This window comes from Buttiauxella sp. AC142 (assembly GCF_979253435.1).
In genome coordinates, this window is the sequence record NZ_CEEDCH010000004.1 from 57,672 (window position 1) to 115,114 (window position 57,443).

At 52.0% G+C, this 57,443-nt stretch carries 51 protein-coding genes and 11 pseudogenes (2 of these 62 cut by a window edge); 16 read left to right on the forward strand and 46 right to left on the reverse strand.

Annotated features, from left to right (window positions below):
- The 30 genes and pseudogenes from AC0IWZ_RS23840 to AC0IWZ_RS23985 all read right to left on the reverse strand — a co-directional run.
- Positions 1-2,425 carry the 5' portion of an ATP-binding protein gene (locus AC0IWZ_RS23840; RefSeq protein ID WP_471679218.1) on the reverse strand. 653 nt of this gene lie to the left of the window's left edge, so only the first 2,425 of its 3,078 coding nucleotides appear in the window; the start codon lies at positions 2,423-2,425; its stop codon lies off the left edge, out of view.
- 13 nt (positions 2,426-2,438) lie between these two features.
- Positions 2,439-3,386 carry a hypothetical protein gene (locus AC0IWZ_RS23845; RefSeq protein ID WP_471679220.1) on the reverse strand — a complete coding sequence of 316 codons (948 nt, stop codon included), beginning with the start codon at positions 3,384-3,386 and terminating at the stop codon, positions 2,439-2,441.
- Positions 3,386-3,586, reverse strand: coding sequence for a hypothetical protein (locus AC0IWZ_RS23850; RefSeq protein ID WP_410374262.1), 201 nt, complete (start codon positions 3,584-3,586; stop codon positions 3,386-3,388). The genes AC0IWZ_RS23845 and AC0IWZ_RS23850 overlap by 1 nt, the downstream gene beginning before the upstream one ends.
- Before the next feature lie 60 nt (positions 3,587-3,646).
- Positions 3,647-4,039: a DUF6750 family protein gene (locus AC0IWZ_RS23855; RefSeq protein ID WP_471679222.1), complete on the reverse strand. Its 393-nt coding sequence runs from the start codon at positions 4,037-4,039 to the stop codon at positions 3,647-3,649.
- Positions 4,040-4,064: 25 nt separating this feature from the next.
- Positions 4,065-4,592, reverse strand: a complete 528-nt coding sequence (gene traQ / locus AC0IWZ_RS23860; protein WP_471679223.1) for a conjugal transfer protein TraQ — start codon at positions 4,590-4,592, stop codon at positions 4,065-4,067.
- Entirely contained in the window at positions 4,592-5,188 is a 597-nt protein-coding gene (locus AC0IWZ_RS23865) for a hypothetical protein (RefSeq protein WP_471679224.1), read from the reverse strand. Before AC0IWZ_RS23865 ends, traQ begins: the two co-directional genes overlap by 1 nt.
- Positions 5,189-5,350: 162 nt before the next feature.
- Entirely contained in the window at positions 5,351-6,556 is a 1,206-nt protein-coding gene (gene traO / locus AC0IWZ_RS23870; protein ID WP_471679225.1) for a conjugal transfer protein TraO, read from the reverse strand.
- 2 nt (positions 6,557-6,558) lie between these two features.
- On the reverse strand, positions 6,559-7,572 hold the full coding sequence (locus tag AC0IWZ_RS23875; protein WP_471679226.1) for a DotH/IcmK family type IV secretion protein: 1,014 nt from the start codon (positions 7,570-7,572) through the stop codon (positions 6,559-6,561).
- A gap of 23 nt (positions 7,573-7,595) precedes the next feature.
- Complete coding sequence (locus AC0IWZ_RS23880) at positions 7,596-8,288, reverse strand: DotI/IcmL/TraM family protein (RefSeq protein WP_471679227.1); 693 nt, start codon at positions 8,286-8,288, stop codon at positions 7,596-7,598.
- 10 nt (positions 8,289-8,298) lie between these two features.
- Entirely contained in the window at positions 8,299-8,742 is a 444-nt protein-coding gene (locus AC0IWZ_RS23885; protein ID WP_471679228.1) for a hypothetical protein, read from the reverse strand.
- Between the two features lie 7 nt (positions 8,743-8,749).
- Positions 8,750-11,725, reverse strand: coding sequence for an LPD7 domain-containing protein (locus AC0IWZ_RS23890; protein WP_471679586.1), 2,976 nt, complete (start codon positions 11,723-11,725; stop codon positions 8,750-8,752).
- 11 nt (positions 11,726-11,736) lie between these two features.
- Complete coding sequence (icmT, locus tag AC0IWZ_RS23895; RefSeq protein WP_064556380.1) at positions 11,737-11,997, reverse strand: IcmT/TraK family protein; 261 nt, start codon at positions 11,995-11,997, stop codon at positions 11,737-11,739.
- Positions 11,994-13,154 (reverse strand): plasmid transfer ATPase TraJ, encoded by a 1,161-nt coding sequence (gene traJ, locus AC0IWZ_RS23900; protein ID WP_471679130.1) that lies wholly within the window; start codon positions 13,152-13,154, stop codon positions 11,994-11,996. The genes icmT and traJ overlap by 4 nt, the downstream gene beginning before the upstream one ends.
- Positions 13,151-13,933, reverse strand: a complete 783-nt coding sequence (locus tag AC0IWZ_RS23905; RefSeq protein WP_064556382.1) for a type IV secretory system conjugative DNA transfer family protein — start codon at positions 13,931-13,933, stop codon at positions 13,151-13,153. The genes traJ and AC0IWZ_RS23905 overlap by 4 nt, the downstream gene beginning before the upstream one ends.
- Positions 13,930-14,382, reverse strand: a complete 453-nt coding sequence (locus AC0IWZ_RS23910) for a DotD/TraH family lipoprotein (RefSeq protein ID WP_064556383.1) — start codon at positions 14,380-14,382, stop codon at positions 13,930-13,932. The genes AC0IWZ_RS23905 and AC0IWZ_RS23910 overlap by 4 nt, the downstream gene beginning before the upstream one ends.
- Before the next feature lie 95 nt (positions 14,383-14,477).
- Entirely contained in the window at positions 14,478-15,872 is a 1,395-nt protein-coding gene (gene pilV / locus AC0IWZ_RS23915) for a shufflon system plasmid conjugative transfer pilus tip adhesin PilV (RefSeq protein ID WP_471679131.1), read from the reverse strand.
- The gene (locus AC0IWZ_RS23920) at positions 15,869-16,507 is read right to left on the reverse strand and encodes a prepilin peptidase (RefSeq protein WP_471679132.1); all 639 of its coding nucleotides are present in this window, start codon (positions 16,505-16,507) and stop codon (positions 15,869-15,871) included. The genes pilV and AC0IWZ_RS23920 overlap by 4 nt, the downstream gene beginning before the upstream one ends.
- Positions 16,508-16,509: 2 nt before the next feature.
- Positions 16,510-16,986, reverse strand: a complete 477-nt coding sequence (locus tag AC0IWZ_RS23925; RefSeq protein ID WP_471679133.1) for a lytic transglycosylase domain-containing protein — start codon at positions 16,984-16,986, stop codon at positions 16,510-16,512.
- 48 nt (positions 16,987-17,034) lie between these two features.
- Positions 17,035-17,616: a type 4 pilus major pilin gene (locus AC0IWZ_RS23930; RefSeq protein ID WP_471679134.1), complete on the reverse strand. Its 582-nt coding sequence runs from the start codon at positions 17,614-17,616 to the stop codon at positions 17,035-17,037.
- Between the two features lie 92 nt (positions 17,617-17,708).
- Positions 17,709-18,824, reverse strand: coding sequence for a type II secretion system F family protein (locus AC0IWZ_RS23935; protein ID WP_471679135.1), 1,116 nt, complete (start codon positions 18,822-18,824; stop codon positions 17,709-17,711).
- The gene (locus AC0IWZ_RS23940; RefSeq protein ID WP_471679136.1) at positions 18,817-20,328 is read right to left on the reverse strand and encodes a GspE/PulE family protein; all 1,512 of its coding nucleotides are present in this window, start codon (positions 20,326-20,328) and stop codon (positions 18,817-18,819) included. The genes AC0IWZ_RS23935 and AC0IWZ_RS23940 overlap by 8 nt, the downstream gene beginning before the upstream one ends.
- 5 nt (positions 20,329-20,333) lie before the next feature.
- Positions 20,334-20,846, reverse strand: a complete 513-nt coding sequence (pilP, locus tag AC0IWZ_RS23945) for a type IV pilus biogenesis protein PilP (protein WP_064556390.1) — start codon at positions 20,844-20,846, stop codon at positions 20,334-20,336.
- A complete protein-coding gene (gene pilO2, locus AC0IWZ_RS23950; protein ID WP_471679137.1) occupies positions 20,836-21,006 on the reverse strand; it encodes a type 4b pilus protein PilO2 in 171 nt (56 codons plus the stop codon). The genes pilP and pilO2 (AC0IWZ_RS23950) overlap by 11 nt, the downstream gene beginning before the upstream one ends.
- 66 nt (positions 21,007-21,072) lie before the next feature.
- On the reverse strand, positions 21,073-22,110 hold the full coding sequence (pilO2, locus tag AC0IWZ_RS23955) for a type 4b pilus protein PilO2 (RefSeq protein WP_471679138.1): 1,038 nt from the start codon (positions 22,108-22,110) through the stop codon (positions 21,073-21,075).
- Between the two features lie 3 nt (positions 22,111-22,113).
- Positions 22,114-23,730 carry a PilN family type IVB pilus formation outer membrane protein gene (gene pilN / locus AC0IWZ_RS23960; RefSeq protein WP_471679139.1) on the reverse strand — a complete coding sequence of 539 codons (1,617 nt, stop codon included), beginning with the start codon at positions 23,728-23,730 and terminating at the stop codon, positions 22,114-22,116.
- Between the two features lie 29 nt (positions 23,731-23,759).
- Positions 23,760-24,191 (reverse strand): type IV pilus biogenesis protein PilM, encoded by a 432-nt coding sequence (pilM, locus tag AC0IWZ_RS23965; protein WP_064556393.1) that lies wholly within the window; start codon positions 24,189-24,191, stop codon positions 23,760-23,762.
- 8 nt (positions 24,192-24,199) lie between these two features.
- Positions 24,200-25,225, reverse strand: a complete 1,026-nt coding sequence (locus AC0IWZ_RS23970) for a toxin co-regulated pilus biosynthesis Q family protein (protein ID WP_471679140.1) — start codon at positions 25,223-25,225, stop codon at positions 24,200-24,202.
- The gene (locus AC0IWZ_RS23975) at positions 25,222-25,446 is read right to left on the reverse strand and encodes a hypothetical protein (protein ID WP_064556395.1); all 225 of its coding nucleotides are present in this window, start codon (positions 25,444-25,446) and stop codon (positions 25,222-25,224) included. The genes AC0IWZ_RS23970 and AC0IWZ_RS23975 overlap by 4 nt, the downstream gene beginning before the upstream one ends.
- 162 nt (positions 25,447-25,608) lie before the next feature.
- The gene (locus tag AC0IWZ_RS23980) at positions 25,609-26,166 is read right to left on the reverse strand and encodes a transcription termination/antitermination NusG family protein (RefSeq protein WP_471679141.1); all 558 of its coding nucleotides are present in this window, start codon (positions 26,164-26,166) and stop codon (positions 25,609-25,611) included.
- Between the two features lie 892 nt (positions 26,167-27,058).
- A pseudogene (locus AC0IWZ_RS23985) lies at positions 27,059-27,185 on the reverse strand (replication protein RepA).
- A gap of 64 nt (positions 27,186-27,249) precedes the next feature.
- Between AC0IWZ_RS23985 and tap the strand changes: the two are divergent.
- Together tap and repA are read left to right on the forward strand one after the other, a co-directional pair.
- Entirely contained in the window at positions 27,250-27,321 is a 72-nt protein-coding gene (gene tap, locus AC0IWZ_RS23990) for a RepA leader peptide Tap (RefSeq protein WP_074388703.1), read from the forward strand.
- Positions 27,314-28,333 carry a plasmid replication initiator RepA gene (gene repA / locus AC0IWZ_RS23995; protein WP_471679142.1) on the forward strand — a complete coding sequence of 340 codons (1,020 nt, stop codon included), beginning with the start codon at positions 27,314-27,316 and terminating at the stop codon, positions 28,331-28,333. The genes tap and repA overlap by 8 nt, the downstream gene beginning before the upstream one ends.
- Positions 28,334-28,580: 247 nt before the next feature.
- Here repA and AC0IWZ_RS24000 read toward each other — a convergent pair whose 3' ends face one another.
- Positions 28,581-31,589, reverse strand: a complete 3,009-nt coding sequence (locus tag AC0IWZ_RS24000) for a Tn3 family transposase (RefSeq protein WP_471679143.1) — start codon at positions 31,587-31,589, stop codon at positions 28,581-28,583.
- A 159-nt stretch (positions 31,590-31,748) separates the two neighbouring features.
- Here AC0IWZ_RS24000 and AC0IWZ_RS24005 point away from each other — a divergent pair, with 159 nt between their 5' ends.
- Positions 31,749-32,318 (forward strand): recombinase family protein, encoded by a 570-nt coding sequence (locus AC0IWZ_RS24005; protein ID WP_259152779.1) that lies wholly within the window; start codon positions 31,749-31,751, stop codon positions 32,316-32,318.
- Between the two features lie 68 nt (positions 32,319-32,386).
- Here the strand turns inward: AC0IWZ_RS24005 and AC0IWZ_RS24010 are convergent, their stop codons facing one another.
- The 3 genes from AC0IWZ_RS24010 to AC0IWZ_RS24020 all read right to left on the reverse strand — a co-directional run bounded on the left by AC0IWZ_RS24010 (position 32,387) and on the right by AC0IWZ_RS24020 (position 35,129).
- A complete protein-coding gene (locus tag AC0IWZ_RS24010; RefSeq protein ID WP_259152780.1) occupies positions 32,387-32,818 on the reverse strand; it encodes a copper-binding protein in 432 nt (143 codons plus the stop codon).
- Between the two features lie 171 nt (positions 32,819-32,989).
- Positions 32,990-34,456 (reverse strand): Cu(+)/Ag(+) sensor histidine kinase, encoded by a 1,467-nt coding sequence (locus AC0IWZ_RS24015; protein ID WP_259152788.1) that lies wholly within the window; start codon positions 34,454-34,456, stop codon positions 32,990-32,992.
- On the reverse strand, positions 34,443-35,129 hold the full coding sequence (locus tag AC0IWZ_RS24020) for a copper/silver response regulator transcription factor (RefSeq protein ID WP_259152789.1): 687 nt from the start codon (positions 35,127-35,129) through the stop codon (positions 34,443-34,445). The genes AC0IWZ_RS24015 and AC0IWZ_RS24020 overlap by 14 nt, the downstream gene beginning before the upstream one ends.
- 175 nt (positions 35,130-35,304) lie before the next feature.
- On the opposite strand from AC0IWZ_RS24020, the gene AC0IWZ_RS24025 reads away from it, so the two are divergent.
- The 4 genes from AC0IWZ_RS24025 (at position 35,305) to AC0IWZ_RS24040 (ending at position 41,637) form a co-directional block, all read left to right on the forward strand.
- Complete coding sequence (locus tag AC0IWZ_RS24025; RefSeq protein ID WP_259152790.1) at positions 35,305-36,690, forward strand: Cu(I)/Ag(I) efflux RND transporter outer membrane protein; 1,386 nt, start codon at positions 35,305-35,307, stop codon at positions 36,688-36,690.
- Between the two features lie 33 nt (positions 36,691-36,723).
- Positions 36,724-37,089, forward strand: a complete 366-nt coding sequence (gene cusF, locus AC0IWZ_RS24030) for a cation efflux system protein CusF (protein WP_259152791.1) — start codon at positions 36,724-36,726, stop codon at positions 37,087-37,089.
- A gap of 122 nt (positions 37,090-37,211) precedes the next feature.
- Positions 37,212-38,495, forward strand: coding sequence for an efflux RND transporter periplasmic adaptor subunit (locus AC0IWZ_RS24035; RefSeq protein WP_259152792.1), 1,284 nt, complete (start codon positions 37,212-37,214; stop codon positions 38,493-38,495).
- Positions 38,496-38,505: 10 nt separating this feature from the next.
- Entirely contained in the window at positions 38,506-41,637 is a 3,132-nt protein-coding gene (locus AC0IWZ_RS24040; RefSeq protein ID WP_259152793.1) for a CusA/CzcA family heavy metal efflux RND transporter, read from the forward strand.
- Between the two features lie 67 nt (positions 41,638-41,704).
- Here the strand turns inward: AC0IWZ_RS24040 and AC0IWZ_RS24045 are convergent, their stop codons facing one another.
- Positions 41,705-42,439 carry a peptidoglycan DD-metalloendopeptidase family protein gene (locus AC0IWZ_RS24045; protein WP_259152794.1) on the reverse strand — a complete coding sequence of 245 codons (735 nt, stop codon included), beginning with the start codon at positions 42,437-42,439 and terminating at the stop codon, positions 41,705-41,707.
- A 1,339-nt stretch (positions 42,440-43,778) separates the two neighbouring features.
- On the opposite strand from AC0IWZ_RS24045, the pseudogene AC0IWZ_RS24050 reads away from it, so the two are divergent.
- The 3 genes and pseudogenes from AC0IWZ_RS24050 to AC0IWZ_RS24060 form a co-directional block, all read left to right on the forward strand.
- Positions 43,779-44,096, forward strand: a pseudogene (locus AC0IWZ_RS24050) (plasmid mobilization relaxase MbeA); the annotation flags it as partial.
- Positions 44,097-44,268: 172 nt separating this feature from the next.
- Positions 44,269-44,433 (forward strand): transposase, encoded by a 165-nt coding sequence (locus AC0IWZ_RS24055; protein ID WP_471679144.1) that lies wholly within the window; start codon positions 44,269-44,271, stop codon positions 44,431-44,433.
- Positions 44,400-44,686, forward strand: a pseudogene (locus AC0IWZ_RS24060) (IS3 family transposase); the annotation flags it as partial. The gene AC0IWZ_RS24055 and the pseudogene AC0IWZ_RS24060, both read left to right, overlap by 34 nt.
- 220 nt (positions 44,687-44,906) lie before the next feature.
- Here the strand turns inward: AC0IWZ_RS24060 and AC0IWZ_RS24065 are convergent.
- Positions 44,907-45,467 (reverse strand): annotated as a pseudogene (locus tag AC0IWZ_RS24065) (IS630 family transposase); the annotation flags it as partial.
- A gap of 519 nt (positions 45,468-45,986) precedes the next feature.
- Between AC0IWZ_RS24065 and AC0IWZ_RS24070 the strand changes: the two are divergent.
- Positions 45,987-46,955, forward strand: coding sequence for a fimbrial protein (locus AC0IWZ_RS24070; RefSeq protein ID WP_471679145.1), 969 nt, complete (start codon positions 45,987-45,989; stop codon positions 46,953-46,955).
- Here AC0IWZ_RS24070 and AC0IWZ_RS24075 read toward each other — a convergent pair.
- A pseudogene (locus AC0IWZ_RS24075) lies at positions 46,948-47,478 on the reverse strand (Tn3 family transposase); the annotation flags it as partial. The gene AC0IWZ_RS24070 and the pseudogene AC0IWZ_RS24075 overlap by 8 nt on opposite strands.
- A 126-nt stretch (positions 47,479-47,604) precedes the next feature.
- Here AC0IWZ_RS24075 and AC0IWZ_RS24080 point away from each other — a divergent pair.
- Complete coding sequence (locus AC0IWZ_RS24080; RefSeq protein WP_471679146.1) at positions 47,605-47,853, forward strand: hypothetical protein; 249 nt, start codon at positions 47,605-47,607, stop codon at positions 47,851-47,853.
- A gap of 233 nt (positions 47,854-48,086) precedes the next feature.
- Here the strand turns inward: AC0IWZ_RS24080 and AC0IWZ_RS24085 are convergent, their stop codons facing one another.
- The 4 genes and pseudogenes from AC0IWZ_RS24085 to AC0IWZ_RS24100 all read right to left on the reverse strand — a co-directional run.
- Positions 48,087-48,374 carry a type II toxin-antitoxin system RelE family toxin gene (locus AC0IWZ_RS24085; RefSeq protein ID WP_471679147.1) on the reverse strand — a complete coding sequence of 96 codons (288 nt, stop codon included), beginning with the start codon at positions 48,372-48,374 and terminating at the stop codon, positions 48,087-48,089.
- On the reverse strand, positions 48,371-48,622 hold the full coding sequence (locus tag AC0IWZ_RS24090) for a type II toxin-antitoxin system Phd/YefM family antitoxin (protein WP_471679148.1): 252 nt from the start codon (positions 48,620-48,622) through the stop codon (positions 48,371-48,373). Before AC0IWZ_RS24090 ends, AC0IWZ_RS24085 begins: the two co-directional genes overlap by 4 nt.
- A gap of 337 nt (positions 48,623-48,959) precedes the next feature.
- Positions 48,960-49,061: pseudogene (locus AC0IWZ_RS24095) on the reverse strand (IS3 family transposase); the annotation flags it as partial.
- Positions 49,051-49,467, reverse strand: a pseudogene (locus AC0IWZ_RS24100) (transposase); the annotation flags it as partial. The pseudogenes AC0IWZ_RS24095 and AC0IWZ_RS24100, both read right to left, overlap by 11 nt.
- 120 nt (positions 49,468-49,587) lie before the next feature.
- Here AC0IWZ_RS24100 and AC0IWZ_RS24105 point away from each other — a divergent pair.
- Positions 49,588-50,633, forward strand: a pseudogene (locus AC0IWZ_RS24105) (ISNCY family transposase); the annotation flags it as partial.
- Here the strand turns inward: AC0IWZ_RS24105 and AC0IWZ_RS24110 are convergent.
- The 5 genes and pseudogenes from AC0IWZ_RS24110 to ptsJ form a co-directional block, all read right to left on the reverse strand.
- A pseudogene (locus AC0IWZ_RS24110) lies at positions 50,628-51,093 on the reverse strand (IS110 family RNA-guided transposase); the annotation flags it as partial. The pseudogenes AC0IWZ_RS24105 and AC0IWZ_RS24110 sit on opposite strands and share 6 nt — an antisense overlap.
- A gap of 81 nt (positions 51,094-51,174) precedes the next feature.
- Positions 51,175-51,396, reverse strand: a complete 222-nt coding sequence (locus AC0IWZ_RS24115) for a cytoplasmic protein (RefSeq protein ID WP_471679149.1) — start codon at positions 51,394-51,396, stop codon at positions 51,175-51,177.
- Between the two features lie 15 nt (positions 51,397-51,411).
- Entirely contained in the window at positions 51,412-52,296 is an 885-nt protein-coding gene (locus tag AC0IWZ_RS24120) for a PfkB family carbohydrate kinase (protein WP_471679150.1), read from the reverse strand.
- A gap of 789 nt (positions 52,297-53,085) precedes the next feature.
- Positions 53,086-53,818, reverse strand: a pseudogene (locus AC0IWZ_RS24125) (glutamine amidotransferase-related protein).
- Positions 53,819-53,893: 75 nt separating this feature from the next.
- Complete coding sequence (gene ptsJ, locus AC0IWZ_RS24130; RefSeq protein ID WP_471679151.1) at positions 53,894-55,189, reverse strand: MocR-like B6 salvage transcription factor PtsJ; 1,296 nt, start codon at positions 55,187-55,189, stop codon at positions 53,894-53,896.
- Positions 55,190-55,877: 688 nt separating this feature from the next.
- Between ptsJ and AC0IWZ_RS24135 the strand changes: the two genes are divergently transcribed.
- The 3 genes and pseudogenes from AC0IWZ_RS24135 to AC0IWZ_RS24145 form a co-directional block, all read left to right on the forward strand.
- The gene (locus AC0IWZ_RS24135; RefSeq protein WP_471679152.1) at positions 55,878-56,342 is read left to right on the forward strand and encodes a transposase; all 465 of its coding nucleotides are present in this window, start codon (positions 55,878-55,880) and stop codon (positions 56,340-56,342) included.
- Positions 56,343-56,777: 435 nt separating this feature from the next.
- Positions 56,778-57,185, forward strand: a pseudogene (locus AC0IWZ_RS24140) (Spy/CpxP family protein refolding chaperone).
- 145 nt (positions 57,186-57,330) lie between these two features.
- Positions 57,331-57,443: the 5' portion of a hypothetical protein gene (locus tag AC0IWZ_RS24145; RefSeq protein ID WP_471680549.1), read on the forward strand. The gene runs 10 nt beyond the window's last position; the window shows 113 of its 123 coding nt (coding positions 1-113); its start codon is at positions 57,331-57,333; its stop codon lies off the right edge, out of view.

A 57,443-nucleotide genomic window follows, 5' to 3' on the forward strand; every position in this document is an offset into this window, starting at 1 on the left:
GATCCATGAGTTCGTTACGGTACTGCGGCAGCTCGAAGTGTCCGGCGGCAATCTGACCGGCAAACAGGTACATCAGCCCGGTGCGCAACTGTCCGGCGCGGGTTTTGCCTCCCACCACGTTATTCAGGTCAATGGCAATCACGCGGGTGTTCGGATTGAGCTCAAAAGCGGTGCGACCGGCGAGCATTTTGTAGGAGCGCAACGCATCGGACAGGCAGCGACCAATATAGGAGATGAGCGACTCATCGCTGCCCTTGCGGGTGATACTGCCGTACTCGGTGCGGATATCCTGGCTGTTTAGCTGTGCCTGCAGGTCACTGAGCTCCGGCATCGCCTGGTAGTGTGCGCGGGTGGCCGCCTGAATTTCGCCGCGAGTAAACAGCAGGTCACGAACTTCATACCAGGACGCCATCGCCCACCATGACGCATCAAACTCGCTGTTGAGACCGCTCTTCTCCAGTGCCTCATCCACCCCCGGCTCCACCGACGGGGCATAGCGTATCGGGGTTACCTCGGCATTATTTTTAAAGGCGATATCGATAACCTTGCTCAGAATTTGCCGGCAGTCCTGAGCATTGGGCGGCATCCCCGTTTCCGGATCGATACACAGTGTTTCGCAGATATTGAGCTGGTATTCCTTCTCGGGTGTCAGCGGATAACGGGCACCGAGCTGGACATCAAACGGGTTCTTACAGAACTCACGGCTGTTCTCCAGGAGCACACCCACCACTTCGTCCTGGCGTTCAGGGGACAGGGCGTCACGGATAAGCCGGATAAGCCCCTGCGCAGAAAACCCCTTGTCCACATAGGACAGGTAGGGCAGCTGATTCTGGCCAGAAAACAAAATAGCCTCACTCAGTGCGCCCAGCATCACCGATTTCCCGGTGCCGGGTTCGCCGGCCACCACTTCGGTGAATTTGGTCTGCAGACTGCTGGCCAGTCGGACCGGAATGGGTTTGCCATCGGTGCTGCTGAACACAATGCTCGCATCATCGTCCCACGGCGTGGCCGGACGTTGCAGCGGCAACAGGGCCAGAGCGGCGGACAGCGGCGGAAAGAGCAGGGACGGAATGCTGAGCGCATTCGAGCAGGCCAGTGTGGCCACCCAGGCACGCAGCGGATCCCCGAACGTGCTGGTCACCTCACAGACTCCCCAGGACTCCAGCCCTTTTTTGAGCAGGGTGCGGTTACGCTTCACCTCTTCCGTGGTTCGCCCCCATGTACTGGCGCTGATGGCCATGGCACAGACCGGATCGCTCTGGTGTGTGCCTTCCAGCCACTGTACTGATTCATACACCCTGCGCAGCGGCGGGGCGAGAGCTGCCAGGCTCAGGACCATGCGCTTGCCGCCGAGGACATCCAGCCCGCCCGGCATGATGTCCATACGGACCCGCCAGGGCAGTTTCGGGCTGATTTTCGCAAACAGCTGGCTGAAGGTTTCCGGTTTCTGTGGTCCGAGGGATAACGCCAGGGTGGCGTGCCAGTATCCGTCGAGGTGCATCAGGTTGCCGGCAGGCTCCGGTTCACTGTTAAACAGCTGGTAGTTCAGGTGCGGGGCCAGCAGACAGGAGTGATCCTCGCCTTTGGGCTGGCCGTGTGGCCAGCGGACATCCCCGGGCAGGAACGGACGCCAGTCGGGTGAGGTACTTTCACGTTCAACCTGCTGGCGCAGATGGCCACCAAACTCATGCGCTGTCATCAGGCGGATGCGGGTGCTGAAATCCCCGCGCGCCAGCTGGTTTTCCAGCGTGGTGATAAAGGCATCATGACGAATTTTGAGTCCTTCGAGTGCCTGGAACTCCGGGTTCTGGCCAAAACGTGCGCCCGGAGCCTTTTTGAGCAGGGCCTCGCGGCGTTTCTCTTCATCACGAATTTCAGTGGTGCTCAGGGCATTTTTGGCAGTGTAAACAACCAGAAACGCACGCTCACGGGCGACAAAAGGTGCCAGCTTCTCGATGCGCTCATCCAGAATATCGGCCAGATCGAGGCCCATACGCTTCAGGCCCCGGTACTGGTGTGCCAGCAGACGGCGCAGCTCTTCGCGTCCCTTTTCCGGATCGCGCTCAAAGATGAAGCTGGTTTTGTGGCCCACCTCCTGAAACTCGCTGCTCAGGACGGTGTGCAGGCGTGCAATGTAGGCGGAAAATAGGGCCGGATCACGGCGTTCTTCCTCGGTCACGGCTTCCTGCTCGTTAAACTGGCAGTAAGTCCCCTCTATTTCAAACACGCTGGCGTAATGGCCATCGTGAGTGACGAAAATATACGGGGAGGCTATGTCCGGTCGGCGTTTGCGGTCATCGTCTGTCAGGCCGATGGTGGTGCGTAAATCGCAGTAGCGGGCGAAGTCCTGGCCCAGTGCGTAACGTGACGCCCAGGCAATGGCACTCTCCACCCCTTCCAGGGCGGTGATTAATGGGTTTTTCATGGCGTAGTTCTCGTCAGTTCTGGCTGTGGTACTTCTTCAGACGGTCAGACCAGGTTTCCGGGGAAGGTCCCGTGAGTGCCGGATGGTTCAGCAGCGTGGGATTCACGATCAGCACCATGTGGCGCAGACGTTGCTGGAGATCTTCACGAATAAGCAGACTGGCCTGCATCAGTGCCTGACCAAATTCCCCGGGGTGACTGGTTCCCCAGAAGGCTTCCGTTTCTTTGCGATGGCCGGTAAGCCAGTTCAGGATTTGCGTGGCACCTTCTTTCTGGCGTGCATTTCCCTGTGTACGGGCAAGGATGACCGCCCGCAGCAGCAGGCTGACATCAGCGGCCGCAAGCTCGGGCAGGTATACCATCACGCCATCATTCGCCCCCAGCGTGTTCAACCGGTGGCTGAAATGACAGACCGGGCAACTCACCCCCAGATTTTCATCGGCATGGTTTTCCGGATTGTCATCGCGAAAAATTAACGCGTTCGCATCATGCACACACCCGCAGGCATCACAGCGGCCCGCAGTCAGTTCGCGGGCTCGCTTGCACAACGCCGGTGGATGGGCCTCGCTTTCATGCCCCCAGACCTGCTGTTCGGTGCTGAAGGTCTGGTATCGGTGCGGGACGGTCAGTCGAACCATTTCCGTGCTGTTTTGTCGCCAGCGGCGCAGAGATTTTTGCAGTGTTACCCGGACCGCTTCCCTGACATCCGACGGCGGCAACGTCAGGCGTTCGAGATGGTCACACAGGCTGTCGACGGGGATGAGATACACGTCGCAGTTATAGCCATTTTCGTGGGCCACCTTCCCGCAGTGATAAAACAATGATTCCAGTGGCGCCAGCAGTGCGGCACAGGCGGCATTCTGAGGTTCGTCCCAGCTCAGTATCGGGTCATCGAAGTCTTCCGTGCAGGGGGCCAATGTGAGGGGCCAGCGCAGCAGAATGTGACGTAAGAATACGCTCATTACTTATCCTGCCCCGGTGTAAAGACACCGATTTCCGCTACGACGCGCCCCTGCTCCTCGAGCGGAACCTTAAAGCCCATTCCGATATGGTCAGCGACCGCGCGCAGTACCTGGTTTGTGACATCCGTTTCCTGACGCGAGCCCTTTTCGGCCGCGAAGATCAGGTCATGTTTTTCTGAATGGTAAATGACAATTGCCATGGGCACTCCCGGGATAATGAGTAATAACCGGCGGCAAAGCCGCCGGGACTGCAGGGGATATCAGAGGTCAACCGGGTTGAGTTGCAGGGTGGACTGACCTTTTTTAATGAACTGGTCGATGGCGATCAGGATGCAGCCGGCACCCAGTGGCGTGAGGATCCAGCCCCAGGTGATTTGTGGGTTTTTCTTTTTGGCCACCCACAATACGATGCCGATAATCACCAGGCCGACCCCGCCAAATTTGGCAAATTTCAGCAGGCTGTTGGTCGAGCTTTCGGCACCGTCCGCGACGTTATCGAGCATCCCGAAAATACCGTCATCAGCATGAGCCGGTAAGGTAACCGAGCCGAGCATCGCGGTGAGCGCCAGCGTGATGCGGGTATGCAGGGTGCTCATGGCCAGCCAGGCACGAACCCACAGACGAACAGAAACGGACAGAATGAAATTACGCATTTTTACTACTCCATTGTTTTAAAGGTTAATTCCAGGTCAGACCCAGAGTTTTTTGCAGTGCATCAAGCAATTGGGGATTGCAGAGCAGCAGGATGCCGGTGATACCCATCACCATGCCCGTGCCGATATCCTGCCGGGCGGTCAGGCCGGTGTGGCCATCCACCAGGGCGCGACGGGCTCTGACAACGCCCATGTAAAAGAACAGCGCGCCGACCGCGCGCAGCAGGGTGAGAACGGCATCGACTGACAGCTTCGCGTAGCCAAGCGAGTCCGGGGCGTAGGCGATAGCATCAAACGACACATCTCCGAACCCCAGCGTCTGGGCGGCCTTGTTCATCATTTGCTGAAGAGCAATCAGGGCCGACCCGGTAACGACGGCGACAACCACTTTCATGCCGCTGACTGGTTTACCGGACCGGCTGCGGATAACCGTGGAGACGAGGGCGATGATGCAGCCTCCCAGACCGACAAACACACCTAGTGCGAGGATCAGGTTGATCCCGCTGGTTTTCAGTCCGCCGGCCACATTGACGAGTATCTGTACGACGTCCATCAGCCCCCCTGACGTATCACGCCACGACTGGTCCTGACTTCACGACGGGTGGCATCAATGGCATCAATCCTCATCCCATTCAGGGTGTCGCCCGGATAGACGGCCCAGGTGCTTTTACCGTCAGACAGCCAGGCCATACCCGGATACACCGAGTTGATCCGCCAGCCGGTGACACCAGAACGGTGTGCTGTTGTGGTGCGGGCCGGGGTGCTTCTGGCCACCGGTTTGTGGGACGTGGCTTTACGTACGGGGGCGCCCGGGCTGACTGACGGACGCGGCATCTGCTCCAGCGCTTTTATGCGGGCTTCCAGTGCCTCAATGCGCTTATCGCTGTTGTCCTGGCGACCCGACAGAATGGTCACTGACGCTTCCAGCGCCTTGTTGCTCTCCGCTTCCGGCTCCGGCGATACCGGGATCGGTTCGGCGGCAGGAGGGGCGACATCAGGTATCACGGACGGGGGCGGTGTCAGAGGTTCTGCCGGCGCGATGCTTTCCTCATGTTGTACCGGCTCGTCCACGAACTGGCTCTGAGGTGTCGGTTCTGGCCATAAGGCATAAACCAGCAGGGCAACGGTAGCCGCTGCTCCGCCCAGCACGGCGGGCAGGTCGTAGCCGAGGATCTGACGTTTCGGCTTTTCCGTTCGTGCGGGTGAGACGCGTTCCTCCGCACTGACGGCGGGCTCCGGAATATCTTCAGACAAAGGGGTGACCGCCGGCTCAGGGCCGGTATCAAAAAATTCCTTACTCATGGGAAGTCCTTAGCGTTGAATGGGTGCCGTGGCGGCAGCCCGGGTCACGTTGTCACTGGTTTTCACTGCGGTCATAAAGAGCAGGGCCACCGTCTGGCCCCGGTAGACCAGCACCTGTTTCACCGGCAGGCGCTGTGCATCGCTGGCGATCACCTGACCGGCCTGTTGTGCGGCACCGCCCACGATGGTCCCGGCCACGGCTTTGGCATCCGGCATCCCCGTGCGGGCTTCGATGTTGTCATATCCATTACTCAGGATTTGCGTGTTGGCGCTGGCATACAGCTGACCCGCCAGTCCGAGCCCTGACGCGATGGCCGGCAGGATAATGCGGGTGGCATAACGGTTGTTAACGTCGCTGGCGACCGAGGACTGCAGGGTGTCGGGCATGGCGGCCCACACATCCACATTCCAGGTGTCACCCTGCCATTCCATGCGGTTGAAGTTGATGGCCACACCATCACCGGCCAGTTGCACGCCGTTGGCCAGTAACGTGGCCCCGGCATATTGTCCGGACGGAATACGTGCCAGCACCTGTGAGCGGGTGTTGTCCGAGTCGACGGCGGTTTCTATCACTCCCCCGGGGCGACTACCGGCAGGGATAAGGACCTGCACCGCGACGGTGGCCGGCGCACCGGGGGTGCCTGCTGCTGTCTGCGGTGACAGGCTGTCAGTCCACGCGGACCACACGTTGCCTTTCGTTTCCGTTCCGCCCGCCTGTCCGGGTTGTCCGGTCACATTTCCCCCTGCAACACTGGCCAGCTGACCGGTGGCCGGCTTGCGCTGCTCCATCAGTTCCGTCAGCAGATTCTCCAGCGCCTTCTTCTTATCCGGATCCATGCCAGGTTGTTGCACATAGTTCACCTGCTGGACGGTCTGTACCGGCTCAGGCGGAGGTGGAGGAGGTGGCGCCATGACGGGCTCCTCGCGCGCGCCGCCGGTGCCGACTGAGGCAATAAAACTGGCGTTTTCTTCATGTGCCTGTTTTGCGCCATCCTCATTGTTCGCCCGCAGCACCTTGCTGTACTGCGGACTTTCCGGGGTGACGGTGCCGGTGCCGTTGGCCGCTTTATCGACCGATATTTTCGATGCCTGCTCAGGCGGAGCACTCAGCCAGGTCGCCAGCAGGAATCCGCCGGCGATCACTGCAAAGGCCACACCACCGATGACCAGTCCGGTTTTTTTCACGTCCCGGCCGACGTCTTTTTCAGCGTCCATAGTTACTCCAGAGAAATGCCCAGCCAGACAGTTTTGCCGGCCACAGAAAAGGCCAGCTCCGGTGCCAGAGGCAGTTTGTATAAAATCGTGCCGTCGCCGGACGCCTGAGTGAGTTCAAACTGATCGCGTAGCTCACTGCGGGTGCGGACATATAAATCGTCGCCCATCTGCCAGACCTGCGTGGAAGGCACATCGCCCTGCGTCTTCAGACGCTTTGCACTGGCAGGCGGTACGCCATCGAGAAGGGCCTGCAGTGTCGGGTTGTTCAGGTCAATTTTCGCCTGACCGGATGGCATGACGCGGGCTGCCGGACCCCGTTGTGGAATGCGCAGATCCAGGCGACTGTCGATGATGCGTGAGGCGGTGGCATTATCAGGCTCACCGCTCATAGCATTGATGATCACCGGCACCGCCAGCCCTTTCAGATACACCGTGATGTTGCCTTTGTCGTACTGGCGCAGGGCCTGCACGGTCATCAGGCTGCTGTCAGGGATAAAGGTGACACTGAAGCCTTTCTCATTACTGTTATAAGGCGGGACGGATATCGGCCACGGGGCGCCGGTATTGTCAGTAAACATCACCGTGCTGCCCTGATTGATGGCTGTTCTAACCACCGGAAGCGAGCCGCCCGGAGACAGATTCACCGTCTGGGTGGAGATGCGCGGGACCACGTCGGCCGCCTCCCAGGCTCGCCCGCGAGCGCCTTCATCAATGGCCTCGTGTACGCTCTCCAGTTCGTTACGACTGAGGGGGGCAACCTGACCTTTTGCCCAGGCTTCGGCTTCAGACGGTGAAGGCGGTGGCGGGGACTGACGCAGCGGGGCGGTGATATCGTTGCTCGCCTGTGGTGCCGGTGCCGTAGGTTGTGTTGCGGGTTGTGCCGGGGCGGGCGCTGCCGGCAGGGCCGCCGTTGGGTTCTGGCCTGAGCTGGCGGTTCGGGCCGGCTCCCATTCTGCTGAGCAAACAGTAAAGGCAGGCAGCAGCAGGGCCACCGCCATCAGGGAGTGTCTGAACATAATGTTTATCCTGTGAAAACGAACTAACGGGCGTCGCGGGTGACGATAGAGGAGACTTCAATGCCTTCCGGCTTCTGGCTGACGTCGGCACGCTGGATACGGACCGTAAAGATAAAGTTCTGCGCCGGCAGACTGCGGTTCTGTCCATCCAGACTTAACGTGACCGGATACTGGATTTCCCATATATAGGGCCCGTCCCCCAGTCGCCCGCGCCGTTGTATGACCCCTTTACGAGTGACGTTGGCCGACATCAGCATTTTCTGGTCTTTCACGGCCGTAAACAGGTTAGAACGGGTCAGGGCGGTGTAGTAACTGGCAAAGCCGGCTTCTGAAAACTTCTGCTGAAGACCGCTTATCTGCGTGCGGTAATTGCGGAAGTCGAGCTGGAAGGCATCCCGTATCAACTTGTCGCCAAAGGCAACGACGTCATCATCCCGGTAGGCCGGCTCTGAGGTCGGCACCTGGCGCAGGATGCTGCCGTTATACGTGGCAAAGTATTTCACCGGAGGGTGCGCGACCTGCCAGGCGAGCCAGCCCGTCAGTGGCATCTGCAGCAGGCAGAGTGCGCTCGCGACCAGTGCTACGGACAGTGAGCGCCGGGCAAATCCGGCATTTAACTGATTCTTTTGTTGCAGCTCCAGTGCTGCCAGAAAGGGGTTCGGTGTGGTTTCGTTCGTGGAAGAAGCCTCCACAGGGGAGGCTTTGTTTTTGTCCATGTCAGTCTCTTCAGTTCAGGGAAATAAACGAGCTGCCGTTGCCGCCGGAAGCCTGACTGACCGGCGCGGTGCGTGCCGGCGCAGCGGGTGATGTCTGCACGCGGTATGACGAGAGTTTGGCCGTGGGCAGGTTGCCCCAGGGGTCAATCGTTGACGGGACATAGTCGTTAATTTTATCGCGCGCGGTCTTACAGATTTTCTGACCAATCTGGTTGAGCACGTTCGTTAAATTCGGGAACGTCGGGGCGGTAATGGTCGTCGAGATGTTCCCGAGACAATCACTCAGTGACGTCGAGACGGTCTGCTGGCGCTTTGCCCAGGCATCGGCTGCCGCTTTTGCCCGGTTGTATCCGGCTTCACTCCCCACCTGTGCGGCGGTCGCTGCACGACAGGAGGCGGCATCCGCAGCCGGACTTAACGCCAGAACGAGAGCGGTCATCAATAATTTGTTCATGGAGTCCTCACATTGGCTGATGTTGCATGGCCGGCTTAGCCTGCTGACGCGGTTGTGGGGCAGCATCTTCCGCTTTAGGTGGCGTGTATGCCTGCGTGAACCCCAGTTTGCTGTGCAGTGCCGGCGGGATCTTTTCCGGGCTGACCAGTGGCACGGCAAATTTCGGTGCGTCCTTTCCGGTGAGCTGGAACGCAAAGGTGTCGTAATTCACCTCCGCACCTTTGAGCTTATTAACAGGTGATGCGTGTCCTATTGCGTGCAGTGAGCCGTCGTCGCGCACGGTATTGAGCGCCAGAAAACGGTTCCCGTCTGATGTCGTACATAAACGGCCCAGGACATGACGAAGTTCATTTTCATGACGGACAACACCCTGCAGATAGTCACCGTGGCCTTTCACCAGGTGGGCCAGCACCTGTCCGTCTGCATCGAACGCCTGCATAACCAGTGAGCCGGCGGCTTTAGATTGCACGGGAACCGGCGTATTGGCTGGCGCCTGCTCCGGAGCGGGCTGTCCTTTACCGTCAGGGCCGGTATAGAGCAGGCTGTGTCCCTGAGTGGTCGGTGTGGCCAGTGTCAGGTTGGCCTGCTGCATGACCTGCGCCTGAATCTGCCAGAAAGCGTTACCGTCATAAGCGGCCAGCTGGGCCGGGGGAACCTTGTCCGGGTTGTCGGTCAGTAACTGGTCATTGACAGCCGGGGTGATGTTCCACTGATTCCGGTGGGTTTCGTGTGGCATAAATCCGGTCACCACGCCGTCCTCATTTTTGACCGGTACGTTAACTGTCACGGCTGTTTTTCCTTTGAACTGCAGCCTGACCAGATCGCCGGGCTGCTTCCCGCTGTCAATCAATGCCTGCTCCAGCTCCACGCCCCAGTAGGTTTTTGCTCCCTGCTTAGTCCGCATTGTCACGTAATAACTCGGCGTGTTTTTCTCATTGAACTGGTAAGGCGCCGGACCGGCATCCATCAGTGTTCCGGTCAGGCCAGCCCGGAGAGTCTCACGCTCGATGACGCTCATCGGCTGGGCAGGTTTCTGCGTTTCCGCTGCATCAGGTACGGCTGCGGGGGGCGCGGCTGACGGGGCGGCAGTCGGTTGTGCAGGTGCGTTCTGTGTTGCCGGCGACGGAGATGGGGTCACGCCACTGACCGGTGCCTGCTCAGGCTGCATCATGGTCATGCCATTTTCTGGTGCTTTTTGTTCATTCCGGCTGGCCATCAGGGCTTCAAACAGGGCTCGTTGCTCCGGATTCTTGAGGTGGACCTCAATGTTATGGTCGGCTATCAGCGTCAGTGTTTTGGTGATGAACTCCGGAGAGCCGGTGACTTCGACTGCGCCCCGGTTGTTTGCCCGGGCAGATAACAGGGCAGCAAGTATCATGCGGTCATTCTCGCTGGCTTCCGGGGAGGCCATGACAATGCGGTCCCCGTAATCCCTGAACGCGTCCTTACCCTCAAGCGCATACACCCAGGTGTTACCATCCTGCCGGCTGGTCAGTCCCTGCAGCAATTCATCCAGATCGATGCGGGCGACGGTGGGGGCTTCGGTGTCCGGTGAGACATCACCCGGCAGGCGACCAAACGTGAAGGAAAATCCATTTTCGGGGGCGGTCAGCTCATCTGCAGGTTGTGCGGTGGTGGTTTCTGGTACCGGCTGTTCAATCTCAGACTGAGCAAGGGTGACTTCCGGGACAGGTGATGCTTTCAGTGCATCGTTTTGTGTCTCGGCCAGATACTCACGGTAAATATCTTCTTCCACAGTTGTGGTTTTATCTGAATCAGGCATGGATAAGGTTTCCTGTACAAATGAGTCACGCCAGCCAGGGATGAGTGGGTCCAGAACAGGTGCCAGTTGGTCCCTGACGGCGTCCAGTCTCCGGGAAGCGTGAATATCGTTAAAGTCACTGAAGGAAGCGGTTCCGGCAAAAGCCTGGGCGCGTTCACTGTCGGTAAAAGCCGGTATGACGTACACACCCCCGATATTGCGCGCGGCTTCTTCTGCCTTCAGCAGGCCTTTGTTGTCCTTACGGGTAAAGTCGTCTTCTCCCAGAATGATGTGCGGGACACCGGGATGTGTCTCTTTGAGTTCCTGTGACACTGTCACCATGTTTCCGGCATCCACCGTCATCACCACGGGCAGGCCGGTGGCCATATTCAGGCTGGCGGCCGTGGCATAACCTTCTGCGTAAAGCACCGGCATCCCCGGAACCAGCGCGCCACCCACCACAAAGAAGTTGCCGCTCTTCTCGGCGTCTTTCTTTAGATTCTTTTTGCCGTCCGGATCGATGTACTGCAGAGAGCGAATATTGCCGTGGGTGTTACTCAGGGGGATAACCAGATTGCCGTACTTATCCTGTCTGACGCCGTCGGTAGCCGGGACGCCTTTTCTGAGCAGATAGCGATGGTCATCGCCCGGGGCAGGCATTTTTTCCCACTGACGGGTCAGGTTTTTGCCCATCCTGTCGAAGTCTGCCAGCTCCTTTCGTTCCCGGTCCCAGCGCTTTTGTGCCTGCAGCGCTTTCTGACGGACGGCGTCGTTCGGGTCCCAGGTGAAACTGCCGGTCGAGGTCCAGTTCACCTTACCTTCGCTGGCGCGGTGGTTCTGATACCAGCCAGCTGGCCGGCCATCGAGATAGCCCCGATACACCCCTGACTGCTTACCGTCACTGTCCTCTTTAGTCGGAACCCGATGAAGTTTGCCATCCATGAAGGGAAGGTCATTGAGGACGAAATCGGCGTCTTCCAGGACTTTAGCGAACTCCTCCTGGGGAGACAGGTCTGTTCCCACGGTGACGGTATTGCCGGAGACGGTGTTTTCCGGCAGCCACTCCTTAATGCGTTCCAGGTCAGCGCCTTCTTTCGCAAACCAGAGTTTTTGTGAGCGATCATATTCAAGAGCGTTCTCACCGTTTGCCAGCTTCCCGGCAGCCCGGAGGGCCACCGTTCGGTTATCCGGCAGAATGGTGAGATACGTGCGTTTTTGCATGACGACCTCCGTTATTCAAAGAACTTGCGGTACCACCACGGGCGACCGGACAGACGCTGGCCACGCAGGCGGTAGATAAGACGCTGCCACAGCACCGTCAGGGTGAAACCAAAAATGGAGATGACTTTAAAGAAGGCGATAAGGGCAGTGACTATCCACAGCGTCATCGTTTCGGGCCACTGAAACCAGGCCAGATAGAGCGAAAACATCATCACCGGAATGCCGAAGACTTCCAGGCGCCTGCCTGCATCCCGCCAGGGGCAGATATTCATGTTGTGGCTTCCCTCCGTGCTATTTCCCGCGCGCTTATCACCGTCAGTAACTCCCGACGGTCAATCTGTGCCTCACGATACAAACGCCAGGCGATGTCACTCATGCGGCGTCCGAGTCCTGCCAGATGGTTATCAATCCAGTTTCGCCACTGGGTATAAGGCAGTTTCCCCAGTTCGTGACGGACGTGGTCGTCAAACACCAGATACTCACGTACCGCCTGACGTTTGCCGTTGGTGGTGCGTAGCAGCCGCTGGGCAATGACGTACTGCAGGTTGCTCAGCAGGTTGCCGGCCATGGCTTCACGTTGCCCTTCCGGAACCAGCATCAGGGCGCGGGGAATGGTTTCCCCGGGTGAGTTGGTGTGCATGGTGGATAAGCACAGGTGACCGGACTGACCATTCATCACGGCACCACTGAGTGTTTCCGGGTCCCTGATTTCGCCCACGCCGATAACGCCAGGCGCACGACGCAGGGTCAGGCGCAGGTGTTCGGCAAATGTCGGGATATCGCGGCCAATTTCTGACTGCTCCGGCATCAGTACCGCGCCGGGGAAATTGAGCAGGAACTCAATCGGATCTTCTGCGGTCACGATTTTGCGGTCCGGATCATTCAGGGCGCAGTACTGATAAATCGCCGCCAGCAGCGTCGATTTGCCGGAGCCGGTTTCACCGACCACCAGGCCGATACCTTTATGTGGCAGCAGGTAGGGAAACAAATCGGCTTCAAGGCCCAGCGATTCCAGTGCCGGTATCACGGTTGGAATGGTTCGCAGGGTCAGGGCCGGCACCGTGTCGTAATCCCCGATAGTGGCCTGCACGAAGTTGCAGCGAAAACGCAGACGTTCCCCGCGCGCCAGTCCGTGTCGCTGCGCCATATCGCCGGTCAGTTGCAGGGTGCGGTCGATACCCCGACCGGCCTTCAGCTCTCCTTTGATCTGCTCAGAAAACACTTCATCCATCAGGCGTTGTAACTGAGGAGGTTCGACACGGAAGACACTGGCTCTGACTTTGCGGCCATACACATCCACAACCAGCGGTCCGCCGCCCTGAATAAAGATGTCTGACACATTGTGTCGGGCGCAATGGACCAGGAACTGACAGAATGTTTCGCTGTTCAGCCCGCCATGTGCATGAAAATCGAAGGATTCAAATGTCACTGGCTCTCCTTACGTACCGAAGGTTTCCAGGCTTTTTTATCCAGCACGAAACCACTGTGTTTCTGGATCTGTTTCACCTTGTCTCCGAGCATCAGTTCTTCTGGCGTGCCGGTCACGGTCTGCTGAGTTTCCTTCACATCTGGTGCGGTGATCATGCCCTGCTGGCGTAGCGTCGAATAACGCAGCATCCCGGTGTAATCACGTGTCAGGCGGTTAAAGTTGGACTCCAGTGTGCGGTCAGCACTTTGCCGTCCTTCATCCCAGCCGGTGCGGATAGCAGCTTGCCAGACGTCACGCTCTTTGCTGTTTTTCGGGATCACGCCTGGGTCCGGTCGTTCAGGTTGCACGGCAAGGCCGGTCAGCAACCAGGTGCGCCAGCCCGGCGGGTTACTGACAAAACGGGCCGGAGACAGAATGTTATAGGTGCGGTATGCCGTGCGTATCTGGTCAGGCGTGATGTGGGCGGTGTCTTTCGCGGTCACAATCACCGGGGGCAGATAACCCTGGCGGCTGATGAGTGGGCGAAAATCATAGGTCCGGCTCAGCACATCGTCGCGGTTCGTCAGCGCCTGACGAAGCTCGAATGCCCGCTGTGCTTTTCCTCCCTGGAAGCCGACGGTGTGTCCGGCATCATTAATCATCTGCCATTCTGTTTCGCTCAATCCGTTGAAATCATTCTTCTCAGGATTGAGATAGGCAGAGATATCCGGGGGCGCCTCTGCTGCCAGACCCGGCAGGGCAACGCCGAGCAGAAAGGCGACTAACAGATAACGCGTCATACGGTACGATCCCCTTTATCCGGCAGAGAAAAATGCAGGCGCAGCTCGATACCGCTCTGGCTGAGTGTGGCGCGCCAGCCCGTCTGTACCCGTATCAAATCCAGCACCTGGTTAAAGGTCATGTCCGTCACGTAAATATTGACGGGTAAGGGCAGGCGAGTGCCTGAATACACCAGGCGATATCCCCGCTGTCTGGCCAGCGTGTTAAGCAATTCCACGGCATCGCCATCCCACGACAATGTGATCCGTTGGCTGTTTGCCGTGATTTGGCCCGGTAAGGTGGGGGATATCTGATTAATCGCCCCAGCCTGATGCAACCGGTACATGTCAGACTGGCGTTCCTGGGTGGCTTGCTGAAGCGCGTCGGGAGTGGAGGGCAGGCTGCTGACGGGAGCCGACTGACAGCCAGCCAGCAGCGGCAACAGCGCCGCGAGTACGTGTCGTTTCATGGTGAAGTCCGTGAACTAGTGATAGATGCCGGCACGCAGGCCGGCGCTGTAATGGCAGAGGTGAAGTGAGGGTGGAGTGATAACTGACAGCCAGTTTATGAGCAGCTAATGATGAAACTGCACTTTCCACTCAGTTCTCCCCGGTTAGAGCCGGGGTAAAAATTGTATTCATCATAATGACCACACTTAACAACCCGATTTGAATCAGCAGCCGCAACTTGTCCTGCAAAATAATTAGGTTTCCAGCCGTGTGGGTTTTCACTGTTACTGACACTCCAGGAGCACTGGTTCTGGCTAAAACCACCCGGTAACGGGATCTGCTGCCCATTAGCGACAAGACCCGTGAGTACAGTGCTCCCCCCTGATTTTTTCCACACACCGGATTGGCAGGAAAGTACGCCTCCGGATGGATCACGGCCAAGCAGCCCGTTTGACGGACATGCCGTACCGGCCGTTCCCTGACCATTGATCTGAACATATTCACCCGCCGTAACCCTGCCGCTGGACTGAAGAGTGCCATTGGACTGGATTGAACCTGCCTGCATCTGGCCGCCGGTATAAATGCCTTTGTTGTTATAACTTCGGATCCACTGACTGTCAGACATATACAGGCCACCACCGTGTTTTTCACTGTACCAGCCCGTATCTCCCGTGGTTCTGTACCAGCCACCGGTATAGGTTTCCCCGGAGGTACGGGTTGTTTGTGCATTCAGATTATTGGTTGTGATGGTCGTGGCCGACAGGCTTCCTGAAAACGAACCATTCTGAGCGTTCACGTTTCCGGAGAAATTTCCCGTCTGCGCATTCAGGGTGCCGGTGTTGTTCAGGTTATTTCCGTTCATATCGATGGCCGCGTGCATCCGGTTCAGTTCCGGTCGGCTCGTAATGGCATAGCGATACAAGCGGTCACTTTCCTGATCATCTGTACCGAGGACATCCGAGGATAAGTAGCTGGTCAGTCGACCCGCTTCGCCAGTCAGGCCGTAACTGCCCAGGTTGAATTTCCAGGAGCCATTTGCGCCTACAGCCTGATTGGCGGTCGGGATATACCCGCCGGAGCCTTCCATGATCTGGGAGATAAAGCGCATACCTTTATAAGGGATCGCCGTGCCGCCCCGGGTCAAGACGAAGGCCGTCAGTTTTTGCGAGGCTTTCGGGTTACGGGTGACCGCCAGTTCAAAGGACTGGGAGGCAGAGTTTCTCAGCGAAAAGCCATCAGGCAGATAGCCCGTCTGTTGCAGCTGCGTTCCGGTGAGCTTCACGGTACCGCCACCCGAAACCTGACTGACCAGCGTATCCCGGTTATCGCGAATGTAGATTTTGGCCGCTGTGGTGATGGCATTCATGTGTCTGGCCTGCAACGTCCACTCCAGTTCATCGACATACTGGCTGTAACGGTTGAGACCAAAGATACTGACAAACATCACCACAACCAGCGCAATGGCCACTTCAATACTCAGAATGCCACGGTGGATTTTTTTCGTTTTCATAAGACTTCCTGTAGCGAGATGAACGCCGGCAGTGCGGCGAACAGGCAGAGGAACGGACCAAACGGCAGATAGTGTTGTTTCCAGGCGGCCGGCGGGGCAATCAGTAACGCCAGGAGCGTGACCAGGAGGACATCCTGCAGCGGATACCACATCACCAGTGCCGTTATCAGCCAGATATCCCCGAGTCCAAACATTTCATGCCCGGCGAACCGACCGGCAATCTGGCGTATCAACAGCAGCGGGAAAAACAGACACAAGCCTTCTGCCACTAACTGACTGGTTCCCCGGTCAGGTATGAATACCAGGGAAAACATGGCGCCGGTAACGGCCATCGGTGCGGTGAACGCAAACGGCAGCCAGAAGCGGGCCAGATCTAAAGACGCAAGCGCCAGACACCAGGCGCCGACCAACAGCGCCCTGACTTGTTGTGAGGGAGCCAGTAATCCCGCCAGTCCTGCCCCGAGTACCGCCACACACAAGGTCAGCCACATTCCCAGCAGGAGCGCTCGTTGTGGTAATTCAGATAAGGCCCCGTTTTCTGCCCGCGCAATGTAGCGGGCAGTGAGCGACAGGACGCAGCGGCCTGCGCCATACAGCAACAGCAGACAGGCCATGAAAAACAGCAGGTCAATCATGGCTATCCCTGACCCAGTTCCCGGCGATACCGGTCATAGATTTTTCGGGCGTAGTTCATGCGGCGTGTTTCCTGTGTCTGCGTGGTGGCAAACCCGGCGTTATACGAGCCCAGACATGACCAGCTGATGCCACACACCTGAAGGTGATTGGCCAGCACCCAGGTGCCAATCTGCACATTCAGACAGGGGTTAGTCAGCAGTTCTTCTTTTGACTTCAGTACTCCCATCCGGATGAGTTTGGGGACGTGGGTGTCATTGACCTGCATGATGCCGTAATCCCGACTGACTACCTTCCCGGTCTTGTCACGGTTAATGTTGACGGCCTTTGGATTCAGGCTGCTTTCCTGTCGGGCAATCGCCTGCAGGAGCCGGGGATCTATCTGGTAACGGGCGCCGGCCTCGTTAAAACAAAATGCCTGGGCGGGTAACGACATGACAGCGGTCAGGAGCAGCGTCAGCGCCCCGAAAATGATGTTCATGGCAGAGCCTCCGGCGGACAGAACGGCGTCTGTCCGCGTGGTGAGTTATCAGGTCATGCTGGTAAAGCGGAGGGTGTTGGTGCCTGCAGAGCCGTTATCTTTTGTACACTGGGCCCCTGAGGTGGCCGAGTTAACAATACCGACGGTCTTGCTGCCGTTAATGGCCGTTTCCCCGAAGGACTGGGACAACTTAGACGCCAGCGTAGTACAGGCCGTCATCGGCACCAGATTGTAGGTGACTGTGAAGCCTGTTTTGCCCCCGGCGGCTGTCGCAGGTTCAACGGTCACGGCGCCGCTCCAGATGTTCTGCAGGGTGGCCGTGCCACTGTCTCTTTCACCAATCACCGCCATTGAACCCGGCGCGCCACCGAATTTGATCAGTGTTCCGGTCATATCGGTGGCGTTGTTAAACGTATACAGACCGTTATCTTTCAGAAGGCGGCGGGTATTGACCGCAATCTCCTGGGTATTCGACATTTCGGCATTAATGTCGTTTTTCCCGAACAGTCCTCCTGCATTCAGGAAAATAGTGATAGCAGCAATGGCGATGACGGCCAGCACAATCACCATCTCAAGGGAGAGCACACCTCGGTGTACTCTTACGGCGGGTTGAGTAGAAAAGTCACTCATGATGTTTTCCTTGTATTTACGATGCGGCATTGGCCGCGAAGAAGCCCGGAGCGGTCTTTGCAGACCACCCTGCGGCGGGATGAAGAAGAGGGTTACTTACCGATCTGGTCGGCCAGAGTATTGAGGTCCTGAATAACAAGAAGAAGCAGGACCATGTAAATCCCACACAGTGCAAAACACAGCATCGAGAGCCGCATGATGCGGCGCTTCATCGCTTTCACGGTATTTTTGAGCATGTACTGCGCATAACGGTCGATGACCAGCTGGCTGTTATCACTGTTCTGACCGGCTGTCAGCAGAACCAGCTTGTTAATGGATTCACGGGACGGAAAGTTATAACCCGCGTTATACAACGCCTGACCGAGGTGGTCGCCGGCATTGACCTGACGACGGATGGCATTGAGCCGTTCCAGTAGCCAGGGCGAGGCATGGGAGGCGAGCTTATTCAGCGCTTCCAGCGTTTTCACGTTCGCCCCAAGCAGGGCGGCCACATTGAGCAGGAAAACCACCCCCTGAAAATCCCGGTACAGTGACCAGGGCATCATGTGGTCCAGGACGCGCCGCACCTTCCCGGTGATATTGGGCAGCGACCAGATGGCCCACGCCAGCACCAGAAAGGTGACAATCGCAAGATACAGCCCCTGTTCCGCGACCAGGCTGGCACTGGCACCCAGCCACCACATCCCCCCGGTCCAGAGTTCACGGGCAAACATGCGTTCAAGTGGGGGAAGAAAATGATCGTTGATCATGACGAGAAGGCCGGCGACGACACTCAACAAGGTGAACGGATAAGCCAGCTGGCTGAAGACGCTGGATTTCATCTCATCGATGCCGCGCACGACCATCGAGGCACGCTCCAGCGCCTCCACCATTTTTCCGTCATGCACACCGGAACTGATGATGGCGCATTCCCCACGGGGAACCCAGCCTGCCAGTGCCCGATCGAGCGACTGGCCGTTTTTAATCCCGTCCAGAATATCTTCAAGCCAGACTGCTGCCCGTGCCGCAGCTGCACCGCCGTTACGCGCCGTCGTCAGCATGTTTTCCAGTGCGATATTCAGACGTAATTTATTACCCAGTAAAAAGCCGAGCTCTTCATAGAGTTTCAGCCGGTCACCTGTAGAAAATGTTTTTCGGTAGATCCAGCGATTGGCCAGCCTGAGTGAGGTGCGAGCCTCGACGAGCAGGCCCGCGTACTTATTATTCATTGACGACCTCCGCGATATTCATCCGGCAGTCTTCATCCAGCGGGCAGATGGACTGTGCAGCCCGTGGGTCGACGTGTCCTGCGTTGATGAGTTTCAGCACATGGGCGTTACGGGAAATGCTTCCGGGTTGCTGCAGCCAGTAACGTCGGGCGGAAAGTTTTCCCTCATGGCGATAACGCTGCATAAACCGCGCATCCGGACGGATAATTTCCGCGACCACCTGCCGGCCAGCCACACCGCCTTCGCAGTGTTCACAGCCCTCTGCGTGACGAAAGCGGACGCTGTCGGTATCACAGTGCGCTCTTATCATGGCGTTCTCATTCTGAGGCAGTGTGCTCTGTACCGTTTCCCAGTCCAGACGGCAGTGCGGGCACAGCACCTGCACCAGTCGCTGGCTGATAAGCCCGATAAACAGTTGCGGGTCGGAAAGCAGTTCCGGGCGCACATCCAGCGTCAGCAAGCGTTCCAGGATATTAATCGGGTCATTGGCGTGCAGAGTGGATAACACCAGGTGGCCGGTCATGGCATTCGTTACGCAGGAGTTAGCCGAGAAGGCATCACGCATTTCCCCGACCATGATGGCATCCGGGTCAATACGCAGAGTGTTGGACAGAAGCTGACGCCAGACACGCAGTACTTCATCGGGATTGTTTTTGTCCGCCACAATCGGGCACTGAACGGCACCGATGATCCGACCTTCCGGAGGATCTTCATAGGTCACCAGGTTTTTGCGGTAGTCATGCTGGGTCATGTATATGGATGCCAGCGTGCGCAGGGTGGCACTTTTACCCGAGCCGGTAGGGCCGCTCAGGATCACTATCCCTTCAGGCACGTTGAGAATGTCCTGCAGAGTCTCCTGTTGCTCCGCCAGAAAACCCAGTTCAGCCAGACCCGGTGGATTTTCACTGTCATCCTTAATGAGGCGCATCACCGCATGGATACCGTAAACCGTGGGGGTGTGGGAGTAACGGGCACCGAAAAGTTTCATGCCCTGCAGGTAAGAGGCCTTGATACGACCATCCTGTGGCCGGCTGCTGTTAAACTGCGCCTCAGTGACGTCACACATGGAAAGTATGATTGTCGAGGCCATGTTTTCAGCTTCCTCCTTCGACATGGAATCCACCTTAAAGAGCTCACCGTGGATACGAAACTTCACAATGGCCAGCCCGTCTTCCCCGATAGCAAGATGAATATCTGATGCTTTTCGCTCAACCGCCTGCCGGAACAAGGCCACCACCTTACGTTGTGGTGATGTCAGTTCCATCCTGACGTCGGTCGGGAGTCCCTTATTCATGGCGTGAATTTCATCGAGCGGGACAGTAGAGAGCGGGATGTCCGGCAGCCGGCGGGTAATTTCCCGGACCAGCGCCTGAATATGCGCCGTGTTGCGGTAATTATCGGCAATGTACAATGCAGGTTCAGTCCGGCGAAGATGAACCTGTGTGGAGACAGACGCTGGAATGGTAATGTCCGCCAGCACATCCGGTGTTGTGTGTAGGGTCATGGTTGTTACTCGCTGAAGCTCGGGGAATGGAGAGTGCCGTCATCTGATTTAAGGCGAACGCCGCTGGCGGTGATCTGCTGGACGGTATACGTCGTGCCGGGCAGGCGTTGTCCGGGCGCGACTTCCACAACGGTGCCATCGGCCATCTGCATTCGGCTTTTCAGCCGGTTACCGCTGCCGGCGATTTCCAGGATCCGGGGCAGCGTGTCTTTACGCGTAACCTGTACCACCTGCGTGTCATTCTTCTTACCGTCGGTTGCCTCACGGATAACCGGCACCGGTGCATCCAGACCGTTACCGTTTTGCTGCCAGCTGATGATGGCTTTTGCCCGGGCGGCCCGGGCTTCATACAACACCGTTTCAGCCTGAATACGTTCCAGTTCGTGAATGGTCCAGGTGCGGGTGGCGGTGGATGACGGCGTCACCACGGTGCCGGTCTTCTCCGGCTCCTGTGCCCGGGCGACGTCACTGATAAAGAACAGCCCCGCCAGCACAGCCAGAATGGGTTTAATGTGCATACAGTTTTCCTTCCAGGCTGTAGTGCAGCCGGGCGTTGATTAACGTCATTTTGATCCCGCTCAGACGAATGCCGGCGCTGTTAAAATCCGGACCAAAGAGGTGACTGGGTGGGATGTCGGTCTGAAGCTCAAAGCTGAACGTACGCCAGGGTAAATCCACCAGGTTACCGTCAACTATCACACTTTTGGTGTTGTCTTCCTTTAACGTCAGCCCGGCGGCCAGCTGCTAGGCGTAGTTGGTCAGGCGCTGTGTAATTTCGTCGGCGTCTCCCGGGCCATCCTGCCGCTCCTGCAGGTTGACGACCGTCAGGGGGATACGTACACCACCGGAGTCGGCCGTGCCGGGAATATTGAAGAAGGGTTTCAGGCCTGGATAAGTGTCTTCCAGACGGGTCCTGAAGGGGTTCAGTGTGCCGCCTTCCGGACGGCGCCATGCCAGCCGAAGGTGCAATCCGTCATCATCCAGACTGCACATGGCCGTCTGGAACAGCCAGCCTGCGAGGCTTATCGGTGCATCCCACTTATCACTGCAGGCCCGAATAAAGACATCGGGTAAGGGCTGCTGCTTCCAGGGGGTAGGCGGATCCTTTTTCACCAGTTTCCTGGCTTCAGCCAGTGCCCGGGCGCGGGCCGTGTTCTCCTGCGCCAGGCGATAGTCCTGCCAGAGATTGATGCCATACCAGCTGGAGAAGGCGGCCAGCAATACGACCGTCCACAGCACAACCGGTCGACGGGAAGACACCGGTGAAAGACGTGATGACTTACGTACCGTGCAGGCGGTCAGGATGTCATTCAGATTGCCTTCCGGTGACTCGATGCCCGGCAGGAACCCTGAAGGACTGTACACCGCCCGGACACTGTCGTGACCGTAGTACGCCTGATAACGCTCCACGGCCTGCAGGATTTCGTCACGCGTGCCGGTCATATCCGACAGCAGTGACAGCTCTCCGGCTGATGTGGCCACAAAATAGAACACGTCGGCGCCCAAAGAGAAAACAGCCCAGCCATCCGGCCCCAGTAGCTCAATCAGCTGTGGAGCCAGTGCCATCGCCCGGCGTTTTTCCCGGGGGGTAAGCGTGGTCAGGTTAAGACTGGCGGCCCCCACCAGTTTCTCTACCTGACCCTTGTGGACCAGATAGTGGTCAGCGCCGACCGCGCGGGCCTGATGGCGGTGATCCCGCCGGCTCAGACCTTCTGCGGCCAGCCAGTGCAGGCCTGCCACCCAGATCTGCTCGCCCACATTGAGGATAAATTGTTGTTTCATGACTCACCCCAGGAGGGTTGGTGTGATGAGAATGACCAGAATGGCATCGTTATTTTCCCCGTTAACGCCCCCGCCTAACCCAAAGAAGCCCGGCGAGCCGACCCCCTGACGGTTGACACTGTTGCTCTCCTGGTTATGTCCGCTGAGCAGAAGCGTCTGCCCGGAACGCAGGATGGTGCTTTGCGCAAAGTTGTGCATTTTGGTTTTGGGCAGCTTCAGGGTCACTTCCCCGACTTTTTCCGGCTGCATATCCGGTTCATCGCTTATGGAAATGGAATACTGCAGCTCCATCTGGTCGCTTGCCGGCTGGATATAAGGCAGCAGGGTCATATTGAAGCCGGTGGAGATGGTGGCTTTCTCGACCGAGGTACTGGAGCCGACGTTTGCCGTGTTTTCCGTGCTGACCTGGCTGATGTAGTCCTGCTGGGTGACGACCTGCACTCGAACCGGGCTCATATTGGTGGTAGTGCTGGCGTTCTGCGTCACTATGGAGACATTGGCCTGCTGTGCCAGTGCGTGGATAAAGGCGCTGGAGTTGGCGAACTTCCCGTCCAGAATATTAATCCCGCCGGTCATCGCACTGCTGGCCGTTCCGGCCATGGTATTGCCCAGCGATAAGCCCACACTTCCGGACTTAAAGATGGCATCCAGGTCGATACCCATCTGGTCCTGACGCTTTTTGGTCACGGAATACACTTTGACGTTCAGGACAACCTGACGGGTCAGTTCGGTATTGCGGCCCTCGATAAAGGTCTGCACAGCATTCAGCACACGGGATGTATCGGTCACCGTCAGTAACCCGGTGGAAATGGACATGCGGCCCGTGCCCGGTGTCAGCATCGACTTCACGGTGTCTTCAATCTCTTTGTAGCGATTGGTGTTCATATCCGTGATGGTGGTCTGGGAGCTGTTTCCTTCCGTGGAGGCACCGTCGCTGCTGCTGCCACCGGAAGAGGAGCCGTAAACTGATCGGGAGGTAAACTGGGTTTTTGAATCCTGGAACCGGATGGGGAAGCTGCGTGTATCCAGATAGAAAATCGCCACACGGCCCTGTTCATAACGCCATGACAGACCCAGGCGGGTGGTTACGTGGTCAAGCAAGCCTGACAGAGAGCCCTGCCAGTTAATTCCCCGTAGCGTATTGGCGCTGACCACCATTTTGGGCGGTGCGACCGACCCGCCCATCTGGTTAAGCGGGACCATCCCGGAGCTGTCTGGTACCGGAACCGGCAAGGGCCCGCTGATTTTTTCAGTGGCCCCTGCCGTCATGCCTGAGCCCTGAGCATCCGGGGTGATTACCACGGGGACACGACAGGTCTGGGTAATAAAAGCACTGACATCGGCCAGACTGATTTCACCCGGGCGGGTGAGGGTCACAGCACAACCGGGTAGCGCTTCTTTTGTCATGGCAGCCTGATTGAGGGGGATGGGATTTATCCACTGCGTGGTGATTTCCTGCACCGGTTTTCCCAGGCTTACGTTCTTCATTTTATTTCGGGCGGTCGTCTGGTCTGTATCGACGGTGTCCATTGACTGATTAATCCGGTCAAACGTGCCACAGCCGGCCAGCCCCAGGATGGCAACAAGCGTTGCGACCCGGGTGGTAAGGTGATGTGTCATGGGCGAGTCTCGAGGGGGCGGGCCCCGTCTCAGTTGAGGTAAACGAGATAACCCTCCGGAATAAGGTCCGGCAAGGTTATCTGCATATCGGTGCCGCTCAGATCGATGAGCCGGCGGGACTTAACACTGCCCAGCAGGGCTGAGTGTCGGGAAACAGTGACCAGCGCGTCTTTCAGCCCGGGTTGGGAAGGCTGATAGACGAATACGCGGCCCTGACGAATGACATGCCGCACACCAGAAGGTGGGGCAGCCTCCAGGAGGCTGTCACTGAATGTGCCGTCGGCCATCGGGTGAGCGTAGAGATAACTGTTGATGGCATTCATATAACGCAACGTCGCGGCAGCCTGTTGTTGCTGCGTATCGGTCTGGTATTGACCGGCATCAGTGGCGTTATCGTGTTGCAGGACACCGGAGGAAAACAGGAGGAAGACCGAGAAGAACGACAGGATCAGGTAACTCATTCGCCACCTCAGTTCATGGGTCTATCATCGACTTTGAGGACACACTGCGCAGAGTTCGTGCCGGCATAAAGCGGTACTGCCGCATGCTGATACAGCGCAAAGACCTGATTGAGGGCATCACGCCATGGACCACTGAACCGCAGCGGAGCATCGATGCGGTAGTTCGTTTCAGTCACCCAGGCAATGCTCCACTTTTTCCCGGGCAGTACTTCGCAGTCGGTCGTGGCAGCCCAGGTAAACAGGGTGTCCTTGAGCGTGCTGCCTGTGTCTGCCCGCCAGACCCGGGGAGCAGGCCTGACCGGTTCAGGCGCTTTCACCGGCGTGAAGACTTTTGCTGCCCCCGCCTGTGTTGCAGGCGGTGTGGCGGTCGGGGCGACAGGGCCCGTTAACAGCTTACTTTGTGGGGCGGCCATCGTGGTTGCCGGCGATGTCGCTGTTGCAGGCACCCCGGTCACACCTGCCTTATCGGCCCGGTCCACAGTAACTTGTCGGGATGCCCAGTAAATATTGATCTGCAGCTGCTGCTCACGCGCCAGTTTCTCCAGCACATATGGCCACTGTTCACCGCTGTTCCAGGATACCCGGGACAAGGCGCCGGCTTTCAGGCGGGATGACAATACGGTATTCCAGCCAGCGGGTACGATGGCCACCAGAGCCTGATCCAGCCGTCTCTGCGCACCGGAACTTACGACAAGCGCAGGCAGAGCATCCGGTGTGCCGGTATAGCGCACGTGCTGAAGGCCCGGCATCAGGCGGGGCCCCGGGGGCAGGGAGAGCGACGTACCGGCGACCGGTTCAGGTGCTTTTACCGCTGTTCCCCGCATCGTAACGGGTGGAGTGGATGATGGGGCCGGGCGCCTGACTGGAGAGAAGTTCAGCCCACTGGCCAGTGCCAGGCTTTCCTGCTCAACTTTAACCACCAGGAGCTGGGCGGCCATCAGGTTGTCCACATAACTCTGCGCTTCCGGCAGTGGACTGACATGGCCCTGCTGGCAGCCGGTAAGCAAAAGTGGCAGCAGGACTGCGCGTTTCATGGCTCTCTCCGGTTTTTGGTTGCATTCATCTGGATCCTGTCAGCCAGAACGCGGATTTCGAACTGCCTGTCCAGCAGGCAGTCGGCTAGCGCATTCACCAGAGCGTGAACGGTAACCGGGCGAGATTGCTGATAACCGATATCCACGGCTAATTTTTCCAGGCCCTCCGTGCGTGCAGGGTTAAAGCGCACAGTGTGATGGCGTACATTTTTATTTGTCATGGGGACTCACGTATAAAAAGAGCTGCCCGTAGGCAGCTCAGGGTAAGAATATGTCAACACAACCCGGAGAGTGACCTGGGGGGTAGGTGAGGTTGTTGGCAGTGAATGTCGGGGGCTGAAAACACGTTGTGGGGATGTCTGCCCCACAGCGGCAAACCCGGACTACCGGTTGCCGGGATGATCTGTATGGTCATGGAAAGATTTCGTCAATGCCAGGAACATGGCGGTGCGCTGCATTTCATTATCAGTACTGACTATCCTGCTGATTTTATCGTACAGCACACTCTGAAGCGGTGAAGGGTTACTCATCCGCTGTTTACGTTTACGCGGGGGCCGGTAAGGGCGCTGAGCGGCTTTCTCCTGCTTTGCGGCTTTAGGGACGACATCACGCTCATCAGCGCAGGCCGGGAGCGCCATCAGTGTTTCCATAACAGACGCGGGTAACGGCTTAATTTCCTGACCATATATAACAAACTTACTCACCCCGCTGCATTCTTCTTCGATGCGTGACGGGTGGATCACTTCCGGATCAAGATAGGCAAACAGATATCCCCTGAAAAGGGGCTCAATGAAAGGTCTGACGCCGTTGCAGTCTGTCCGGGGGCGCCAGGTTCTAAGCATAGGGCAGAAAACGGTGATGTTTTTCAGGCTCAGGCTGAGCTGGGCCCTGTACAGTTTTTCTTTCCCGGGTTCATAACAAACGAGATACCACGCTTCCATGGCGATTGTCCTGCGATAAATAAAGTGAGAGGTAAATTGCGGGCGAGCCCAAGAATTTTTTGACCGTGGAGTGACTGGTCAAAAATCAAATGTTCATACTGAACTCGCCTCACTGAAGTTTGTACCCGGCGTTTGGTATGGACGAGGTGTACTCACTCGGTCCCCCCGGGCACAAAAATCAGTGAAGCCAGAATGGCCGGCGAGCCATTCCTTTTTTTGGCGATGGAGAAAGAGTTTCTCCGTTTTATCAATGCTGATTTTGTGATGCTGTTCATGGTTAACAATTAACCTGTATCTGTTCGTGCTGTTCAGACTGGCGAAGCCTGGTTAGTAGAATAGACCGGATAAATCATTCAGTGCAGCATACAAAACTATATTGGTACTTAATGGTCGTGTTTATATCCCGAAATGTATTTGAATGTAAATAGTCGTTTAGCATTCCTTAAGTATCCATCCTGTGGATAACTTTGTTTTAAACCAGCATAAAAGATCGTGATGAGATCCATGATCGATCAATTATGCTGACTCTGGATGATGGTACAGAATATCGATCTGTTTCATTGGTTGTTTTATAACCAGCAAAAAAGACGGAAAAATGTGATTATTGTTCAGTTTTTGCTGGAACAAACATGATTTTTGAAATTCATGATTATTCATATATTGGACTGTTTTCTATGAATATTTAGGTTAAGGAAAGAATAATTTCATCAATAAAGACGCAATTTAGTTTAGGGGTAAGGAAGACAGGTATTATGGATATTCACACAGGAGAAAAATCGGGTATCATATGAAAAATGTTAACAACGATGACCAGCGCAACAACGGCGAACTGTTGTCGGTCAGATCCTTTTACGGAGTAGTTTTACTTACCGTATCGGGAGTCATTAACAGATTACTGATCGTTTAACAGAATGTATGGTTGAGCCACGCCAGAAAGTGGCAGGGAACTGGTTCTGAGGATTTACTGGAGCCAGAAAAGCAAAAACCCCGATAATCTTCTTCAACTTTGGCGGGCTGATTAGATTAACGGGGTCCTACTAAAACTGCACAGAAGCTGTTGCTCTGTGCGGGGAGTATAAATTCATGCCCAGAGAAATTCAAGACCTCTTGTGCGTACTCCTTCCGTGCAACATAAGCGCGGAAAGGTGTGTCTGAACAACCTTTACATAATCATAAATTCCATCCTGATATCGAAGACCGGGACCGTTTCTGGCAAGGGTTAAGCGAACGCTGTGAAGAAGCCTTTCTGGTTGAACCCGTCAGGAAAAAATCTCTGCGCCGGCGTGGCGAACACTCCACTAAAGCTAAATGTGACAGACCGGCCTGGTTCCGACCAGCTCATTATAAAGCCCTCGGCGGTCAGCTTGGCCATGCCTATCACCGCCTGGTGATGAAAGATCCGCAGACTGGTCAGCCCCGTTTGCGGATGCACATGTCCCGCCATCCACTTTATGTCCGTGAACGCGAACGGGCCGGCCGTAAATATGCCTTCCGCCCTGAGAAACAGTATCTGCTGGATGCACTCTGGCCAGCACTGGTGAGCTTCTGCGATGCCGGCAAACATTCTGTTGGGATGTGTGTGTCACGTCTGGCGTTTGAAATCAGTCCGAAGGACGAAAAAGGTCAGCTGATTGCAGGACAGGAGGTGACAGTGTCGCGCCTGTCCCGGCTTATTGATGAGCAGATCCGTTTTGGCGTACTGGCTATCTCCGAAGAAAAGACCTGGGACCGCGAGTCCCGCACCTGGTTTCCTAAATACGTCTGGATCACCGCTCTGGGATTCTCGATGCTGGGTGTGGACCTGGTAAAGCTCGAAGTACAGCAACAAAAGAAGTTGCGTGAGAGTGAAGAACGTCGCCGGCTGATTGCTGAAGGGGTGATGAGTGAGCATGACGAACTTTCACCTCATGCTGCGCGTCAGCGCTGGGCGGCACAGAAACGCGCAGAGGCGCTGAAGTTCCGCCGTCAGCGTGGGGCCGACCGTAAACGGGCTAACCGGCTGGCCAGACTGCCCCGTGACAGCCAGGTATATGAAATGTCGTGTTTCCTGCTGAAGACGATGGCGCCGGATGAGGCTTACTGGTGTACGCCACAACGCCTCGAGCAGCTGGCCATCCAGCGTCTTTATCAGCTCGAACTGGCACTGGCGTCACCGCCGCCACACTGACCCTCAGATTTACCTGCCTGAATGTAGCCAGCCCCGACGGGGCATTTTGTGCTGCCTGTCATCTGCCCGTTTCTCTATTTTGTCCCTTTCCTGAGCTGTTTACGGCCATAGCAATACAAACTACCTCCTGCTACGTGCATTCTGATGATGTGCAACGTCTCTTATCCACAAAAATCCGCAAACGAATAACGGGAGAAACCGGCAAACAGATAAAGGGGTTCGAGGTCCAATGATGTAAAAAACCACGCTAAGAGTTTAATTCATTGTTTGTATTGAAATTTAATGGTCTTAGCTCGCCCTTCAAAATATCTTCCGGTAACGAAAACGTATAATGCCCCAGCATATTTATGTGACCATATATCAGCGGCGATAATCTTGCCAGATGCTCCTCCTCAGGCGTTTCCCCCGATTTGCGAAGATGTGACAACGCCTCCTGCATGTAAAGTGTGTTCCACAGCACAACCGCATTGGTCACCAGGCCCAGAGCACCTAGTTGATCTTCCTGCCCTTCACGGTAGCGTTTTCTAATCTCACCACGTTGTCCGTAGCAAATGGCTCGAGCCACGGCATGACGTCCTTCTCCCCGGTTGAGCTGAGTGAGTATCCGACGCCGGTAATCCTCATCATCGATATAGTTGAGAAGATACAAAGACTTGTTGACCCGGCCCACTTCCATAATCGCCTGAGCCAGGCCAGATGGGCGGCTACTTCTCAACAGTGAGCGAATAAGCTCTGATGCATGGATGGTTCCAAGTTTCAGTGAACCCGCCATTCGCATCATTTCATCCCATTGGGATTCTATTTTCGACATCTCAACACATCCCCGGGCCAGCTCATTCAGAGCACCATAATGCGCCGTTTTATCTGCCCGCCAGAATATCGACCCACCTGCATCGGCCAGACGAGGTGAGAACTGGTAGCCCAACAACCAGAACAGGCCAAAAATGATATCGCTGGAGCCTGCTGTGTCCGTCATAATTTCTACCGGATTCAGTCCGGTCTGCTGCTCCAGAAGCCCTTCCAGTACAAATATGGAATCACGAAGCGTACCGGGAACGACAATGCCATGGAAACCTGAGTATTGATCGGAGACGAAGTTGTACCAGGTGATACCGCGTCCTGAACCAAAGTATTTACGGTTTGGTCCGGAATTAACCGTTTTAACCGGTGTGACAAAACGCATACCATCTGCGGAGGCAACCTCCCCACCTCCCCAGTACCCCGCGAGCGGCAGCGTGGACTGAAAATCAACCAACCGTGCATTAGCACTGACCAGCGTTTCTGCCCTGAGATAATTTTGCTTAACCCAGCTCAGACGATGACGAGTAAGCGCGGGAATATTATGTTTTATCAGAGGTTCATGCCCTATATTGCAGGCTTCCGCAAGCAGTGTTGCGCACAGACTGACCTGGAGATCCTGCGCCCGTGCACCTGATTCACTGACGTGGCTGAATTCGCGGGTAAAACCGGTTCGGGCATCTATTTCAAGCAACAGCTCAGTCAGATCTACGGGTGGGATCAGTTCTCTTACCCGACGGTTTAATTGTATCAGTGCCGGTGGCTCGTCCAGTTTATCCATACTGCTGATCGTCAGTGAGGGATGCTTATCTTCATTGCTTATGCTGACTGCCGCGTTGCAGGCAAAACGTGAAGCCACTGATTTCCAGGTGTCATCAAGCCGCGTAGCCAGTTGTTCTGCTGCTTTAGTTCCGTCTGATGGATGACCCAGCGCCCGACATACCGGGATCCGTTGTGCGTGCCATTCAGTTCCCTGAAGCAATTTTTGACGCGGGTCACCCCATCGGTCACTGTTCTCCAGCCAGAGATCACGACGGCGCAAAGAGTCCTGAAGACGCTCGAGAAGGCACAACGAGTAACCAGCGCGTAGAATCCTGCCATCTTTGTCGTATACCAGCCGTTTCCAGGGACCGGAAATGATGTGCTCTGGTGCATCGTCGAGAATTCGCTTTTTTGAGCTACTCAGTTCAGCCAGATAATGGATTGCTGACAACGTGTGTTCCCCGCCCGGGGCAGCCTGAAAGTGTAAGTCACGCAACATCGCGGACAGGAAGCGCTTCACCCGCCCATATTGTTCCACCATTTCATCCTGAAAATGAGTATCTTGCGGCCGTGCCAGCTCATTTACCTTGCCGACAGATTCAGCCAGTTTGTCCTTTGGTATGCGGCGGAAAATTACCTGCCGCAGTGCGGCCTCATCGGTGTTCTCATCAAGTAATAGCGCACATGCGCGTGCCAGTAATAACGCAGCACGATCAAGATCCTTCAGAGTTCTGAGTCGCTTTTTCTGCCCGCTATTTTTCGCAGAACGCGTGATATCCAGTATCAGCATATCCAGCACATCCACGGCCTCGTCAAGCGCCGAAATTTCCTGCGCTTTCACAAACGCAGTAAGCACGGCCAGTCGCCGTTCCTCAGGCATTCTTGATATGTATTTCACCGAAGCCATTCCGGCGTAACGGGCCAAATTTCGCAGCTGGATGGCAGGCAGGCCGGAGAAATTTAGCCGGGAAAACTCCATGCTACGCAGTCGGGTATATCGCTCCAGAGCGTCAGTAAATGCCGGTCCACTGATAGTGACTGGACCTTTTCGCATTTCCTCCAGCACCGATATACGCTGTCCTTCAGGTATTTCAAGTAAACCGTTCAGTTGTGCTTTCTGCCAGCTGTCAGGCAACAAAGCCAGCATTCGCCACAACCGTCGACTTGCCCGTTCCCGTACTTCGCCAATCAGCCTTGTCAGAGTCGAGGCTGCGGGTAGCAGGATCTTATTTTGCAGCAACCATGCGGTAGCAAAATCAAACAGCAGGCCTGGGCGCTCATTGCTGAGCCAGGCGCGAGTATAAAGCAAACGCTTCAGTCTGAACGTCCAGGGGAAATCACCAAAATCATGATAATCAAAATAGAGTTTGATAAGTCCCTGATGCTCCCAGCGGGTATTTTCTCTTTCAGCATATCGGGAAAGGATCTCTGGTCGGCTGATATTCAACTGTGCCGCAATGTAAAAACGGATGCATGAGGGGGTTTGAAGGGGATCAGGAAGAAATGTTCCCAGGAAGCGTGCCGTAGTCAGCTGTAGTGCAATCCCCAGCCGGTTATGTTTTCCCCGTCGCTGATTAATAAAAGCAAGGTCACGCTCATCCAGATGAAAATACCGGGCCAGCTGAACTTCATTTGGCTCTGCCACATAGCGACCGTAGTTTTGTGTCTGTTCGCTGGTCAGAAAGTCATCATTCATTGCGCATCCTTTCGTAAACGGGTGTTCTGTTCTCTTTTTAACCGTCTCAAATGTTATAAGTTTTGAGACCACTGAAAACGGTAATAAACATAAGTATCAGAAATCGTGATTTATGCCTTATGATACTACGCAGTATCAATATCGATTTGTGAGACTAATATGGCATTACTGGGATATGCAAGGGTATCAACCAGCCATCAGAAACTGACGGCGCAAGTTACGGAACTAAAATCTGTGGGGGTCAGAGATGATCGGATTTTTACTGACATGATGTCGGGAGCGACAGACGAACGCGACGGTTTACAAAGGCTGCTTGCCCGTGCGGAAAAAGACGACATCATCATGTGTACCAAAATGGACCGACTTGGACGTAACACCGCTGATATGATCAACATTGTTGATGCCTGTTATAAAAAAGGGATCGCTATACGGTTTCTTGAAAATGGACTGAGTACAGAAGGTACGATGGGGAAAATGGTGATTCAGATACTGGCTGCTGTGGCCGAGGCTGAGCGTGAACGCATTCTGGAACGCACCAATGAAGGACGGCTCGCAGCTCTGGAAGCTGGGGTTAAATTCGGGCGTAAACCACATCAAAAATCAGTCATCGCCCGAGAACTCATTGTTCAAAAACTGCCAGCCAAAATTGTGATGGAGAAAACCGGCATTTCCCGGGCAACCTATTTCCGCTTGAAAAAACACGAAACACATCAGCCTGCCCAGGATTAAGTCCCGATTGTTTATACTCTTTGTTGGTTCAGTCAGGAAGAAACCAGACTGTTTCATCGGAGTCTCAATCAGTTAGATGATTCCATGCTACGATGTTTTTCAGCCTGTTGTTGGTGTGCACCTGACTGGCCATTACCCATTGTTTCATGCGCAACCGCTGCCTTTTCATGCTCATTCATTTGTGAAAATGGTTTCGCTGTAGAACCACCCGCTTTATTCATATTACCCATCATTTTTTTATGCTCATCCGCCATTTGTTGATGGGCGTTTGAATTGCTGTTATTCATGGATTCATGTGCAACCACTGCCTTCTCATGCTGGTTCATGTCCATCATTGGGGATTCAGAACCGTTCACCGTTGAATTTTGTTCGGTTGACATCATCTGATGTGCCGGTGCCTGGGCATTATTAACCTGGTCGTGCACATTAATGTTTTCTGCGGCCCAGGAAGAGGAAGCAAAAGTCATAGCAAAAGTGGCGGCAATTAGAATTTTTTTCATGGTCTTTCCCTCATGTGTAAGCGATAAATGTTCAGAGCGTCTGAATCATCGGTTGATGAGAGATTATAAGGAAGGGGTTCTGTTGAATGCGTGACAGGATAATGACAAATATGTCATATGCTGAATATATTGAAATAAAAGACAAACAGCGAATGGCTGTTTGTCTTTCAGTTAGCATTTATCGGGTGCGGTTACGGGAAGCGAAATAATAAAGCAGGTTGAAACAGTATCCGAAGTGACACTAGTTTTTCCTTTGTGTGCATTCACGATGGATTTCACGATGGCAAGGCCAATGCCACTCCCTTCACTTTTTCGTTGCCTTGATGGGTCAACACGATAAAAACGATCAAACAACCGTGACAGATGTTCTTCAGGGATCGGTGTGCCAGGGTTTTCAACAATTAAATCAACCCATTGATGATGTTCTTTGATATGGACGGTTACCGTCATCTTTTTCGGTGTATAACGAATAGCATTCGATAAAAGATTATTGATGGCACGCCGTAGCATCAGCGGATCGCCCTCAACGCGAGATGCGCTACCTTCAACATTGAGACTGACTTCGCGTTCTTCCGCCCAGGCCTCAAAAAAATCGAACACTTTAATGACTTCACTCTGGAGGTTTATCATCGCCCTTTCAGGTATGAGCTGGTTATTATCAGCCTGTGCCAGAAACAGCATATCACTGGTCATTTTAGCCATGCGGTTATATTCTTCAAGATTAGAATACAGGACGTCTTTCAGTTCCTCATCTGTACGCGTCTGGCTTAACACAATTTCAGTCTGCGTAACCAGATTGGTAATAGGGGTTCGTATTTCATGCGCGATATCTGCTGAGAAATTAGCCTGCCGGGTAAAAACATCCTCAATTCGCTCAATCATATGGTTGAACGAAATAACGAGTTGCTCCAGTTCAATGGGGACACTGTCTGAATCAAGCCGGACATCCAAATTTTCAGAGGAAATATTTTTTATTTTCCGACTGACATCGCGTAAAGGTTGGTGCGCTGTGTGAACTGCAAGTAATATGATTAAAATAATCATGAGGCTGATGACTGAGGCAATGCCAATAAGATTACGCTTTAGCTGGTCGATATAGTGCTGGTGATAATCAATTGAAAGTGCTGTCAGTAATGTATAGGCTGAAGAAGCTGTATTATCTGTTATTTTCACCGATGTTGTCATCACACGGTAGGTCATATTCCTCATCTGACTATCCGAATGCATACCCGCGCTTTCCCCAGGATTAGGTAAGATAAAAATACCCTCTGAATCAGTTGGCTGTTGGGCATTTTCAGGGGAGAGTACAGGTGTAAGATCAGGACCATCAATAGAGCGATAAAGCACCTGTTTATTACCATCAAGAAGTAATATCGAAATATTATGGTAGGTTTCCATAATATTGCTGATAGTTTTTGCTTTCTGCTGTTCGGAGCCATCAGGAACTTTAAGTATCTTTTCCAGCGAGAGGCTGATTTGTTTCAGGTCACTGATATCCTTTTCAGCGAAGTGTTTTTCTACCGAGTGCAGCATAACCCACGTGAATGCCACGAATGCGATGATGGTCGAAAGACTAATAAAGAAGGTCAGCCGGGTGGCGAGAGAGAAGGGTCGGCGGTTGAGGTTATTTTTCCTCATCTGGCACCTCAAGAACATAACCCACTCCACGCACCGTCTGAATTAACTTAGGTTCAAAATCATTGTCAATTTTGGCGCGCAGGCGCTTAACCGCCACATCAATGGCATTGGTATCGCTGTCAAAATTCATATCCCAGACTTGCGAAGCGATAAGTGAGCGAGGAAGTACCTCGCTCTGGTGGCGGATGAAAAATTCCAGCAGAGTGAACTCCTTACTGGTCAATGAGATGCGGATCCCTTTTCGGCTCACTTTTCTGGACACCAGATCAAGTGTTAAATCTGCTATCTGAAACTGGCTTTCTGCAATGACAGCAGAACCTCGTCGTAACAGCGTCCTGACTCGCGCCAGCAGTTCAGCAAAAGCAAAAGGTTTCACCAGATAATCATCAGCGCCCAGCTCAAGGCCTTTAACCCGGTGCTCTATCGTTCCCAGGGCACTCAGTAGCAAGATAGGCATACTTTTATTCGCCGCCCGCAACATCCTCACAATTTCCCAGCCGTTCACGTCAGGCAGCATGATGTCCAGCACCATCAGATCGTAATCAGTAGTCATGGCAAGATGGTAGCCGGTCAATCCGTTGTCCGCATGATCAACGATGAAACCTGATTCCGTCAGCCCTTTGCTAAGGTACTCTCCTGTTTTCACCTCATCTTCTACAATCAAAATTTTCATGTTTCCTCCTGCATGCACATTGATGTGATGTCGTCATTCTAGTGAGCAACAGACTGATATCAAAGAATTATCCGTTAAATGACAGCTTTGTCATTATCCTGTCACTCACCCAACAGAGTTGCTCCGGTAAAGTGTTCATCGACATCTTCACACACTCTGCCGGACACACAGCGACATGTTCAAATTCAAACAATTAACACTCACAACATTGTTCATTCTGGCAGGATGTACTTCGCTTGAGCCTGACTACCAGCGTCCTGAATCCCCGGTTCCACAGCAATTCTCGCTCTCCAGAAACTCACTGGTTCCGGTAACAGCAGGTTACCAGGATACAGGCTGGAGAACATTTTTTGCCGATCCTCAGGCAAAATTATTGATTGAAGATGCATTACAAAACAACCGGGACCTCAGAATGGCAGCCCTGAAAGTCCAGGAAGCCAGAGCGCAGTATAACGTCACCGATGCGGACCGATATCCGCAGTTGAATACCTCTTTAGCGGCCAGCTACAGCGGGGCGTTAAACGGTGAGAATGCCACGACCCGGGAATATAACGCCGGGCTCGATCTCAGCTTTGAGCTGGATTTCTTTGGTAAGATGAAGAACCTTAGCGAGGCTGACCGCCAGAAATTCTTTGCCAGTGAAGAGGCGCAACGTGCGGTGCATATTCTGCTCGTTTCCAATGTTTCACAGAGCTATTTCAACCAGCGGCTGGCTTACGAACAGCTGAATATTGCCCGAGAAACGCTGAAAAACTATCAACAATCTTATGCCTTTGTTGAACAGCAACTCATCACCGGCAGTACTAACGTACTGGCGCTGGAACAAGCGCGAGGGCTGATTGAAAGCACACGTGCCGACATTGCTAAAAGAGAAGGTGAGCTTGCGCAGGCGAACAATGCGCTTCAGTTGGTGGTCGGTAAATATAACGAACTGCCTGATGATAAACATGTCGCGCAAATGGACATTAATCCGGTAAAGCTCCCGGCAAATTTGTCTTCTGACATCCTGCTGCAAAGACCGGACATTATGGAAGCCGAACATGCGCTGAAAGCAGCGGATGCCAATATTGGCGCTGCCCGCGCCGCGTTCTTCCCCTCCGTTTCATTAACCGGAGGGATTTCAGGCAGCAGTTCGGATCTGTCGAGTCTGTTTAGCGCAGGCACCGGCGTGTGGAATTTTATGCCTAAAATTGAAATACCCATCTTTAATGCAGGCCGCAATAAAGCCAACCTGACACTGGCGGAAGTTCGCCAGCAGCAATCAGTCGTCAGTTATGAGCAAAAAATTCAGACTGCTTTTAAGGAGGTTGCTGATGCGCTTGCATTACGTGAAACCATCAGCAAGCAAATAACTGCACAGCTTCGTTATCTTGACTCGCTTCAGATAACACTACAGCGAGCCCGAGGCTTATATTCCAGCGGTGCAGTGAGCTATATCGAAGTTATCGATGCTGAGAGAGCATTATTTTCGACTCAACAATCCATTCTGGATTTGAAATATTCACAGCAAGTCAATGAAATTAATCTGTTCACCGCACTGGGTGGTGGATGGGCAGCGTAAGTTTTTAATATACAAAACTCAGGAGTAATTAAAATGAATCATTCAGCAAAAATCGCTTTATTTGCACTCTTCTCTGTTGTTATGGCTTCAGGCGCTCAGGCGAGTGAAATGAAGCATGCCGATATGGGAGAGATGAAAATGGCTTCTGAGGCACCTGTACAACAGCAAGTTATTAACAGCAAAGGGGTAGTAAAAGAGATTGATCTGACAAATAAAAAAATCACCATTGCCCATGAGGCCATCCCCGCTGTTGGCTGGCCCGCCATGAGCATGCGCTTCACCTTTGTGACACTGAACTCCAGCATCACTTCTCTGAAAGTCGGCAGTCAGGTGGACTTCAGTTTTGTGCAGCAAGGAAACATCTCCATGCTTCAGGACATTAAAACCAACCAGTCCTGATTAACGCCTGACGAGTCTTTATTTTTCAGCCAGGCATGATTTATGGGCGACTGGTTTATCGTTTTTAAAAGGCTCCTCCGGATATATAAACTGTTTTTTATAATGCCTCATCAGGAATAGATATGGGTGCTTTAAAATTGAAATATACTGCAATGATTATCAGCAGTCTTATCATTGGAGGAGTGATATCCGTCGGTGTTTATCATTATTTGGTTTCTGAGAAGAAAGCAGAAACGCAATCAACAGAACGTAAAGTGCTGTTCTGGTATGACCCGATGAAACCCGATACTAAATTCGACAAGCCCGGTAAGTCACCGTTCATGGATATGGATCTGGTGCCGAAATATGCCGATGAGGGTGGGAGCGACAATAGCCAGGGTATCCGTATTGATCCGACCCAGGTCCAGAATCTGGGGCTTAAGACAGAAAAAGCCCGCACCGGACGCCTGACCTATTCGCAAACTATTCCGGCCAATGTCAGTTTTAACGACTATCAGTTTGTCATTGTTCAGGCCCGTTCAGAGGGGTTTATCGAAAAAGTCTACCCGCTGACCATTGGTGATAACGTGAAAAAGGGCGCTCCCCTGGTTGATATCACTATTCCTGAATGGGTAGAGGCACAGAGCGAGTACCTTTTGCTGTCTGGCACAGGTGGCTCAGCGGTGCAAATAAAAGGCGTGCTTGAACGTCTTCGCCTTGCTGGTATGTCTGACGAGGACATTCAGCGCTTGCGCAACACACGGAACATTCAGACTCGCTTCACTATTAAAGCGCCGATTGATGGTGTCATCACTGCATTTGATCTCAGAACCGGTATGAATATTTCAAAAGACAAAGTTGTGGCCCAGATTCAGGGGATGGACCCGGTGTGGATCAGTGCTGCGGTACCCGAATCTATCGCTTATCTGCTGAAGGATTCCTCTCAGTTTGACGTTTCTGTACCTGCCTACCCGGGCAAAACATTCACCATCGAGAAATGGATTACGCTTCCCAGCCTCGATCAAACCACCCGAACCCTCCAGGTTCGACTACAGGTCGATAATAAAGAAGAGTTACTCAAACCCGGCATGAATGCCTACCTGAAGCTCAACACACAAAGCCAGGAAATGTTGCTCATCCCTTCTCAGGCCGTTATTGATACCGGTAATGAACAGCGTGTCATTACCGTTGATGGTGAGGGTCGGTTCGTGCCTAAAAAAATCCACGTACTGCATGAGTCAAAAGACCAGACAGGGATCGGTTCGGGTCTGGCTGAAGGTGAGTCCGTGGTCGTCAATGGCCTTTTCCTGATTGACTCGGAAGCGAACATTACCGGTGCGTTAGATCGTATGCGTCATACAGATAAACCGGCGTCGATGGTACCCGAGATGACGAACCCGCCAGCAAACGAGCATGCAGGCCACTGAGGAGAAAACGATGATTGAATGGATTATCCGGCGCTCCGTCGCTAACCGTTTTCTGGTGATGATGGCCGCCCTGTTCCTGAGCGTCTGGGGCACCTGGACTATCATCAATACGCCAGTTGATGCTTTACCTGACCTCTCTGATGTGCAGGTCATTATTAAAACCAGCTATCCGGGGCAGGCACCACAGCTCGTTGAAAACCAGGTCACTTACCCACTGACAACCACCATGCTTTCCGTACCTGGTGCTAAAACGGTGCGTGGATTTTCTCAGTTTGGTGATTCCTATGTGTACGTTATTTTCGAAGATGGTACCGATCTGTACTGGGCCCGTTCACGCGTCATGGAATACCTGAATCAGGTTAAGTTGCCTGAAGGCGTCAGTAGCGAAATAGGCCCGGATGCGACAGGTGTGGGCTGGATCTTCGAATATGCGTTAGTCGACCACAGCGGCAAGCATGACCTTGCGGAATTACGCTCGCTCCAGGACTGGTTCCTGAAATACGAGCTGAAAACCATTCCCAATGTCGCGGAAGTGGCTTCTGTTGGTGGGGTAGTAAAACAGTACCAGATCCAGATTAACCCGATGAAGCTGGCCCAGTACGGCGTCAGTCTGTCTGACGTAAAGCAAGCGCTGGGATCTTCAAACCAGGAAGCAGGCGGCTCTTCTGTCGAAATGGCTGAAGCTGAATATATGGTGCGAGCCAGCGGCTATCTGCAATCACTTGATGACTTCAACAATATCGTTCTCAAAGCGGGAGCGAACGGTGTACCTGTCTACCTGAAAGATGTCGCCCGCGTTCAAATTGGGCCCGAAATGCGCCGTGGGATTGCAGAGCTCAATGGTGAAGGCGAAGTGGCGGGTGGGGTGGTTATTCTGCGTTCAGGTAAGAATGCGCGAGAAGTGATTTCTGCGGTCAAGGATAAACTTGAAAGCCTGAAAAGCAGCCTGCCGGAAGGTGTGTCAGTGGTGACAACCTATGATCGCAGCCAGCTTATTGACCGGTCAATCGAAAACCTTAGCCACAAACTTCTTGAAGAATTTATTGTGGTCGCGGTGGTCTGCGCTCTGTTCCTCTGGCACCTGCGTTCTGCACTGGTTGCCATCATTTCACTTCCGCTTGGGTTGTGTATTGCATTCATCGTCATGCACTTCCAGGGGATGAATGCCAATATTATGTCGCTGGGAGGCATTGCTATCGCCGTGGGGGCGATGGTGGACGCCGCCATTGTTATGATAGAAAACGCGCACAAGCGGCTTGAAGAATGGGAACATCGTCACCCTGGTGAACAGATAAATAACGAAACGCGCTGGACAGTGATCACTGACGCCTCGGTGGAAGTTGGCCCGGCTCTGTTTATCAGCCTGCTTATCATCACGCTGTCCTTCATTCCTATCTTTACCCTTGAGGGGCAGGAAGGTCGCCTGTTTGGACCACTGGCGTTTACTAAAACCTATGCCATGGCGGGATCTGCGGCGCTGGCGATAATGGTTATTCCTATTCTGATGGGTTTTTGGATCAGAGGAAAAATCCCGGCCGAAACGAGCAACCCACTGAACCGCTTCCTGATAAAAATGTACCACCCGTTGCTGCTTAAAGTTCTTAAATGGCCAAAATTAACGCTGGTTGTGGCTGCCCTGTCCATCTTTACCGTGATATGGCCGTTGAGTAAGGTCGGGGGCGAGTTTCTACCGAATATTAACGAAGGCGATTTGCTGTATATGCCCTCAACGCTTCCCGGTATTTCACCTGCCGAAGCCGCAGCTATGCTGCAAAAGACGGATAAACTGATCAAAACAGTCCCTGAAGTGGCGTCTGTATTCGGGAAAACGGGTAAAGCAGAAACCGCAACAGACTCGGCACCGTTGGAAATGGTGGAAACCACCATTCAGTTGAAACCCCAGGATCAGTGGCGTCCGGGAATGACGCTGGACAAAATCATTGATGAGCTCGATACGACAGTTCGCTTACCAGGGCTCGCCAACCTCTGGGTTCCACCTATCCGCAACCGCATTGATATGTTGTCCACCGGCATTAAAAGTCCCATTGGCATCAAAGTATCAGGCACTGTGCTGGCTGATATCGATGCTACTGCACAGAGTATTGAAGAAGTCGCCAAAACGGTTCCAGGCGTGTTCTCGGCACTGGCGGAGCGTCTGGAGGGCGGACGGTATATCGATGTGAATATCAACAGGGAGAAAGCAGCCCGTTATGGTATGACGGTCGGTGACGTTCAGTTGTTCGTTTCCTCCGCCATTGGTGGGGCAACGATAGGTGAAACCGTGGAAGGCGTTGCCCGGTATCCGATAAATATCCGCTACCCTCAAGGCTACCGCGACGGCCCGGATGCACTCAGACAGCTACCCATACTGACTCCGATGAAGCAGCAAATTACCCTGGGCGATGTGGCAAACGTGAAGATTATCTCTGGCCCAACCATGCTGAAAACAGAGAACGCTCGACCTGCAAGCTGGATTTATATCGACGCGCGCGGGCGCGACATGGTTTCCGTGGTGAATGACCTCAAAAAGGCCATCAGTGAAAAAGTCAAACTGAAGCCCGGTACCAGCGTCTCGTTCTCAGGTCAGTTCGAATTACTGGAGCATGCAAACAAGAAACTGAAGTTGATGGTTCCGATGACCATCATGATTATCTTCGTTTTATTGTACCTGGCGTTCAGACGATTCGATGAGGCGTTGCTGATACTGATGAGTCTGCCATTTGCACTGATTGGCGGGATCTGGTTCCTTTACTGGCAGGGCTTCCATATGTCCGTTGCAACAGGAACAGGGTTTATCGCTCTGGCAGGGGTGGCGGCCGAGTTTGGCGTTGTGATGCTGATGTATTTACGTCATGCCATTGAGGAAGATCCTAAGCTGACTCACCCGGATACATTCACGGCAACTGGGCTCGATGAGGCGCTTTATCACGGGGCGGTACTACGTGTCCGACCTAAAGCGATGACAGTCGCGGTCATTATTGCTGGGTTGCTACCCATACTGTGGGGCACTGGTGCGGGTTCTGAAGTCATGAGTCGCATTGCGGCACCCATGATTGGTGGGATGATCACAGCCCCGCTGTTGTCGATGTTTATTATCCCGGCAGCCTATAAATTAATCTGGTTACGTCGACACAAAGCGTAGTGGGGGCATATACAGGGAACGAAGGTTTCAGCCTCGTTCCCTGTATTATTCGCTATTCACGCGTCAATTAATCCAGATATTGCTCATATTGTTGAACATGGGCATAGACATGTTGCTCTAGTTTTCCCAGCCTCAGTTGAGGTTGGTAGGCTAAAGAATCAATCGGTTTATCATTCATCAGCAGTTCATAATGCAAGTGGGGGCCGGAAGAACGGCCACTGTTTCCGGATAATGCGATGCTGGAACCCTGACCCACAGCTTGATCTTTTTTGACAAGAATTTTATTGAGATGGAGGTAGCGTGTTTTTACCCCGGTATTCCCGGTAACCTCAACGTAATACCCCATCGTCTTGTTGTATTCAGCTTTCGTTACGGTGCCGCTAATGACACTGACGATTTTAGTGTTCATAGGCATAGAATAATCAATGCCGTTATGGGGGCTGGTTTTACCCGAAACGGGATTTACCCGGGCAGGGCTAAAAGAGGAGCTAATACGAGCAGAGGGCGGTTTAGGATAAGTTAAACTGGCGAACTGAGCACTGTCAGACAGCAGATAAAAATTGTTATCAGAAACGCGGTACCCAACAAATTTTTTCTTACCGGTTGAAAGTGTATAAGCGACGACTCGCGATTTTCCTGATTTTTTCCCCACGACAAGGCGCATGGTTTCATTTTTCTTGAGTTTTCGTAAATCAAATGCTCCCGGTATAGATTTTTTCAGTACGGCGACTTCACTCGCTTCCAGGCCGGAACGTGTGGCAGTGGTATAAAATTCATTCTTCACAACATCGGCTGAGTACATTTAATCGTTCGCTGTAAAATAAAATATCTGCGCTATTTTAATGAGAAGGCGATCTACTGTCATCAATCCACTGGACATAAATTTTGGCATCATAAATCCCACCGGCGAAATGCCCGGTCCATGATAATGATGAAAGTCCTGCACCGGAAGATGAAAGCCCGTTTACTGCGTAGCGAGTCTTATACCGCTCCATGTAACTGTCAGGTCTATTCAGCTCATACCTGGTGTAAAATACGCCGCGTGGGGCGCACTCAACCAATAATGTCAATTTCCGTTCTATGGCCTATACACCTTGCGTAAGAAACTTATGAGGAATCATGTTATTTACCTATAAAACAATAAGATATATTGTTAACGTGGTTTTTTACATCATTGGCCCTCGAACCCCATAAAATGAAAGCTGCAAAATAGTCTTACACCCCCTTCTTTTTCCTTTGCCCTGAAACGACCAGGCAAACAACCTGTTGTCTGTGAAAAATCGGTGAACAGTGGGGATAATGCCTTCGCTTACAGTGGCCTTATGGCCACGTCGCTCAGAAAGGGCAGATATAGCTCCCACCATAAATGGCGGGCCCCGTATTCACAATAAACTTTAGTTACAACACACATAGATATACTCAACGTCAAAACCCGACATTTGTCACATCTCACTCCGACCCACCACTGAAAAGCGCCGCCGCCCCAGGCGAAGCCCGGGATGATGTCGCTTTTAATGATGAATGTTGTAACTAGCTTCTTCGTGGCTGTAAGTAGTATCGCTTTTGGTATTGCTTACATGCCCGTAAGCGCCTCACGCCGCTAACGCGGAGATACGCCCGGGCAAAGCCCGGACCACTCCGACGGCACAAACAAGATTCTTCTTCGCGGCCAGTGGGTCTGGTTGGTCAGGGCGAGGGGCTGGATTGGTGGAAACTATCAAAGCAGGGCGGCTACGCCGCGCAACCGGCGCCGTTCAGCAGCAGTGAAACAGGTGACTCCGGCTGGCGCCTCCATGCCGCGTCGCGGCATAAATCGTGTCCCTGTAATGCCTTATATAACATTTGGTTAGTGGTTATATTGCGGTATAATTCATCAGCCGAAACCGGCGGCGCTGCTGATATTTGCCGCCGGTGCGCAGTTTCCTGCGGATTATGCGCGGAAAATGTTTCATCGGTGATTCACTGGGCGTGCCGTGGCTCAGTGCCCCCTCCTGTGTGATGAAGGTGTGGCCGGAGAGAGAGGGGGAACATTCGTCAGGTCACGCCTGCGGATTTTAATGACGACCTGGACCGGTTGCTGGCGGGTCATTGTCGCCTGTAAAGTTTTCACCCGCCGCCATACAGGACTGAAGGGTGCCGGAAATACTGGCGGGGAAATAGCACATGACGGAGCTGGAAAAACAGTTGCTGAGCGCATTAGAGTAGCTACAGCAGGACTACTCGAAAAGGCTGAACGAGTGGGAGAACGCCTTCGTGGAATGGCGGACGATGTCTGGTCTTATGCAACGGGAAAACGCGGCGCTGAGCGAGCGCGTCACGGGTTTGAGCGAGCAGCTGAACCGGTTGTCGAGAGGCTGAACGCGATAGAAGCGCACCGGCAGCAGGAGCGCGCGGTACAGCATCAGAAAGCGCTGGAGCAGGAACGATCACAGCGGCTGCGGAAGTATGACGGTCCGTAGCTATGAGGCCCCTAATCCGGAGCAGGGGGTGATAACAAATTTTTAATATAATAACTTTCATATTTTTGATGAATGGAGTCATGCAGTGAAAAAGTTAATTAGAATTATTTGAATCGCAACGGGTTTAACAGACACCTCAGAGTCATTTAAGATGGTTTAAAGAGAGGTGCCCATGAGCGGTAAGCGTTATCCCGAAGAGTTTAAAATTGAAGCAGTCAAACAGGTTGTTGATCACGGTTATTCTGTTGCCAGCGTTGCAACACGTCTCGATATCACCACCCACAGCCTTTACGCCTGGATAAAGAATACACAAGCCATGAGTGGCAGTCTTTCCTGAAATCACACGGCCTGGAGGGCAGCATGAGCCATCGCGGTAACTGCCATGATAATGCGGTTGCAGAAAGCTTTTTCCAGTTGTTGAAACGCGAACGGATAAAGAAAAAGATCTACGGAACGCGGGAAGAAGCCCGCAGTGATATTTTTGATTACATCGAAATGTTTTATAACAGTAAGCGTCGGCATGGTCTAGCGATCAGATGTCACCGACAGAATATGAAAACCAGTATTATCAACGGCTCGGAAGTGTCTAGATTATCCGTTGCGATTCAGAATGTCAGACGTCGCTTATTCGCAAAATGACTGAATTTTTAAACTGGCAAGTTTAGTAAGGCCATAATCAGTGGTTAGAACAGTGGCCAACTTCCGCTGTTCGCTCAAAGCTGCCTGTCAAAGTGGTCAAGCTCTACCACAGCTCAGAGGTACAAAAAACCACCTTAAAGTACAATAATTTTCGATATCCAAACTGACCCCAAGATGGATATCCACTTCATCTTCATAAAATACCGGATGCTCTGCGCTGCATTCGTCCAGTGCTTTGCGGATTGCCGCCATCTTTTCATTTTTATGCGGGTCACGGATGCGCAATGTAGGCGCGGCTCTACGCCACACAAGCCCCGCTGATGGCAGCCAGCGACGGACGGTTCCGGCGTGTAACCGGCACCCGGTTATCTCATTGATTTTTATTGCCAGAAGTTCGGTGCTCCAGCGTGAACGCTGATAGCCAAAATCAGCGGGAGAGTGCTTTATCAGTTCCCGTAATAAGGTACAGATGTGCTCAAAAGGCCAGCGACGGGAGCGCCCTGCGGGTAAGGATGTCAGGCCTTCAACACCCGACAACGTAAACCAGTTAATCCAGCGTCCAACGGATGAACGGGCGCAACAGAGCGTTCTGGCGACATCGCTGACACGGTCTCCCCGCTGCAACATCAGTATGGCGGTGAGTCTGCGGGCATGATTTTTATCGCGCGTTTTATGGATAGCTTTCTGCATCAGGCGTCGCTCGTCGCGAGGAATGGGTGCTATGATCGGCATTGCTCAGTCCGGTTGGTGATTTGTTTTGATTTGGCGATTGATCAGATCGCACAATCCGGGCTGAGTTCCCTTCAGTGATCTACTATTCCGCGCAGCTATTTAGCTGAAATTGGCTAAGAACGGATATTTTCGGCCGCTTTGGGGGCTAGCAATACAGGCTTTAATTGAGTTAATAATGGCTGCATAGGGTGAGTGGTTATCATTAATATAATAAATATCACAGTGTAAAATTACACTCAAAAACACGTTGAGTATTGTGAGAGACTCTATGAAAATGCCGATGAGTCATCATACCATGTTGAAATAGACGTCACCAATATGAGTTGCCGTCATAAACTCCAACAAATTGACAAAAAAATTCACAAGATTGCAGCATCGGTGACGCTGGACAGATTCATCTTGCTAATTTTCTGAGATTAGAGACCTGCCTGTGAATTAGGTAAGCATGTCGGACCAATAATGCTAGGTTTAAAAAGGATTTATTTATCAATTAGCAGCAACTATAAGCAGAGAATATAAATGAAGGCATCAAAATTAATTTTCAATACAATAATTATTTTTTTTCTGCTATCTAATACCAGCGCTTTCGCTTGTAACTGGTACCCTTCACCGGTTAGTCCATCAACGCAAACGATTAGTTTAGGGAATGCTGTTGTTCAAAGAGATGCCCCGGTCGGTTCAGTTCTACTAAACACATGGGTCCCCTCAGGGAAGGACGCGTCAGCCTCGTTCACAAATTGTCAGGCTGGGGATACGGCTACATGGTTACTCATTGGCGCCGTAGAGGTGAATGGCTTTGCTAATACCTATATGACCGACGTACCTGGCGTGGGCATTAAAATTCAGGCTGGAACTTCAGGTTTTTATTATGGTACTGCTGGGAATGCTCAATCATCATATGTAGAAACCCGAGCAAACCTTGTATGGTCATGGTCAAACTGGGGCAATGGATATACGATTCAATTGATAAAAACAGCCCCTACGAGCAGTGGAGATATAGGTTCGAAGCAAGCTGTTTTTTCTCTGGCAAATTTTGGAGAATTACTTAGGTTAAATATGAGTGGACAGGTAACAACTGTCGCTTGTCAAGTAACCACGCCTAATATACAAGTGACATTAGATGATTTATCTGCAACTGAATTAAATCACATTGGCGCAACAGCGAAAGCTAAAAATTTTGATTTAGGTTTAAATTGTGACTCTGGTGCTAGGGTAAATGTAATGATGTCCGGCACACAAAACACGAATACTAGTGCTGATGGTGTATTGCAATTAACCAATGCAGGTAATCCAGATGTTGCTACGGGCATTGGAATACAAATACTTTATAATAATTCACCTCTTAAGTTAAATAATAGACTGTTGTTAAAAACTTCCGTTGGTGGGCCGGAAACTGTCCCTTTTACTGCACAATATTATCAAACTACCAGTCAAATCTCGGTGGGTTCAGCGAATGCTACAGCAACTCTCACTCTAATTTATCAGTGAAATAATGGATTGCTGACAACGTGTGCTCCCCGGCCGGGGCCGTCTGAAAGTGTAAGTCACGCAACATCGCGGACAGAAAGCGCTTCACCCGTCCATATTGTTCCACCATTTCATCCTGAAAGTGAGTATCCTGCGGGCGCGCCAGCTCATTTACCTTACCGACGGATTCAGCTAGTTTGTCCTTTGGTATGCGGCGAAAAATAGCCTGCCGCAGAACTGCTTCATCGGTGTTCTCATCAAGTAATAACGAGCATGCCCGTGCCAGCAATAGCGCGGCACGATCAAGATCTTTCAGGGTCCTGAGCCGCTTTTTCTGCCCAATATTTTTCGCAGAACGAGTGATATCCAGAATAAGCATATCCAGCACATCCACGGCCTCGTCAAGCGCCGAAATTTCCTGCGCTTTCACAAACGCAGTAAGCACGGCCAGTCGCCGCTCATCAGGCATTCTTGAAATATATTTCACCGAAGCCATTCCGGCATAACGGGCCAAATTCCGCAGCTGGATGGCTGGCAACCCGGAAATCTCAAAAAGTGTGTGGAACTAAAACGGGTGTGCTTACAATTATCACCTACGGTTTTGTCTCAATGTAATACTTTTCTTTTGCATAAAATTAGTAACGACAAAGATCAGGAGCAAGTTCATAAAATGGTACCTGATAATTTGCGAGGATTACTCCGTGAACTACCTTCATTACCATCCCAACATGCAATACTGATGGGCTGGGCATCTGAACTTCCTGTCCTGGTTAAAATGAAAAATTTGACGAAAGAGCAGCAACCTCATTCTGATGACCCTGACTTCTGGGATGTTTGGACAAGAAAGTATACGGATGGGAAATTGGTCGAGAGAACTGTCGATTGGGAAGCTGTTGTAAAGGAATGGCAACAAAAGTGATCTGCAGCAGAAAATGAAAGCGGGAGGGCAGATCGGAATTGAAGGAACTTTATGCCATCAATCTACTTGGTGTTGCGTTCCATTGTACCTCCCCCCCATGACGACTGAAGTGGCTGCAAACGCAGTACCTAACAATCTCAATATAAACAATGAACTAACCTCTTAGCGTGGTTTTTTGCATCATAGCCGTTGGACAGAATTGCCTATGTGTCCAAGGCTGGCGGCAACATTATTTACCTCATTCTTTCGCTTGCCAGATTATAAACCTCACTTCTTTCACGCTTACCTACGGCAACAACAGCGATAATTAATTGGTCGTCAATTACCTGATAGACCAGGCGAAAGCCAGACGCACGTAATTTGATTTTGTAGCTTTCTTTTATCCCCCGCAACTTGGCAGAAGGATTATGTGGGTTTTCACAACATTTTTTCAGTTTCTTTGCAAACTGTTGTTGAATAGCCTTATCCAGTTTCTGCCATTCTTTCAGCGCATCTTCCCTGAATTTGACCACATAGCTCATAGATAGCTGTCCAGGTCTATATCGAGCAGCGACTGGTTGCTGCGTTCGGTTACCAGTTTCACCAGTTCCTGATCATCCAGGGCATCGAGCATTTTTTCGTACAGTTCAGCGGGAACACAATAGAAAGCGGGTTGGTTGCGGTTCAGGATCGCCACCGGATAACCGTCACCGGCACTGACGGTTGCCATCGGGTTTTTTTTCAATTCACTGACGCTGGCGCTTGTATCACTCAAAATGATGTTTGGCATGGGGTGCTCTTAAAGACTGTTTAACAGGTCTTTAAGAGTACCAACTAAAAGACCTGTTAACAAGTCTCCTTTGTTATTAATCTCGCTGGACAGAATTGGCTGTATGTCCAATGTGGTGCGAAAATTAAGAGAGAAGGGTTCCCCGAAGTTTTATTTTGTATCTATCGTAAGATGTGCGGCTTGAGAAGAGGAAAGGGGAGTTGGGCTCAGGTGAGTGTTTTGTGATATTATTTATAAATCAATAGGTTATTTAACATAAGATAGATTATGCGCACCTAAGTTGTCAGGGCAAAGCGTTAGTGTCGTATCTGGAGATGCGGATGTTTTGTTGGACTGGTTATGTTGTAATCCCCAGATGCTGCCGATACTTCACCGGACTCATCGCACCTAATGAGATCTTGATTCGCTTCTCGTTATACCAGCATATGTACCTGTCCAGGAGTTCCACGCCGGTTGCAGAGATCACGGACAGCCTGAGATCTTTCATCCGGAGTGAAGCATTTGTTCGTATTTGAGCGAACGACCAGAGGACGCCGGTTTGGATAAAGCTCTTCAATCCAGCGTTTAAGCAACTCATTGCTGGGATAGCCTTTGGCTCGCCGGGTGAACGCCAGACAACCACCATGCGTCAGGTAATGCTCAACAGCAGCAATTTTCTGTGCATGTGAGTATCGTTGTCTCGATTTTAGTTCTCTCGGTAAGTTGCCAGTTTTTTCATAAATTCGAACCCAGCGACCGAGCTGTTTAATGGACGGATACCCCAATTCTCTGACAACCACAGAGGCTTTTTTACCATACCGATAATAGAGTTCAACAGCCCGAATCCGGTCCTCATATGAATGCATGTATTATCTCCTGAAGGTCCAGGAAAACGTCCGCACTCCCTTTTCCGCTAGTTTATAATGTCACCCTGGATCTGCAACCCAGCCGATCTTCCTGGGGGACTTTCAGTGATGTTGGTGACTATGTCAGGAAAAGAACTTTGCAGACTTCCGGTTATCCAGGCCGTTGTCGAGAAACGCTTACGCCGCCGTGATGCCGCCTCTCAACTTCAACTGACTGAACGTCAGGTGCAGCGACTAATGAACCGCTTTCGTGTTTCTGGTGCAGATGGTTTGACTCACGCCAGACGAGGAAAATCAGGCGCTAATCGACTGGATGATTCACTTCGCTTGCGGATCATGGCGCTGCTACGTGAAAAATACAGCGACTTTGGACCAACACTAGCCGCATAAAAGCTCAGCGAACGCCATAATATTCGCGTCTCAGTGGAAACGCTCAGAAAATGGATGACAGCTGATGGTCTCTGGGTTCCGCACTCGCGGCGTAAACCCCGGGTCTATCAACCCCGTTCCTTGGTGAGCTTGTTCAGATTGATGGCTCTCACCACGACTGGTTTGAAGGCCGTGCATCAAAATGCTGTCTTCTGGTTTACATGGATGACGCCACCGGCCGACTTATGCACCTGCGCTTCTGCGAAACAGAATCTGCCTTCAATTACATGCTGGCCACGCGTGACTATCTTGATAAACATGGAAAACCTGTCGCTTTCTACAGTGACAAACATGCTGTTTTCCGTGTCAGCCAGGCAGAAACCCGCCGCACCGGTACCACCCAGTTTGGCCGTGTCCTTCGTGACCTCAATATTGACCTCATATGTGCCAACAGTTCTCAGGCTAAAGGCCGCATTGAGCGTGCTAACAAGACACTTCAGGACCGTCTAATAAAGGAAATGCGGCTCGAGAACATTACTGGTATTGAAGAAGCAAATGCCTGGCTTGAAACCTTTATTCAGGACTTTAACCGACGCTTTGCTAAAGCACCTCAATACCCTAAAAACCTCCACTGTCCAGTCGATGAATCACAGTCTGAACTGGATGATATTTTTGCCTGGCAGGAACTGCGAACACTCTCTAAATCACTGACTTTTCAGTATGATAAGATGCTCTATCTGGTTGACCAGGCTGAAGAAAATACACGTATTTCCGGTGAGAAAATCATGGATCCCGACCGGAATTACGATGCCATATTCTGCGAGCAGAGAACGAAGCTGGTTAGCCAGCGCGGTTCTCTGTTCAACCATAAGCTGACGGGCGCTTCACAGGGCTTTGATATCCTGTTATTCCGTAGATTTAACAGAGACGAAATGGAGTTCCGGGCGACATGCGGTTTCGCAGATAGCCAGAGCATCGTTGGCATCATTCTTCTGATGGCGAACAAACGCTTTCACATGTTGTGCCGGGATCAGTCGCACTTCATAACCCATATGATTGCAGGGTTCGCCCCCAGAAATGGGAAGTGGAGCAGGCTTCCATCGCAATTAAAGTAGAAGGAGGAAACTGGCGTACAGTATCGAGCAGTTTTTGTCGCGATACTTTTTTGTTCCAGGCAACGGAACCATCGGCCATCCATACGCAGACCTGAAAAACGGATTTAGCGATATCGATACCAACAACTCTGATCGTGTTCATGTGATGCTCCCGGAGTAAGTACCATTCTAAAAGTATGGCACTGGTACTTTAGGAAGGGACGTCCATCGCATCACTACATGTTCACTCATAGAGGGTTTCGCTTATTAGCAGACGCATACCTTCAGGTGTGCTCTCCAGTATTCGTCTCTCCCCACGTGAAACGTATTTTTGAGTGACATAGCCTTCATGCTTTGGGAGCAAATAATCAATAAGCTCAAGCAGCTGTTTTCCATCCTCTCCCTCACCTTCTACCGTACCAGTGAGTTTACCGTGTTTTTGTATTATAAGACGGTGCTTTTTCATCTCAGGATCTCCCTTTTAGAACACTATTCTTAGTTCACCCAACCTTGCATTAGATGCTCGGCTTACGCTCTGTTCTGTATAACGACATCCTCTTTCCGCCGCATCAAAAACGGATAATCCATGAAGCAGCCAAGCGGTAAACTCCGCAGTAAAGAGATCGCCCGTCCCCTTTGGTGCATCCGGATACCAAGCGTGTTCAATGCAATGCGACTGGGTTTCTGTCACACAAAGGGTTCTTAGCGTTGAAGATTCATGGTCAAGAATTGCGCTTGTTACCACAACCCAGCGGGTAATATCGTTGAGCAAGGTTCGTGCGGCCTGGACTATTTCAGCTTCATTGGAAAAACCGCTGACGCCACAAAATGTGGCAAGCTCAAATACATTCGGTGTAAGCCCTGTCGCCTGCGGCGCAAGAAGGTTGCGATAGCTGGAGGGCATAGAGCTATCCACATAAAGCCCTGTATCACTATCCCCCATCACCGGGTCAACTATCACCATGATATCGGGACTGGTTTTACGCATTTGTTTTATCCACTCCGCCGCCGTAACCGCTTTATGCTCAGAATTTATATACCCTAAGATTATCGAACGGACGCGAGTATTCAGTCCCCGATCAGTTATTCCCCGCAAATAGCCATTAAACCATTCGTCGGGGATTTGCCCGCCGTAGCAGGTATCAAAATGCGGCGTGTTACTCAATAACCAGGTCGGAATGGCAAGGACATTGAGGCCATGTCGGTGCAAGGCAGGAACTGCAATACTGTTCCCCACGCTGCCATAGACAATCTGAGATTGGATCGCAATCACATCAACGTGATTATCGTGAAGACTATTCAGGGCATAACCTGATATCGGAAACATTACCATCCTATCTATCCTTTTATTGATCAGATCCTTCACCAGGCCTGCTTGCGTTTTGCAACCTGAAGTGACTGACTAACCTGACCAGCTCGCCTCACGCTGAATTACCGTTGATGAGTATATGGATTAGGTTAATGATGCCATTGTCACGTGTCAATAGTGAATTCAGAAGAGCAGTCTGCCAGAGTTCCCAGAGAACACCACTGACACCAAAACTGGCAACCCGCCTAATTCCAGAATTACAACCTTACAAAAGGGGAAAACATCATGACTCAACCCCCCCCCACAGGCCCCTTCATGGGAGATCACTCACTGGTTTAATACGCCAGAACTGCTTTCTCTTGAGTGCTTACGCGGCAAAATCATCGTCATTGAAGCCTTTCAAATGCTCTACCCTACTGTGTCTTGGCTACTCGCGTTTATCAGATGTTTGACTCTTCACGTGTCGCAGTGATCAGTTTGAACACCATCAGGTAATGATAAAAGAAGCCCTGGAAGTGCTTATTCATGAATACCGCATTCCCTTTGCTATTAGTATAGAAACTCCCGAACCTGAGAATAATGGGTCGCTATGCCATTCAAGGGACGCCTTCATTGATATTGATAGACCATAAAGGAAGGATTCGGCAGCATCATTATGGGTCGGTTTCCGATCTACAACCCGGAGTTGAAATTGCTGAACTGCTTTTTGAAGCTAATTCGGAAAAGACCGAGGTAAACCCTCAATCGGAACAGGCGGTTGACTCGTCGAATAATTGCTCAACGGGGAAATGAGTAATTTAGAAAAGAGATGCAAATTCCTAATAGCAAAGAAGGTCGTATTCTTGATTATTTCATCCGCAATTGAGTTTTATAATGCTCTTCAAGTTTATTCAGAAATGAAAATAGTCTGTCATTCATATCTTGAAAATCATGCAGGCGTAATTGCTCAGCCGTTTCCACGAAGGGATACTGAGATGCGATGTTCAGATCTGCTGTTGAATTCTCAATTAGCATAGCGGCCACTTCCATCGTTAATTCCATATGACATTGAAAACCATAAACCCGGTCAGAATAAGCAACAATCTGCCGCGGGCAGCCTTCGGAATAAGCGATAATTTGTGCCTGATCTGTTAACCCTAGCATATCGTTATGCCAATGCCCAACCTCAACTAGCGATCCAAAATGGGAAAATAAAGGATGAGTTTCCCCGGCAGGGGTAAGGACTATCGGGAATTTGCCAATTTCTTTTTGCGGACTTTGTTGATGATGTGCACCTAATGCCTCACCTATCAATTGCGACCCCAAGTATACCCCTATTACGACTTTACCTTTATTAATAGCATATTAATAGCATCGCGAATAACGCGTTGTTCACCCACTGAGTCAAAATAATGACTCTCGGCTGGTGTAGTTGAAGGACTTTGCTGCCCACCCATTACAATGAGAAAATCAATTAGGTCACAAGACATTCACCCTTATATAGCTGAGTAAAAGTGATATTGTGCCCTTTGGCTTTTGCCCATTATTCATAAGCACTTGGGGCTTCAAAATATTCATGGGCGATAAAATGTATTCGCATTCTTTAACTCCAGCTCGCCTAAAAATAAATTTATTGCTGGATAGGTGAAATATCCACCTATCCAGCAGGGATTTATCACTGAAGATTGATAACATCGGCAATGTCCTGCGCTAAATCAAGAAGCTGCCGCTCATCAAGCATGGATAAAGTAATTCGGATACCGTGAATGGGTCTTTCAATTCCAAAAACCTCACCCTCCCTGACCATCCAACCTCTGTGTGCCAACGTCATCACCACTTTACTGCTCTCACTCGCAAGCGGCAGCCATAAATTAAACCCGTCTATTGCGTCGACAACATCTATACCGTTAGCTAAAAGCGCGGTGTTAAAAATGAGGCGTTTTTGCTGATACCGATTGCGTGCTTTGGCAATAAAATCTGCAAACTGTGGCGATAGCACCGACGCCACGACTAAGTCCTGGATGATATGGCTTATCCAGTTGATTCCTGCCGCAAGTCGCTGCTGAAGAAGGGCTGAGGTGGCTGCGTCGCTGCCCACAAAAGCCAGGCGAATATCGGGCCCCATAATTTTCGACATCGACCGAATTAATGCCCACCGAGGATGATTTTCAGGAATAACATTTTGATATTGTTCAACAGACAACATTGAGAAATGATCGTCCACAATAACCATCACGTGGGAATAGTCCTGCAGAATGCTTTTGATTTCATCAGCTCGTTGGGCGCTGAGTGAACACCCGGTTGGATTATGCGCTCTTGGCGTAATTACAACAGCCTGTGCTCCCCTATCCAGCGCATTGACCAAGGAAGATGGGATCATACCCTGATTATCAATCTCAACGCCTACCAGTTCAAACCCATTTGCATTAATTATCTGAATACTGTTTAAAAAACATGGAGTTTCGACCGCAACCTTATCACCACTAACTAGATAACTCATCAACAAGCGTTCAATAGCATCAACCGCCCCATGGGTTAGACAAAGGGGGAAAAAATGAGGTAGATCCTGAGCAAGCCAGTCGCGGCCCCACTGTTCAAGCCGCGAGTTGATCACCTGTTCCCCATACAAACGGTGCTGTAGGCAGAGGTTTTTCTGTAATTCAGCTAAGTCAGGAAGCAGCTCCGGATCGGGATTTCCTCCAGACGCGTCAATCAACCGTGACACAGGTACACCTTCTGTGACCATACCGAGGTCAAGTTTCTTTATTGACGTTCCGTTTCGCCCACGCGAAATAGCAATTCCAGCGCTGACAAGTTTTTTATAAGCTGAAGCAACTGTATTGCGGTTAATACCCAACTGCTCGGCCAGATCCCGTACAGGCGGCAGCGTATCACCCGGCTGTAACTGGCCGGTTATGGTCTGGTGCCTGACCTGAAAAAAGATTTCGTGCGCTGTTTTACCGCTAATCATGCTTGTTATACACCATAAGATTATTAATTTGTGCCAATAATAAGTGTCTGAATTTGCCTTGTCTATGCGGCTGATAGCGAGAAAGGACGTGTAGCCTGACAGCTAGTCAGTGTTACAACCGGCGAGCCCAAGGGCAAACAAAGCCACTGAGGGCAGAAAGATAGATTTTTGCATTAGTTTGTTTCCATCACTGATTTGCGGCACTTTATCGGAAATACAGAATGCCTGATGGATTTTTTCAGAGCCATGATCGTGTTGGCGATCGAAACGATGCCACTGACACGGCCATACCTCCGCAACAACTTAGCGGCTTCGAATAAAAAGCCACTACTTCGATGAATTCCGTTCTTCAGTAAATGTTGCGAAATGCAGGTTTCTGGATGACCTGCGAGAAAACAGTAAATGACAGTTGTAATAATCCTTTATTAAACGTGACAGCGTCGGACTCAAGTTTATTGTCCGCTCGCGGTGAAAAAAACAGTGATACGCCGCTTTACCCGGAAAGGGGGACTGGAAATACTCCAGACGATCAATGGGTGATGCGTAAGGCTAACTGAGCTTTGATAGAAACCAACAAAGTATGAGTAAATCGTGATATATGTAAAAACAGCAACGTGGAGATTGTAATAAAAATTGTGTAATTGCCTGTTTTTGATATGTTCACTCCACTAACGGAGACAGGCAAATTATGGATGAAAAGAAACTCAGAGCCCTCGCGGCTGAACTGGCCAAAGGCCTTAAAACTGGAGCCGACCAAGCCGTTACCAGCGGGCTGAAAATGGTGTATCAGGCACCGACGGAAGACGCCGCGCTGATGGCGCTGGATACGTTCGCGGGTGTCTGGGATGACAAATATCCGCAAATCAGCAAAAGCTGGCGTGCGCACTGGGAAAATCTCAATACGTTCTTCGGCTACCCACCTGATATCCGCAAAGCCATCTACACCACCAATGCCATCGAATCGCTGAACAGCGTGGCCCGGCAGGCGATAAAGAAACGCAAAGTGTTCCCGACAGACGAGTCCGTGCGAAAGGTTATTTATCTGGCTATCAGGGATGCTTCAAAAAAGTGGAGTATGCCGATCCAAAATTGGCTGCTGGCGATGAGTCGTTTTATTATCGAGTTCAGTGACCGCCTGAGAGATCACCTTTAATACGATGGCAGTTACACAGAATTATTTACAGGGTCAGCAACGTGCCCATGAATATTAAGTGTCGCGGTATTATCATTCGGTATTCAGTGAATTCTCGCGAGCCAAATATTCATAATGGACTACGGCAACATGCCCCAGGAACCAGTTAAAGCGAATTAACGTATCAAATTTTTGTTAACGCTAACCTGTGGCTTTGATTCATACTTTAATTAACGGATGAGATTGTTTCACTAAGTTACTGTTGATAGTGTATTTTGCATCGCATTCCCGAATGCTCATATCTAATCTGTACCGCTGCGAAATATACTTGCTGTTATTCCACGACTCTTTTGTTAAGGCTGATCTATTTCGCGTCACCGTGGCAAGAGAGCGTCGATTGCGTAAGTTAAAACCCCTGTTACTTTTTAACTAGATTATGATTGCTAAGGATAAAATATGAACAACTTTACACGTATTGCTTTTCTGACGGCTTCGCTGGCTGGTTTCTCTTTTGCCGCGCACGCCACTGAGCCGACCACCCCCGCACCAGACCAGGATCCAATCGTTTAGCATCTCCAATAAAGCGACACAGAGGTTTCTAAGATCAAAACACTACATCAGCAACTGGAGAACAACGTTAGCCAGATTGCAACAAACGACGTGAAAAAAGGCACTCTGGTCGATGTGATAAAGTCAGGGGAATGGAATGAAGCAGCAGTGAAAAAATAACTTACAGCCTTCAGTAATATTGAGCAACAGGCCCGTTACTACAAAGTGAAATATTACTTCGATCTAAGCCAAGTACTGACATCAGCACAACGTCAGCAGGTGCGACAGGACTTAGCACAAACGGTCACAGAATAAATTCTTCCGGTTGGCATTCACTCAGACAATTTATCCAACACATGGGCAAAAATTAATTTTTATGTTACAGGATATAGAGACAATCCGATAAATAAATTAGAAGGGATGACGGGCGCATAAGCATTACTGACCAGGGGCGTAGCAGATGCTGCAAATGGTCAGAACGTGGAAGAGCCAAATTAACCTGCAAGGAATCACAGAAAAATCAACAGCTAAGCCCGATGTACAGAAAGAAGCACAGACAGGCAACAATGCCTG

Bases quoted from the DNA above. Each gene is read 5' to 3' on its own strand.
- pilN (WP_471679139.1), bottom strand. From the start codon at position 23,730: ATGACACATCACCTTACCACCCGGGTCGCAACGCTTGTTGCCATCCTG.
- AC0IWZ_RS23925 (WP_471679133.1), bottom strand. From the start codon at position 16,986: ATGAACATCATTTTCGGGGCGCTGACGCTGCTCCTGACCGCTGTCATG.
- AC0IWZ_RS23880 (WP_471679227.1), bottom strand. From the start codon at position 8,288: ATGGACAAAAACAAAGCCTCCCCTGTGGAGGCTTCTTCCACGAACGAA.
- AC0IWZ_RS23910 (WP_064556383.1), bottom strand. From the start codon at position 14,382: ATGAAACGACACGTACTCGCGGCGCTGTTGCCGCTGCTGGCTGGCTGT.
- AC0IWZ_RS23885 (WP_471679228.1), bottom strand. From the start codon at position 8,742: ATGAACAAATTATTGATGACCGCTCTCGTTCTGGCGTTAAGTCCGGCT.
- pilM (WP_064556393.1), bottom strand. From the start codon at position 24,191: ATGAGTTACCTGATCCTGTCGTTCTTCTCGGTCTTCCTCCTGTTTTCC.
- AC0IWZ_RS24045 (WP_259152794.1), bottom strand. From the start codon at position 42,439: ATGTACTCAGCCGATGTTGTGAAGAATGAATTTTATACCACTGCCACA.
- AC0IWZ_RS24015 (WP_259152788.1), bottom strand. From the start codon at position 34,456: ATGAGGAAAAATAACCTCAACCGCCGACCCTTCTCTCTCGCCACCCGG.
- AC0IWZ_RS23930 (WP_471679134.1), bottom strand. From the start codon at position 17,616: ATGAGTGACTTTTCTACTCAACCCGCCGTAAGAGTACACCGAGGTGTG.
- traO (WP_471679225.1), bottom strand. From the start codon at position 6,556: ATGGACGCTGAAAAAGACGTCGGCCGGGACGTGAAAAAAACCGGACTG.
- AC0IWZ_RS24115 (WP_471679149.1), bottom strand. From the start codon at position 51,396: ATGAAAAAGCACCGTCTTATAATACAAAAACACGGTAAACTCACTGGT.
- AC0IWZ_RS24135 (WP_471679152.1), top strand. From the start codon at position 55,878: ATGGATGAAAAGAAACTCAGAGCCCTCGCGGCTGAACTGGCCAAAGGC.
- AC0IWZ_RS24000 (WP_471679143.1), bottom strand. From the start codon at position 31,589: ATGAATGATGACTTTCTGACCAGCGAACAGACACAAAACTACGGTCGC.
- traQ (WP_471679223.1), bottom strand. From the start codon at position 4,592: ATGGACGTCGTACAGATACTCGTCAATGTGGCCGGCGGACTGAAAACC.
- AC0IWZ_RS23935 (WP_471679135.1), bottom strand. From the start codon at position 18,824: ATGAATAATAAGTACGCGGGCCTGCTCGTCGAGGCTCGCACCTCACTC.
- pilO2 (WP_471679138.1), bottom strand. From the start codon at position 22,110: ATGAAACAACAATTTATCCTCAATGTGGGCGAGCAGATCTGGGTGGCA.
- AC0IWZ_RS23905 (WP_064556382.1), bottom strand. From the start codon at position 13,933: ATGACGCGTTATCTGTTAGTCGCCTTTCTGCTCGGCGTTGCCCTGCCG.
- AC0IWZ_RS23980 (WP_471679141.1), bottom strand. From the start codon at position 26,166: ATGGAAGCGTGGTATCTCGTTTGTTATGAACCCGGGAAAGAAAAACTG.
- AC0IWZ_RS24085 (WP_471679147.1), bottom strand. From the start codon at position 48,374: ATGAGCTATGTGGTCAAATTCAGGGAAGATGCGCTGAAAGAATGGCAG.
- AC0IWZ_RS24055 (WP_471679144.1), top strand. From the start codon at position 44,269: ATGAGCGGTAAGCGTTATCCCGAAGAGTTTAAAATTGAAGCAGTCAAA.
- AC0IWZ_RS24025 (WP_259152790.1), top strand. From the start codon at position 35,305: ATGTTCAAATTCAAACAATTAACACTCACAACATTGTTCATTCTGGCA.
- AC0IWZ_RS23850 (WP_410374262.1), bottom strand. From the start codon at position 3,586: ATGGCAATTGTCATTTACCATTCAGAAAAACATGACCTGATCTTCGCG.
- pilV (WP_471679131.1), bottom strand. From the start codon at position 15,872: ATGAAAACGAAAAAAATCCACCGTGGCATTCTGAGTATTGAAGTGGCC.
- AC0IWZ_RS23970 (WP_471679140.1), bottom strand. From the start codon at position 25,225: ATGAAACGCGCAGTCCTGCTGCCACTTTTGCTTACCGGCTGCCAGCAG.
- ptsJ (WP_471679151.1), bottom strand. From the start codon at position 55,189: ATGATTAGCGGTAAAACAGCGCACGAAATCTTTTTTCAGGTCAGGCAC.
- AC0IWZ_RS23975 (WP_064556395.1), bottom strand. From the start codon at position 25,446: ATGACAAATAAAAATGTACGCCATCACACTGTGCGCTTTAACCCTGCA.
- AC0IWZ_RS23940 (WP_471679136.1), bottom strand. From the start codon at position 20,328: ATGACCCTACACACAACACCGGATGTGCTGGCGGACATTACCATTCCA.
- AC0IWZ_RS23845 (WP_471679220.1), bottom strand. From the start codon at position 3,386: ATGAGCGTATTCTTACGTCACATTCTGCTGCGCTGGCCCCTCACATTG.
- AC0IWZ_RS24010 (WP_259152780.1), bottom strand. From the start codon at position 32,818: ATGAAAAAAATTCTAATTGCCGCCACTTTTGCTATGACTTTTGCTTCC.
- AC0IWZ_RS23920 (WP_471679132.1), bottom strand. From the start codon at position 16,507: ATGATTGACCTGCTGTTTTTCATGGCCTGTCTGCTGTTGCTGTATGGC.
- AC0IWZ_RS24040 (WP_259152793.1), top strand. From the start codon at position 38,506: ATGATTGAATGGATTATCCGGCGCTCCGTCGCTAACCGTTTTCTGGTG.
- AC0IWZ_RS24035 (WP_259152792.1), top strand. From the start codon at position 37,212: ATGGGTGCTTTAAAATTGAAATATACTGCAATGATTATCAGCAGTCTT.
- AC0IWZ_RS24080 (WP_471679146.1), top strand. From the start codon at position 47,605: ATGGTACCTGATAATTTGCGAGGATTACTCCGTGAACTACCTTCATTA.
- AC0IWZ_RS24020 (WP_259152789.1), bottom strand. From the start codon at position 35,129: ATGAAAATTTTGATTGTAGAAGATGAGGTGAAAACAGGAGAGTACCTT.
- AC0IWZ_RS24070 (WP_471679145.1), top strand. From the start codon at position 45,987: ATGAAGGCATCAAAATTAATTTTCAATACAATAATTATTTTTTTTCTG.
- cusF (WP_259152791.1), top strand. From the start codon at position 36,724: ATGAATCATTCAGCAAAAATCGCTTTATTTGCACTCTTCTCTGTTGTT.
- AC0IWZ_RS24005 (WP_259152779.1), top strand. From the start codon at position 31,749: ATGGCATTACTGGGATATGCAAGGGTATCAACCAGCCATCAGAAACTG.
- AC0IWZ_RS23855 (WP_471679222.1), bottom strand. From the start codon at position 4,039: ATGCGTAATTTCATTCTGTCCGTTTCTGTTCGTCTGTGGGTTCGTGCC.
- AC0IWZ_RS23875 (WP_471679226.1), bottom strand. From the start codon at position 7,572: ATGTTCAGACACTCCCTGATGGCGGTGGCCCTGCTGCTGCCTGCCTTT.
- AC0IWZ_RS24090 (WP_471679148.1), bottom strand. From the start codon at position 48,622: ATGCCAAACATCATTTTGAGTGATACAAGCGCCAGCGTCAGTGAATTG.
- AC0IWZ_RS23890 (WP_471679586.1), bottom strand. From the start codon at position 11,725: ATGCAAAAACGCACGTATCTCACCATTCTGCCGGATAACCGAACGGTG.
- pilP (WP_064556390.1), bottom strand. From the start codon at position 20,846: ATGCACATTAAACCCATTCTGGCTGTGCTGGCGGGGCTGTTCTTTATC.
- icmT (WP_064556380.1), bottom strand. From the start codon at position 11,997: ATGAATATCTGCCCCTGGCGGGATGCAGGCAGGCGCCTGGAAGTCTTC.